Raw genomic sequence first — 57,671 nt, 5'->3', positions numbered from 1 at the left:
CGTTTACGCAGGGCATCTTTAAAGAGGTGCAGAAGAAATATCCGGGAGCCAAGGTCAAGGCTGTGCTCTCAACTTCGGATTCGTGGCCCCATGTCGGGGGCATTCGCTTCGACGTATCGCAGGGAGTTCCGGTCTATATTCTCGATCTCAATCAGGCACTTCTGAGCCGGATGATTGCTGCTCCTCATACGATCAACCCTGATGCGCTGGAGAGATCGCGGAAGAAGCCCGAGTGGAAGATTGTTTCCGGCAGGATGGAATTGGGCTCTGGCGCGAATCGCATGGAGCTTTATCCGCTGAGGGGCGCATCGACGGAGCGGCAATACATGGTTTATTTCCCTGAGCGTCGTCTTCTCTATGCGAGCGATACGCTCGTCGTGAATCCGGATAAGACACTTTACGATCCGCAGCTAATGCATGAAGTGAGGCAGGCTGTGGAGCGGGAGCATCTGAAGGTCGATTCCGTGTATGCGATGCACGAAGGGCCAACGCCTTGGAGCGATGTTGTGACCATGCTCGATAAGACAACGTAGTTTTTTTCGGGAAGAGCGGTCCGAAACCATGCTCTCAACCCAAGGGCAGGCGAACTAGTAACCCAAACCCAGGTCGCCTGCCTCTTTTTATGCGTTATCTCCGAAGAAGATTGCCACCTGCTCTTTGCGCGGCGGTTTGGTGCATGCGCTTACGATCACCAGGCAGAGCACCGCGATCAGCAGAGCGGGAAAAATTGCGTCCCGCTGGGCTAACACGGCCGGCAGATGATTGTGCACGAAGCTCGAATCCCAGAAGACAGTAATGAAGGTTCCGGCGCCGATGGCGCTGACCGCGCCTGCTGCATTCACACGCCGCGAGTAGAAGGCCGCGAGAATGACTGGCGTGAGCGCGGCTGAATAAATGGTGTAGGCGTAGAGCGTTTTCTTGAGAACCGATCCCGTGTGCATTGCCTGGTACAGCGCCCAGACGCCGAGCAGCACCACCATCAGGCGCGAAACGATGAGGATGCGTTTGTTTGAGGCATCCGGCGCAATATATCGCGCAAAAATGTCATTGACCAGATTCGTAGAGGCGGAAAAGAGATAGTTGTTTGCCGTTGAAATAATCTTGGCGAATATGGCCCCCATCAACAGCGCACCCAGCAGCGTTGGGAGATTATGCAGAGCAGTGAAGGCCAGAATCTCACGTGGAAATGGCGAGGCATGATTTTCGATGGCGCGCACATGGCCGAGCATTGCCAGGATCACAATGACTGTCTCGAGAATCACGGTGCCGATGATCCATCCCACGACGGCAACACGCGCATCTTTCTCCGACTTGGCGGAAAAGAATTTCTGGTACATCGTCTGGTTGCCCATCATCAACAGGCACGTTGGGAAAAACAGCTCCAGCGCGTGGATGAGTGTGTCTCCGCCGAGTACGGTAAAGTGCGAGGCGGGCAAGGCTGCGTGAAATCCGCTCCAGCCGCCAACCGAGTGCATCAGCACCGGAAGGGCGATCAGCATGGTGATAGTAGCCAGCATGCCGATGACGACATCCATATAAGCAACGGAAGACATGCCGGCAATCGCGGTAAAGACGATGACGAAGGCCGCAATGATGTATTTGCCCAGATCAGGAGTGATGACGGTGGGGAAGATGAGGCTGAGAATATCGCCGCCGCCGATCAATTGATAGCTGCTGATTGCCGCGTAGGTGAATAATGTGGCGATCACGCCGAGGATGCGGGCTGTCTGGTTGTAACGTGCTTCAAGCAGATCGGGGATGGTGTACTGCGCGAACTTACGGGCGCGCGGCGCAATGAAGTAGATGAGCAGCAGACCCGCCCATCCGCCGCCGCCCTGCCAGAGGGCCACGAAGCCGTGGTTGTATGCATTCTCGGCGCCTCCGAGAAGGGAGCCGGAGCCAATCCAGGAAGAGAGCAGGGTAAAGACCAGCACGAAGGCGGGCAATGATCGGCCAGCGACCAGATAGTCGGCCTTGGTTTTTACCTTTCCCAGACGCGTGAGTGAAACAATCAGCAGAGTAAGGACGATCGCGCCGATCACTGCGGCGTATAGATGGCTCATAGGTATCTTTTATCCGTAATCGTCAGTGTACGGGCAAAGCTGTCAGGTCGTCAGGCGGGATTGCACCCAACTGGGCGTGACTCCGCTGACACGCACGACTTTATTGCGCGATTGCTCGCCGCTAAGAATCTCGACGGCAGAGCGTGGCACCTCGAGCAGATCGGCAAAGAAGCGGACCAGAGCTTCGTTCGCCTTGCCTTCGACTGGAGGCGCAGCCAGAGCCAGCTTGAGGGTATCGCCTACGAACCCAGTGATTGCCGTGCGGCTGGCGCGTGGTTGCACACGAACGATGAAGCTGACTCCATTTACGGTCTCCCGCAGCTCGATCATGCGGGTTTCGGGCGTGCGCCGAAGATGGCGGTGCCGATTCGCACCAGCGTCGATCCTTCTTCGATGGCGATTTCGAAATCGCCCGACATGCCCATCGAAAGCTCCTTGAAATCGAGGCGCGGATACCGCGCTGCCAACTCTTCGCGCAACTGGCGCAATTTGCGAAAGCACTTCCGGGCCGTCTCAGGATTCTCATCGAAGGGGGCGACCGTCATTAGCCCTCGCGTCTGGAGGTGGTGGAGATCCGGCAATTGCTCCAGCAGTTCTGCCAATTCACTGGAATCCGCTTCGAGGCCGGTTTTAGCCTCTTCTTCGCTCAATTTGAGTTCAATCAGAGCTGAAAGCTGACGTTTAGCCCTCGCGGCAGCATCATTCAGCCGCTGAGCCAGCTTGAGAGAATCGACCGTATCGACGGCGGAAAAGATTTCGGCGGCGCGTGCTGTTTTATTGGACTGCAGATGTCCGATCAGATGAACGGCCGCCCGATGGTCCGATGTGAAGGTATCGGCGACCGGTATCCGGAGATTATCCAAAGCGGCTTTTTTTTCCTGGAATTCCTGCACCCTGTTCTCTCCAAAGAGCCTTAATCCCGCTGTAAAGGCTTCCGCCAGCAACTCTGCGGGATGGGTTTTAGAGACGGCCATGAGCCTGACGTGGATTCTTTCCCGACCCGCCTGCCGACAGGCCGTCAGGATTCGTTCTTCGACCCGCTGGATATTTTCTGAAATGTGTTGATGACCTGACATGCAGACTGATTGTAAGAGGAATGCCGAGAAAGAGTGGTCTAAGTAGCCTTTTTCGGCTCGATTTCGACCTTATTTTGGGATCGTGGAGTGAATCTGAAAGAGGAGCCAAATACTAAAAATCATATTCTCCCTTCACCGTTTTGTAGCAGAAGGAAGCAACGTTAATGACACCTAATTTTCGCCCATAGTTAACTACTTTAGTATTACTACCTTATGAATTTGGCCAGCATGGTCTATTAGCATATTGATACGGCCAGCCAGTTGCTATAAGAGTTAACATGAAAAAGATTAACTCTGGGCTTCGGCTCGGGGCGCTTGCCCTTGCAGCATTGTTGTTAGTTCCTGGAACGTTTTCGGTGATCTCAGTATCGACGGCATCTGCGCAGTCGGTAATTTCCGGTGACATTGCAGGAACCATCACAGATCCCTCCGGCGCGGTAGTACCGAACGCGAACGTAACTGTAAAAAGTCTGGATACCGGCGAAGTCAAGAACGTGGTTTCCAATGATGCCGGTACATATCGCGTTTCTTTACTTAAGCCCGGCCAATATCAGATTACCGTTACCGCCTCTGGTTTTCAGAATGCCGAGGAGAAATTGACAGTCCAGGCTGGAATCATCGCAGCGGGCAGCTTCAAGATGTCTCTCGGCGGCAGCTCGCAGACGGTTGAGGTCAGCGCGGAAGCCCTGCCCCTGATTCACACCGAAGACGCAAATATCTCCACCAATTTTGACCAGCGCCAAGTGCAGAGCATGCCGAACCCCGGCAATGACATCACCTTCCTTGGACAGCTTGCGCCCGGGTCCACCATGAATACGACGACGCAGGCCACGAATGGAATGTTCGGTTACGGTAACTTTTCGAGCTTTGGCCTGCCAGCCACCTCGAACAATTTCACCGTAAACGGCACTGACGAGAACGATCCGTTTTTCAACGTGAATAACTCGGGTGCGACCAACATTCTGCTCGGTAACAACGAGATCAGCGAAGCGACGGTGATCAGCAACGCCTACAGCGCACAGTACGGTGGCCTGGGCGGCGCGCAGATGAACGAGATCACCCGCTCCGGCACAAACCGCTTCCACGGCAACATGGTTTACTGGTGGAACGGCAGCAGCCTGAATGCGAACGAATACTTCAATAATCAGCAGGGTGTGAAGCGCCCGTTCGATAATGACAACCAGTGGGCAGCCGCGATTGGTGGCCCGGTGAAGAAGGATAAGCTGTTCTTCTTTGTCAATACCGAAGGTTTACGCGTCGTTTTCCCTACCAATACTGCAGTTTACATTCCCAGCGCTACCTATCAGAGCTCAGTTCTGACGTCGGTAGCTGCCAACAATCCGAGTGAACTGCCGTTCTACCAGAACATGTTCTCGCTTTATAACAACGCCAATGGCGCAGCGGGAGTCGTTCCGTTTGTCGATGACGGTGGAGTTAACCCGGATGTCAACACCTTCCGTTCGACAGCGTCCTCGGGCGCCAACGAGTGGATTCTGACAGGACGCGCGGACTGGAACATCGGCGACAACGACAAAATGTATGTCCGCTATAAGCAGGACAAAGGCTTCCAGCCCTCGTTTACCGATCCGATCAACCCGTTGTTCAATCTGACCAGCAACCAGCCCTCTTATGAAGGCCAGCTGGCAGAGACGCACACCTTCTCGCCCAACATTATTAACCAGCTGTCTATCAACGGTTCTTACTATCGCGCCATCTTTCAGGCACCTGATCCGGCTGCGAACCTTGCTGCGTTTCCGGGCACTTTCGAGTTCTCCGATGCGGAGGATACGAGCGGTACCCCAACCACAAACCCTCATTATGGCCACACGGACACGCTCACCACGCTCAATCAGTACGGTTATTTCCCGAATGGCCGCAACGCCACTCAGTATGGTTTCCTCGACGATCTGAGCATCAGCCGCGGCAATCATACGATCAAAGTTGGCGCTTCGTTCAAGCGTGATGACATCAGCGACTATGACCCGATGGAGCTGACGGCTCCGCTGCTGGTCGGCTTTGGTCCGTCGCTGGCTAACATGTATGGCGTGGGCTCATACAACGACGGTTATGCCTTCGAGACGCTGCAAGCCTTCCCGCTGAGCAAGTCGCAGCCATTGGCCTTCTACCAGCTTGGTGGATACGTTGAAGACGACTGGAATATCCGTCCAAACCTCAAGCTCACCGCTGGTATTCGTGTCGAGCACAACTCGAACCCCATCAGCACGAAGAATGTCATTGCCAACCTGTCCGGCGACTTCTTCGGCCAGAGCCCGAATACCTCAACTCCGTACAACAGCTACATCAATGCTAACCAGCACCAAGCCTTCCACAGCTATCAGTCCTTTATGGTGGAACCGCGCATCGGCTTTAACTACAGCCTTTCGCCGAACACGGTTGTTCGCGGCGGCTTCGGTATGTTCGCTGATGTCTTCCCAGGAACAGTGGCAGACAGCCTGATCGCGAACCCGCCGACCGAGCCTTCGTTCGCTGTTTTTGACCAGCTGATTGACCCATCGCTTGCGGGTAGCGGATCGCAGATCGCCTCGACGAATGCAACCGCCTTCCGTACTGGCTTCAGCCAGGGAGCCAGCTATGACAGCCTCTCAGCGGCCAATCCGACTTTTTCGGCGCCAAACTTCGTTTCCGGCGCGCAGGATGTCCAGTATCCGCAGTATGAGGAGTGGAGCTTCCAGCTTGAGCACCAGTTCCCATACAACACGGCACTTGCGATTGGCTATGTCGGCAATCACGGGTATCACGAGCCGGTCGTAAACAACAGCGCCAACTCCTATGGTTTCGGGACGCTGCCTACGACTGCTCCGGTACCTTCGTTTGCTCAGGTGCAGATCTATCACAGCGCTGCGAGTTCTAACTATAACGGTCTGACCGCAACGGCGACGCATCGCGAAAAGTACACGACTATCACGGTCAACTACACTTATAGCCACGCACTGGACGAGATTTCGAATGGCGGATTCCTGCCATTCAATCCCGGCAACAGCAGCAGCCCGAACAATCCGTACGATTTCAGCCAGAACTATGGGAACTCGGATTATGACGTGCGTCACAACATCACAGGCAGTTACCTGATTACGCTGCCTTACTGGGGTGGACCGCATCTCCTTACGGATAAGTGGCAGTTGAGCGGAACCGTCTTCTATCACACCGGTTTCCCATACTCCATCACGGACAACAACCTTGCTTCTGCTCTCCAGAGTCAGAATTACTATGGCCCGGCCTTCGCGCAGCAGCTTGGTCCTCAACCCTCTTACAGCTGCAGCTCGAGCGCAGTTGCAAACGTTGCTACCGGCGAGGGAACACCCTGCCTCCAGCTCAGCGGATTTGCTTCGCCGACGGGCTTCAATGTGCAGCGTCGCAACCAGTTCTTCGGCCCGCATTATGTGGACAGCGACTTCGCAGCGCAGAAGGGATTTGCCGTTCCTCACTGGGAAGGCGCCTCTATCAATGTGGGAGCGCAGTTCTTTAACCTCTTCAACCATCCGAACTTTGCGCAGCCGGTAAGCGACATCTCCAGCTCGCTCTTCGGCAAGATCAACAGCGTAGTGAGCACTCCGACCAGCATCTTCGGAAACGGTCTGGGCGGCGACGCTTCACCGCGTATCATCCAGCTCAAGGCAAGCTTCCAGTTTTAACGGAAGCAGGTTTTTAGCGCAGAAAGGCGGCTCTTGCGAGCCGCCTTTTTCTTTGTGCCTTCGCGTAAAGCTTTCGTCTATTTCTTAATGCAGTCTCTCCAGAGAGAACCGTCGAACGCTTCTGTGCGTAGAAGCTGGGGAAAGCCAGTTACTATGGTGGCCAGGGATTAATGAAAAACAAACGACTATCTCCCAATTTGCTGCGCTTTTTCCTGGGGCTTTATGTATTGGCTGGTGTGACCTACTGGTTGTCCATGACCCTGGACCACTGGACGGCGATCCTGCATGCGGACCGGCATGTCCAGGCGCCATTTTCTTACGATCCCGATACCCGGGTGATTCGCGGACTGCAACCGGAGGCGGAAGCGGCCAAGGTTTCCGAGGGAGCGAAGCTGGATTCGCTGAACGGCGTTCCTTATTCGGCACGCGTGTGGGATGAGATTGTGAATACCGCTCACGCCGACGACATGATGGATGTCGGCTTCACACGGAGCGATGGAAGTTCCGGGACGGCCACGATTACATTCGTGCGGCACAAGCCCGTTCTCGCCGGCGTTCCGAATACGGTACTGATTTTTCAGGAGATATTTCTTTCCACCGTTGCGCTTGGGTGCCTGCTGATGGGCGGCTGGGTAGTGCTGGTCAAGCCGCAGGAAGGCAATGCATGGCTGCTGTTGATTCTGCTTACTACCTTTCCCAGCGTGCTTTTCCTGAATCACCATGGGTTTGCCACGGGTCTGGCGGCGCTGCTGGCGGAGACATGGTTTCAGGTGCTGCAATTTGCGGCGATTCCGGCGCTGTTGCTCTTTGGCATGTATTTTCCGGAGCGTTCGCGTTGGGACGTGAGGTTTCCCTGGATCAAGTGGCTGATCCTGGTTCCATTAATCCTTTGTGCTCTGGTGATGGTGCCCGCTGTTTATGGAGACCGCTTTGGTTCCGGTAATGCGCCCCTTCTGGCTCAGTTGGATGATTGGGCCGAGCGCATCGAGAATTTTCTGGATTTGATGTGCATCGCGCTGTACCTGGCGCTAACTCTGGACAAGCTGCGGTCCGCCTCTACGGAAGACGCTCGTCGTCGCCTCCGCGTGCTGACGACGGGCATGAGCATCGGGATGGGGGCATTCCTGGTGGCGGTGGTGGTTCTGCCGCGGTTCGGCATTACCGGCGATATGAGGAGATATCTCTGGATTGAGTATGTTGCGGCGGCGGTATTTCTGTTTGCTCCACTCACTCTGGTCTATGTGGTGCTGGTGCAGCGCGCGATGGATGTGCGCATCCTGCTGCGCACGGGCGCGCGGTACGCACTGGCAAAGGCGACGCTGTGGGTAGTGCAGTTTGCGCTGGTGGCGGTGGTTACGCTGCAACTGGTGATGCCGCTGTTTGGCAAGAAGCAGCCGCAGCTCTCGGACGCTATCGGTCCGATGATCTTTTTCGGAATCGTGCTGGTGCTGCGGGTGGGCGTGCGCAAGCGGCTGCAGCAGTGGATTGACCGGCGGTTCTTTCGCGAGGCTTACGATGCCGAGCGCGTGTTGAATGAGCTTGCCGAAGAAGTACGCCGCTACACGGAAACGGGTCCGCTGCTGGAAACGGTTGGACGGTGCATCGTGGATACGCTGCATGTGGACCAGATTGCGATGCTTCTGCAGCGGGGCGAGTATTTTGTGCTGCAGCAGTCGATTGGCATCTCGGCGTCGGGAACGCTGACTCTGCCGATGCAGTCGTCTACGGTTCGTTTTCTGACGAATTCGAATGAGCCGGCGCGGCTTTATCGGGACGATCCGGATGCGTGGTACCTGATGGCGGGAACGGCGGAGCGCTATGCGCTCGACAAGCTGAATGCCGAGCTGTTGCTGCCGCTTCCGGGTAGAAACAGGATGATGGGCGTAATGGCGCTGGGGCCGAAGCGATCGGAGGCAGCTTATTCTTCAGCAGATTTGAAGCTGCTGCAGGCGCTGGCGTCGCAGACAGGGCTGGCGCTGGAGGTCAGCGAACTGGCGCGGTCGCTGGCGAATGAGGCGGCGCAGCGCGAACGGAATAACCGCGAGATGGAAATCGCGCGCGAGGTGCAGGAGAGGCTCTTTCCGCAGGAGATGCCGGTGCTTCCGGGCGCGAAGATTGCGGGTTTCTGCCGTCCGGCTCTGGGCGTGGGCGGAGACTATTATGACGTGCTCGATCTGGGGGAAGGCCGGGTTGGGCTGGCGGTGGGCGATGTATCGGGGAAGGGCATATCGGCAGCGCTGTTGATGGCGAGCCTACGGGCATCGCTGCGTGGTGTGACGCTGGACAGTCCGCGCGATTTCGCCAAGCTCATGCACAAGATCAACCAGCTGGTTTATGAGGCCTCGGCTTCGAATCGATACGCGACGTTCTTCTTTGCTTCGTATGATCCGGAGACACGCAGGCTTGAGTGCGTCAATGCCGGGCATAATCCGCCGGTAGTGCTGCGTGGCGAAGAAACCATCAGGCTGGAAGCGGATGGTCCTGTAGTGGGTTTGCTGCCGTTCGCTCCTTACACGGAGCAAACCATGATGCTCGCGCCCGGCGATCTGCTTCTGCTCTATACGGATGGCATCAGCGAAGCGATGACTCACGAAGACGAAGAGTGGGGTGAGGAGCGGATGATTATTGCCGCACGTGCTTCGATCAAAAAATCGGCCAACGGGGTGCTGGACGATCTGTTTGCGGCCGCAGACGCGTTTACGGCAGGAGCGCCGCAGCATGACGACATGACGATGCTCATTCTGAAGCTGGACTCGTAAAATCAGATTATGCAGAGACGATGGCTTGCAGGAATTATAGGGCTGGTGCTGAGTTGCGCCGGCTATTGCGTGTTGGCGCAGGAACCGGTCATTCCTCACGTTGCGCCCCGTGCTGCCAATACGCTGGTGATGCTGCCGGATGGCTCAACCGTACACGTGGAGCTGGCGAAAATAGAACCGGAGCGCGAGTTTGGACTGATGGAGCGAAGCAGCCTTCCACAGGGGCGGGGCATGCTGTTTATTCACGAACGGACCGCTCCATATTCCTACTGGATGTACGACTGCAAGATCGGGCTCGATATCGTCTGGATGGACGAAAACCATCGAATTGTCGAACTCTCTCCGGACACGCCCCCATGCAAAGGTAAAGCAAACACCTGTCCTTCTTATGGCGGCCATGCCAGCTCGATGTATGTGCTCGAGCTTCCGGTCGGGTCCATCAAGACCCATGAACTGCAGGTTGGTCAGACTGTCAATTTCAATCTTGAATAATGTCGCTTATTTGCCGGCGTTAGCTGTTTCTTCCATCGCAGCCTGGTAGTGCTGCTTATTTGCCGGCAGAGGGAGAAGCTTGTAGAGAATCAGGACGTTTCTGTCGGAATCGTCGAAAGCGTGGAACTCGGCGACCTGTTGCAGAGAATATTGTGTCTGCAGGTCTTCAAGCGTACCTGGATCGAGCTCGTTCCAGGCTGCGTACCATCCCGGCTGGTATGTGTGAATGCGGTAGGGCAGGTCGTAGGTGCCGAAGTCGTCGCAGATCGACGGCAGATGATTGATGAGAGTGATGTTCGATCCGCTGATCGAGAGCAGAAGGCGGTTGCCGTTGGGGTGCTGGTCGATATAGTCCGTCACGCCGTTCGCTGCATTTACAAAGGTGTACTCGGGATGACGAAGGAAACCAGCCATCATGCGCAGGTTCAGCCCAATGCTGATCAGGATCACAGCTATCGCTGCGAATCCCGCCCATTTATGCTTTGCCAGCAGTAAGCCAGTGCCCGCGCAGACGATGAGAATGATGGGGAACGCGACGACGAGGTAATAGCGCGGCTGGGGATTGTTGTGCCATCCGGTAAAGAAAATGTACCCGGCGGCAGCCAGAAGGGAAGCTACAAACAGGGGATTTTTCCAGAATCCTCGTAGCCACACAACAGACAGAATCAGTAGGGCCACAGCGAGCAGGCAGATGAGCCCGTCCATCCATAAAGAGCCGTGAAGCGCCCACCAGAAAGCCATGATCCAGCCGCCTGCGGTAGTCGGCAGGTCCCACCGGTTCGCGGCAAAAAGATACTGATAGTCGGAAAGGTAGTGTGGCCGCACGATCAGGAAGAAATAGGCTGCCCAGGGAAGAATCGCGGCTGTCCCTACGGCTGCTGCGTACCGGATGAAGACGCGGATTCGATAGGCGGCCGCATACCAGAGCAGATACATGCCCGCAGGAAGCAGGAAGATAGCGGTAGTCTTGGTCAGGATTTCGAGGCAGATCAGGAAACCGATGGCTGCGAGCATGATTCCGCGCGCGGTCGCCGACAGAGCTTTCGGCAAGCGCAGAGTCAACAGCCATGAGAGCAGCATCCAGAAGACGAGGAGCGGTTCGAGGATGGCTAGGCGGCTGAAGGCGAAGATGAAGGCGCTCGAAGCGACGAGTGTGACGCCCAGCAGCGCCATGGTACGGGTGTGGTTCGTCCGGACGAGCGCGTAGGTCAGCAGCAGGTTGCCGGCAAAGACTACGAGCACGAGCAGGCGGGCGGCGACCAGGCTGACGCCGGTAAAGCGGAAGACGATGCCTTCGAGCAGCGGCCATACCGGGAGCGCGGCTCCCGGATTGAAATCACCGGGCAGGCGCCATGATCCGCTGAGGAAATGGCGGATGGCGGCGCTCCCATACCAGCCCTCGTCGGTGTATTTGGAGTAATCCATCCAGGGAGAAAAATTGGGGAAATCGGCGCGCAGGTGCAGCAGGTGTACTGCATACAGCAGGCAGAGGGCCGTGATCCATACGAATGTGAATACCCGCGTCCACTTCATTGTTGTTACGAGGCACTCCTCAAGAAATTTCAAGGTGGAATTGGTTATGAATGCGTTGTGCTGCGTGAGGTTTTCTCCAGTTTATCGAAGCTTTGGAAATCGAGGCGGGGCAATTGCTTATCGGGCTTCTAAATAAAGAGCCTTATGGCTAAAAGCGGAAAAAATCAGCTTCCATGGCTCCTGGGATCGCGGCGTGCCGGGTTCACAAAGATCGTGAACCATTGCAGGGAACCGGATCGCAATTTTCTGCGTATTCTGTTGCATGAGCGCAGCCGGCACCATAACGTGGAATGGGTGGGGCGCCGCCAGAACGGGAACAAGAAGCGTACAGACGCGGTCACAATTCCCTGATTCCTGGCAGCGACCACAAAGTGCCGGAGATACCAGCGGGACACGCCGGTCGGTAGACAAGACAGGGGACAGGCATTTGGAAGCGGACTGGCAATTGGTAGTGAAGCGCTGCCTAGACGGCGATTCGCTGGCATGGACGGAACTGGTCAAAGCACACCATCGCCGCGTCTATGGGCTCTGCTACCGCTTTACCGGGTCGCCGCATGACGCCGAAGACCTGGCCCAGGAAGCTTTTCTGAAGATTTACGGAAACCTGGCGACATTCGATCTTGCCAGAGGCAGCTTCCAGACATGGATTACGACTCTTACCCGGAATCTTCTGGTCGATCATTTCCGCCGCTCAAAACAGCAGCGCGTGACCGATTCCATGGATGCCGGCTGGGACGAGAATGATGAGCAGCAAATCGCGGAGAGGCTTTCCGATCCGCGACCCACACCGCACGAGCATGCGGCAAGAAAAGAACTACAAAAAATGGTGCAGCAGGCATTGACGAAAGTCTCGCCTGAACTGCGCGAAGCAGTGATTCTGCGCGATCTGCAAGACATGGACTACAAAGAAATCGCGCAGGTTTTACGAATTCCTGAAGGGACTGTGAAGTCGCGTATCAGCCGCGGTAGAGCGGAACTGGCACGGCTTCTCGATCGTAGTGGAAGGCAGGTGGTTTAAATGTCGGAGCATAATCCATTTCAACAAAGTCCAAAGGGGCAAATGCCGTGCGAGGAATGGGAAGCACTGCTGGTCGATGCCCTGGATGGAAGCCTGAAGGCTGAAGATCAGGCCGTTTTTCATCTCCACGGAAAAGACTGCCCAATGTGCGCCGAGATGCTGGCGCAGGCAAAGCAAGGGCGGGAGTGGATGCAGTTTCTGCAGGAGGAACCGCCAGTTCCTGCCGACCTGGTATCAAAGATTCTGGACCGCACCAGCGGTGCATCCCTGCCGCAACTGGCGGTGGCCGGGGCGGCACAGCCGATGGCTCTGCCGATTGGCCATTTCACCATGCGGCGCAGCCTCAAAGATGCGCGCATGCTGATGACCGCAGCGATGGCCTTCTTCTCCATCGCACTCACCCTGAACCTGCTTGGGATTCGCATCGATACGTTCCGTGCGGCGGACTTGAAGCCGGCGGCGCTGCAGATGAATATTGCGCGGCAGTTCTACGGCGCGAAGAAGCAGATGGTGAGCTACTACGAGAATCTACGCCTGGTGTACGAAGTGGAGTCGAAGATGCGCGAGCTTCGCCAGGATGTGAATACGGACCAGAATACGCAGCCGCGCAAAGATGAGAAAGATCAGAAGAATCCGCAGGGTGACGCGCATAAAAATGGCGGCAAACTGCAGGTACCAAAGGCCCCGGTGGAACCAAAAGTCGTGATGTGGGGAGAGCCGGTTCTGGCCAGCCTGGATTGCACCAGGACTGGTCACAGGGTCGGTCACGAAGAAAGAAGTAAAGAGGTACATGGAGTGGTAGTGAAACAAGAATCAGACCAGGCAGAAAGGAGCTTGGTATGAACTGCGCAAACCATCCCGATCTTCCCGTTGCGGCTTACTGTCAGAATTGCGGCAAACCGCTTTGCGCGCAGTGTGTACGTTCGATTTCGGGCGTCATCTATTGCGAACCCTGCCTTGCAGCAAAGCTTGGAGTTCCTGGCGCCACGGCAAATCCATCGCCGAACGCCGCTATGCCACCCTTTGGTGAGTCACCCAGCCCGGGATTGGCTTTGGGCCTTGGATTTATTCCCGGCGTAGGAGCCATGTACAACGGCCAGTTCATCAAGGCGTTGATTCATGTGCTGGTATTTGTGGTGCTGATTGCCATTACGAATGAGCACCCTCTGTTCGGCATCTTCATCGCAGCCTGGGTTTTTTATCAGGCGTTCGATGCCTACCAGACAGCCAGAGCGCGTCGCGAAGGCCTGCCCTTGCCTGATCCGTTCGGATTGAACGAGCTGAGTCAGCGGCTGGGAGTGCCTAACCGCACCTACTCGGCACAACCACCCGGGGCGTATGTAGGAGGAGCACCTTTTACAGGATCGGCTCCCTTTGCAGGGATACCGCCGGCGCCCGGAGCTTATCCGCCGCCACCGCCTCCTCCGGCGTCGTATGGAGAGCAGTACGGCGGCGAGCCATATATGCCGGTGCCGCCAGTGCCGCCTCCGATGCCGCCGCCTGATCTTCCGGGTCGAAGGCCGGAGCCTGTGGGAGCGATCGTGCTGATTGTCGTGGGCATGCTCTTTCTCTTCAGCACGCTGGGTGTCCTACGCTTCGACTGGATTGGCCGTGGGTGGCCTCTGATTGTGATCGTAGTAGGTGTGTGGATGCTGGTTCGGCGCACGCGGGAAACCCCGCCGCCGGCCCCACCAGCAGGAGGTGTGCAATGAACAGGTATATTTTCCTGCATCGCATCCAGGGTCCGGCTATGCTGCTTACCTTCGGCGTGGCCGCGCTGCTCGACCAGTGGGACATTCTGAGCTTTGGCCGCAGCTGGCCGCTTTATCTGATCGTGCTGGGCGTATTGAAACTGGCACAGCGCGCGGCTTTAGCCAACGCGGAGCCGCCGCCGGGCTACCCCCAGCAAGGCTATCCCGGTTATCCGCCAGCCGCCGGAGTTTCCAGCACCGGCTCAACCGCTTTGATTCCTACAGACAAGGCAATCCATCCGGATTCCGGGGACAGGGGGTAAGCCGTGGCCGCATCACCTCCGCCTTATAGTCCGCGCGACAACCGCGACCAGTGGAAAGCATGGGGGCGCGCTCAGAAGGAAGCTGCTCGCAGCCGCCGCTATTACTGGCGCTACTATCACCGTCCTTCCATTGCGGGGCCGATGATTCTACTCGTGATCGGCATCCTGGCACTGCTGATGGAAATGGGACGGCTGAGCGCCGCACGTTTCTGGGGATGGTATGCGCAGTGGTGGCCACTGTTGCTTATCGGCATCGGCTTGATTCTGTTGCTCGAATACTTCCTTGACCGGAACAATCCGTATGCAGGGCGCCGCTCGATGGGAGGCTTCGGGTTTCTGATTCTTCTTCTGCTGCTTGGCGGATGGGGCACCCATGCTTCGCACATGTGGGGACCGTTGAGCGATCAGTTCTCTGACAACGGCAACGATTTCTGGTCGATGATGGGCGAAGAGCACGATAATGATGTGCAACAGGAAGAAGCCATCTCGCCGAATGCAGCTGTGCAGATCCAGAATCCGCGTGGCGATGTGACGATTACCGCTTCGAGCGATGGCAAGATGCGGGTGCGAGCGCACCAGGTTGTGCATAGCTCATCGGATAACGAAGCACGGAAGACTTTCGATGTGATTGCGCCCAAGGTGGTGAATTCGGGTGCGAATGCCGTGCTGACGGTCGAGGGCAGAAACAATGCCCGCGTCGACCTGACGGTGGAGTTGCCGTCCGACGCAAGCACGGTCGTCAACGCCGGGCGCGGTGACGTGACCATAGAAGGATTGAAGGCCGGATCGGATGTTACGGCCGGACACGGTGACGTGAAGTTCGACGATGTGGGCAGCAACGTTCACGCGCGGATGGAGCATGGCGACCTTTCGGCTCACCAGATTGCAGGCGACGTGACAGTGGACGGCCACCTGGGTGATGTGACGCTCTCTGACATTAAGGGCAAGGTGAATCTTGATGGCGAGTTCTTTGGCAATACGCATCTGGAACAGATCGGGTCGGCAGTCCATTTCCACTCCAGCCGAACGGATCTTACGATTCCGAAGCTGCAGGGCGATCTGACGATGGACTCGGGCGATCTGAATATCAGCCAGGCGACTGGGCCGATGCGCATCGTTTCGCGTTCAAAGGACATGGATCTGTCGCAGATTGGGGGGGATGCTCATATTGAGAACAATAACGGCGATATCAGCGTTACGACGGCGACGCCGCTGGGCAATCTCCAGATCAGCAATCGCACAGGGGACATCTCGGTAACGGTGCCGGAAAACGCAAGCTTCGCCGTGACTGCTTCGAACGGCGACGGGGATCTGCACACGGATTTTCCGCTGACGATGACCAATTCAGGCGACCGGAAGTCGGCGCAGGGGCAGGTCGGTAACGGCGGTCCGCATCTGGAATTGACAACCGGGCATGGCGATCTGCAAATCCGCAAAGGCGGGCTGGCTGCTCCACCAGCGCCTCCGGCTCCGCCAACGCCGACAGCTCCGAAACACCTGCGCGCACCGGCCGCTCCGGCTACGCCGGCGCAGCCAACCGAGCAGTAACCAGCGCTTCGGCCTGACTGACGACTTCTTCGAGCGTCAGATGGGTGGAGTCGATGACGACGGCATCGGGTGCAGGTCTCAATGGAGACTGCGCCCGGTTCCTGTCGCGGTCGTCGCGCTCACGGATTTCCCTGAGAATGATTTCCTGCGGAGATGATTTTCCGGATTGCTCATAGCGGCGCTCGCCGCGTGCTTCCGGAGAGGCGTCGAGAAAAATCTTCAGGTCAGCATCGGGGAAGACGACAGTCCCGATGTCGCGACCTTCCATGACAACCCCGCCATCTGCTCCGAGCTTGCGCTGGAGGTTGACCATCCATTGACGGATGGGCGGATGCACGCTGACCAGCGATGCCGCCTGCGTGACGGCTGCTTCGCGGATGCGGGTAGTAACGTCGGTTCCATCGAGCAGAACGCGATTGCCGGAAGAGGTCGGCTCGAGCGTGATAGAGGTGCGCGCGGCCAATTGCCCCAAAGCGACGGTATCTCCGGGATCGATGCTGTTTTCGTTAGCCTTCAGAGCGAAGGCGCGGTACATGGCGCCCGTTTCGAGGTTCAGCAGGCCAAAGCGGGCGGCCAGACGGCTTGCCACGGTGCTTTTGCCTGCGCCCGCGGGACCGTCAATGGCCACAATCAAGCGACGGGTTCCACTCATTCGCCGGATTTCTTTCCTTTTCGGTTATTCGGACGCTTGCCGCCCGGACGCTTGCCGCCGAAAGACGACTTCTTGCCCGTGCTCTTTTTGAATCCGAAGCTCTTGCCGCCCTGGCTGGCTGGCCTGGAGAAGGACTTCTTCGGACGTTCTGCGCCTTCGCCTGCCGCACGCTCGCGTTGCGGCGGCTTCTTGCGGTCGAAGCCTTCGCGGGTGGCAGGCCGTTTTGCGCCGAACTTCGGTCTGTCGCCGGGAGCACCTTCTTCGCGCCGCGGACGGAAGCTGCCGCCGGCTGGCCGGGGCTTGAAAGGACGGCGTTCGGTTGCATCGCCTTCGGCGCGGCGTGGTCGAAATTCGCGATGCTCCTCGCCTTCCCGACGCGGCTTCCATTCCTTACGCGGTCCAGCCGGGCCGCGCTCGCGTGAAAACGACTTGCCAGCGGGTTTTCTGTCTCCGGTCGGTTTGCCGAAAGGTTTGCGTGCGCCCTCGCCGCCTTCGGTGCGGCGTGGCCGAAACTCGGAGCGCTCTTCGCCTTCGCGGCGTGGCTTCCATTCCTTGCGCGGTCCAGCCGGGCCGCGCTCACGCGAAAACGACCTGCCGGCGGGTTTTCTGTCACCCGCAGGTTTGCCGAAAGATCTGCGTGCGCCCTCGCCGCCTTCGGCGCGGCGTGGTCGAAATTCGGAGCGCTCTTCGCCCTCGCGGCGCGGCTTCCAATCCTTGCGTGGCGGCCTTGCAGCGCCGCCTTCACGGGAGACAAATTTACTGCCTGGTCGCCGGTCGCCGGTGCGATTGCCGAAGGGCTTCTTCGCGCCTTCGCTGCCTTCTTCGCGGCGAGGACGGAATCCTCCTGATGGGCGCGGCTTGAATTCGCGACGGCCTTCACTGCTGCCGCCCTCGCGGCGCTCGAACCCTGCGCCCTCTGTGCGGCTGCGATACGGCTTCTTAAATCCGCCGCCTTGACCGGCCTGACGGCGCGGCGGAAATTCACGCGGTCCTTCGCCTTCGCGGCGCGGCTTCCATTCCTTGCGCGGTGCTCCAGCAGATTCGCCGGTACGCGGACGAAATGGCTTACGGAAGCCTTCTCCGGCTGCTGTGCGGCGAGGACGAGACTCGCTGCCTTCCTTTTCGGCAGGACGCGGCGTCCATTCGCGACGCGGCCCCGCGGAGCCGGGGCGTTTCCAACCGCCAGCAGCGGGTTTGCGGGCTGCCGGGCGATCTCCGAAGGCTGGACGTTCGCGGCGCGGACCGCGATCTTCCGTGCGGCGCGGAGTGAAGGGCCTGCGCTCACGCGGAGCAGCATCGGCTGATTCCGCTGCGGCTGCAGTTTCCGGCGCAGCTTCGATTTCAGGAAACTCCGGCAATCCACCCGCAATGTGAAGCAGACTCTGGGTGCCGAGCGCGATAGTGAGAAGCTGGCGCGTGGTGGTGAGTCCGCTCACGACTTCGCGAATACGCGACCGCGGTGCGAGCGGAGATAGAAAAGTCTCGATCTCGTCCGAAGTAGCGGCGATGACCGTATCGAGGTAGAGCGAGATGAGAGCCGACAGTGCGGTAGCCTGCGCCATGCCTCCACCGCTTTGCATGGCTTTTTGGTGGCGCGATTCGAAGAGCTCCCAGGCGGTGTCTTCGCCTTCGGTATAGATAGGCAGTACGCGGAACGCTCCCCAAAGCTCGCCGAGGGCACGGAGCACAGCGGCCTCGGTCACTTCGCGTCCCAGCAGATTTTGCAATTCAATCGCGGTCAGAGCGCCTTCGCGCTTGAGCAGCTTCCAGGTTTCGACGACCAGCGGCGAAGATTTGTCTCTCGGGCCGCGCTTCCAGTCTCGATCGCCGCGCAGGGCGAAGACGTATGGCAATGCCTCGACCGACGCAAGGAAGTCCGGCTGTTCAGAAGCGGTGCCGAGCAGGTTGAGCGGAGTAGCCTTTTGATCGGCCAGGAGGCGACGGGCCATCTCGAATGCGGTCTGGATCGCAGCCGGTGGCGGGGTCGCGTTGGTTTCGCCATGGATAGCTTCGGTAAACGATGGCGCAGGAGATTGTATCTGTGTCTTGCGTGGCAGAAAGAGGCTTACGCCGGTGGAGTCGATCCACGTTTCTGCGTCCTCAATGGTGAGGATCGGGTTTGCCTTTTGCCGCCATTTTTCGGCGCGTGCTGCCTGGAGCTGCTCTGTTGTCAAAGAATCCTTCTTCTTGCGGGCCTAAATGCGGTGGAACGCCCGCTGGATGTCTTTCCAAGAATACCGCAATGCGATGGGTCGGCCATGCGGACAGCTGGTGGGATGGTCGGTTTTGGCCAGCTCGGCGAGCAGCCATTCCATACGGACGGGGTCGAGCGGCATGTTGACTTTGATGGCCGAGTGGCAGGCGATGGAGGCGGCGATGCGGGAGCGCAAAGTGTCCAGATTCTGCGCCTGGTTCTCGCGCTCGGCCTGTTCGAGCACTTCAATCAGGGTGCGCTCCAGCTCTTTTCCTTCGAGCCCGACAGGAGCGGCTTTGATGGCGATGGTGCGCGGGCCGAAGGGCTCGACCTCGAAGCCGTTGCGCCTGAGCTCTTCGGAGATGCGGGCGAAGAGGACCATCTGGTGAGGCAACAGCTCGATGAGCAGGGGCATGAGGAGGCGCTGGTGCTGTACGCGCTCAACTTCGCGCTCGCGCAGAATTTTTTCAAACAGCACGCGTTCGTGGGCTACGTGCTGGTCGATGATCCAGAAGCCCTCGTCGTTCACGGCGAGGATAAAAGATTCGCGCAGCTGTCCCAGCGGCTTGAGAGATGCCAATGCATTCAGGCTCGGAGCAGGAGCTTCCTCCATAGGTGTTTGCGCGTCGCAGGCATGCTGCTGCGGTAATGATGCGCCGTTAGCCTGCATCAGCAGCGCTTCGGCGAAGGGGAGGCTGATTTCCTGTGGCGCCGGCTCCGACGGCGTGAGTGTGAAGACAGCAGCCTGCTCGGTAGATGGTGGCGGTTCGGACTCAGGCATCGCTGGTGGCTGAGTTGGTTCCGGCTCGCCGGGCATGGGCGATACATCCGGCATCAGCGACGGGGTAGCGTGCGGATTGGCAGTAAGCGCAGCGAGAAATCCGGCTGCGGGCCGTGCGAGGATGAGCTTGTTTCGAATGCTGTCGCGGATGAAGTCGTGAATGACCGACTGCTGGCGGAAGCGGACCTCGGTCTTGGCTGGATGAACATTTACGTCGACTTCGTGCGGCGGCATCTCCATGAACATAAGGATGACGGGGAAGGACGTTGGCGGGATGATGTTGCGATAGGCCTCGGTAACGGCATGCAGGATCAGGCGGTCACGGATGAGGCGGCGGTTGACGAAGACGTAGATCGAGTTGCGATTCAGCTTCTGCAGCTCGGGCTTGGCAATAAAGCCGCTGATGCGCAGGAAGCCGGGATCGGGCGGCTCATAATCGTCATCGCGCTTCCATGGCGGGGGCTCGGGCAGTCCGGCGCGGTCGAAGGCACGCTCCGCTGCGATGGGGAGCAGCTGATTGAGCGTCTCTGCGCCGAAGATCTGGAAGATGCGCTCTTCCGGTTTTCTTACCGGAGGAGCGATGAGCAGCGCATGCGTGGCCGAGTGCAGCTCGAAGTGCTTGTCAGGATGCGCCAACGCATAATGCGTAACTAATGCAGTTACGTGTGACAACTCCGTAGTTTCCGACTTGAGAAATTTGCGTCGCGCCGGGGTGTTGAAGAAAAGATCGCGAATGATGAAGGTTGTTCCCGGAGGCACACCGGCATCTTCAACGCGGAGGACTTTGCCGCCGACAATTTCGATCCGTGTGCCGGAAGCTTCATCTTCTGCACGGGTTTCCATTTCGAGGCGCGCGATGGATGCGATGGAGGGAAGCGCTTCACCGCGAAAGCCGAGAGTTGCAATGGAGAGCAGATCGTCGCTGGAGCGGATCTTCGAGGTGGCGTGGCGCTCGAAGGCGAGCAGCGCGTCATCACGCATCATGCCCTGGCCGTTGTCGGCGATGCGGATGAGCTTGCGGCCTCCGGCTTCAACCTCGACGCGTATGCGTGTTGCGCCTGCGTCGAGTGCGTTTTCGAGCAGTTCCTTAACGACGGACGCGGGACGGTCGACCACTTCGCCGGCGGCGATCTGGTTGGCAACCTGGTCGGAGAGTATGCGGATGCGTCCCATCTGAAATTCACCTTAGCAGGTTGCGGCAGGTGCGAAACCGATGCTGTGTGTGCAAAAAGGATGGCGGTCCGAAAATGGATTCGGACCGCCATGCTCATGAGAGGAATGTCATTCTGACCCTGAGGAACGAAGGGGAAGAATCTCAAGCCAGCTTAGTTTGAGATTCTTCCTCCCTATGGTCGTCAGAATGACGGTGATCTATCAGCAACAGGAACAATGATCCAACGCCGGGCTAGCGTTTTTTCGTTTTGCTCTTCGTTGTGGTCTTTGCGGCTGCCTTCTTCGGCTTTGTCTTAACGGCTTTCTTCGCGGACGTGCCCGCGGCTTCGGGAAGAGCGGCCAGGCGATCGCCGAGAACATGCAGGCGCAGGAAGTTCGTCGAGCCGGACTTGGTGCGGGTTCCGGCAACGATGCCGACGACATCCTGTGGGTGAGCGTATCCGCCGTTTTCCAGGATGTCCTCCGCCATATCCACCATTTCCTCGGCGGTGTGGGCCTTGGCGCACTTGACGGGGTGGACGCCCCAGAGCAGCGTCATGCGATTAATGACAGAGTCGATGCTGGAGAGCGCGTAAATGGGCGGCTTTGGGTGGTACTTCGAGAGCTGCCGTGCAGTTGCTCCTGTCTCAGTGAATACGGCAATGGCCGCCAGGTCGAGATCTTCAGCCGCGTGAGCCATCGATTCGCAGATGGTTTCCGCAATGGAGAGCCGGATATGACGCGGCTGACCATTGTGGATTGAAGCTTCCTGTTGCTGAGACTCGGTTTCGATGACGATCTTGGCCATCATCTTTACCGCCTCGACCGGATATTTACCCGCAGCGCTTTCTGCCGACAACATAACGGCATCGGTTCCGTCATAGACGGCGTTGGCGACATCGCTGGCTTCAGCGCGCGTGGGGCGCGGATTCTCGATCATCGATTCGAGCATCTGCGTTGCCGTAATCACTGGCTTGCGGTGCGCAGCAGCGCGCCGGATGACGTGCTTCTGGATGGCCGGGACCTTCTCGGGCGGCATTTCTACGCCGAGATCGCCACGAGCGACCATGACGCCGTCTGTGACCTCGAGAATGCTTTCGAGGTTATCGATGGCCTGCGGCTTTTCAAGCTTGGCTACGACCCAGGTGTCGGCTCCGAGTTGCCGGATGCGGTCTTTTACTAAGCGCACGTCTTCAGCAGTGCGTACAAAAGAGACGGCGATGGCATCGACTCCAGCCTTGATGGCGAATTCGAGGTCCTTCTCATCTTTTTCCGTGAGCGAAGGCACGCGGACAGGGATGCCGGGCAGGTTGATGCCCTTATGCTCACCGAGCTGACCACCGTTGATGACATCGCATTCGACATCTTCGCCCTTTACAGCTACTACGCGGAGCTCAATGAGTCCATCGGAGAGCAGGATGCGTGCTCCGGATTCGAGGTTTTCAGCGAGTGTTGGGAAGGTGGTGCTGATGAGGGCGCTGGTGCCGGGGATGTCGCGGGGTGTGATGGTAAGGCGCTGGCCCGCTTTCAGTTGTACCGGGATGCGATTCTTCAGGTGGCCTGTTCGGATTTTGGGACCTTGCAGATCACCCAAAATACAGATTGGTTTCTTTTCCGCCGCTGCGACCTTGCGGACCATTTCAATCAGCTTGAGCTTTTCCGGCTGAGTGCCGTGAGAGAAATTCAGTCTTGCAACATCGAGCCCGGCGCGAACCAGTTCTCGAAAAGTTGTTTCATTGCTAGACGCAGGCCCAAGCGTGCCTACGATCTTGGCGCGGCGATCCTGGCCGGAGCCGTCAACCGTAAAGTTCATCCATCCCCCAAATATTTTCGTGATTCCAGCCCTATTTTAACCTGTCAGACTGCTTGTGCTTTGCGGCTGCTCAAAGCATTTTCTTCATCGTCTGCGGAGAGAGGAGACAAATCGTCGTGGAGCGGGAACATCTGCGCGTTGAATTCGGCGCCGATGAGGATGCTAATGGAAACCATGTAGAGCCACACCAGGGTAGCTACAGCTGCGCCGAGGGAACCGTAGACCACGGAATAATCGGCGAAGCGGGTGACGTAGAGTCCATACAGCATGGTGATGAGAAACCAGGTGATCGTTGCCAGAATTGCGCCGGGAACGACGCGCCGCCAGTCCTGTGTTTTTGGCGTGCCGAAGTGGTAGATCACCGAGAGAACGGCGACGCTGGTGAGCATGGCGATGATCCAGCGAACCATGCGCCAGAAGAAGAGCACGTACAGGCGAAAGCTGTGATCGGAGTTCTCGATCATCCAGCGCTCAATCTGGTGACCGAAGACAATGAGCAGAGTGGCGAAGAGCATCGGCAGCAGCGTGATCGGAATCAGGCCGAAGGCAACGGCGCGCTCGCGCCAGAAGTTCCAGGTGCCGCGGGGCAGGCGATAGGCGCGGCGGAAGCCTTCCATGATGGAGAGCATGAAGCCGGATGCGGCGAAGATGGCAACGATAGTCGCTGACCAGATCAGCCGCACGGAGCGCGCGTGGTTCATCTGGAAGTAGTTCTGCACGAGGCCCATGGTGTCTGGCGGCAGAATGTCGTAGAAGGCTGAGCGAATATCGTTCAGAGTATCTATTTCAGGGCTGAGCGCCAGCACCGTAGTGCCGACAAGAATCGCGGGAAAGAGGCTCAGAATCCCAGAGTAGGCCGCTGCCTTTCCGGTGGTGAAGGCGTTGTGGAGAAAGGAACTCCATGCAGCGCGGCGAAGACTTGTCCAGAGGGACAACAGCATACGTGTCGAGACTAAATGAAGTCACGCTCGTGTGGAAATGAGAGAATCTCAGGCTCGCTTTGCGGGCTTCCACTTATTCAGGAATTCCGTGACCGAGGCGGGATCCATTTTGCGCATCGCCTCAAATTCGCCATTTTCCTGGCTGTAAAGCAACTTGCCGTGCGCGTTGATGACTGCCAATCCCGGTACGCCCTTTTTGAGTGGCACATGATATTTTTCTGCGACGTCAGTATTGCGGTCGTAGCGACCGATGTTGACGTGAACGAGAATGAAGTTGTTCTCGAGGAGATCGAGATTGGGCTCCTGATGGAGATAGATATCAAGCACCTGGCAGTCGCCGCACCAGTTTCCTCCAAAGTCGAGAATGACGCGTTTGTGTTCGTGCTGGGCTGTGATCAGCGCCTGCGCAACGTCATGATGCGCATCGGCGGTATCAGAGTAGATGTTGCGGGTCTGCGCCTGCGCGGCGATAGCGGCAATCGTCAATAAAGCAGCGAGCACGAAACTACGTTTTGCGTTCATAAGGGATTCTTCCAGAAATACTTTGCAGTTTTATGATGCGCGGGCGTTTGATGACGACTTAAATCTTTGCCGTACACCGTTCAGGATATCAGGAAAAGGCATAATTCTCTGGGAGTCATCGCTCTTGTAAAGAGCTCATTGTATGCGGCTTATGAGATGATTGAAAGAAAAGTCTTGACAGGCTTTCATTCGTTACGCAACGGATGAGAGGCGTTTGGTAGATGGCAATCCCGCAATCTCCCAATTGGTCACTTCAGTAACAGCTTGTGAGAGCTAAGGTAATCAATTCCAAACCTGTAAAAGATTTGTGGTAATACCCCACATCCAAAATCCATCGACATAGCATACAACGTTCAGCATGCGATTATTTTCGCGCGGAAGCGGTGTAATTCTCTTCGCGATCGTATGGATCGCCGTGGCGCAGTATTGCTGTGCTCAGTCGGGGCAGGCGGGTCCGGATAAAGGCAGCACAGACGGCGATGTGAAAACAGTCGTGCCAGTTTCTTCGGCTTACAAGATCGGGGTAGGCGATGTTTTGCATATCACCGTATGGGATGAGCCGCAGTTTACTGAGACGGCAGTTGTAAGACCTGACGGCAAGATTTCGATGCCGCTGGTGGCTGAGATCGACGTAGCCGGTCTCACACCGGAAGCGGCGCAACAGAACCTGACGGAACGGCTGTTGAAATATGTGCATAAGCCGCGGGTCACGGTCACCGTGCAGGAAATTCATAGCCGGATGGTGTACATCACCGGCGAAGTGCAGCGGCCGGGCGCTTATCCGCTGATGGACTCGATGAATGTTGTGCAGCTGGTGGCGCGTGCAGGCGGGTTGACGGATTTCGCAAAGCAGAAGCAAGTGTATGTCCTGCGTTCGGCCAACAAGACGCGGGAGAACGTGAATTACGAGAAAGTTCTGAAGGGGCAAGCCCCGCAGCAGAACGTGGAGCTGGCGCCCGGAGACACAGTGGTGGTGCCATGAGATTTCAGAGGGAGGGCCTGCTTCTTTGGCCCTTGATTTTGATCAGCGGTGTGGTGATGCAGGCGGCCGCGCAACACTCCGATGACAGTGGAGAGAGCCACACATACGCAATCCACAGGGCAAACAGCGACAACCCGCGCACGACCAGCACCGAACCGTTGAACAGTTGCGGCGATTCTTTATCCGTAGCTTTGCAACAGGGAACGCCGGAGTTTCCTTGCTGGGCAAATATCCGCACGGTCGAGCGATGGAATACGGCCGCCATTGTTTCGGGACTGCAGCCAGGCAGCGACCAGCCGGTGGAACTGCCGAAGTATGCGCCTTCCACGTTCAAGATGACACTGGGCGGATTGAGCGGATTCAGCTTTCCTAATGCTGGTCCGGGCAAGGCTTATGGTGGATTGGGTGCGGCGGCTGGCATTATCGAACGCCGCCGCTGGCAGTTTATGGCGGAAGACGGTGGAGGCCTCGCCGATTTCCAGGTTGGTGGTGGGGATTATCTGGTTGGCCTGAATCGCGCCGCGATACGCGCAACGGGCGAATTCAATCCCCGGTGGACATGGCAGGGCAGTGCGACGAGTACATATGGAACGGATGCGGCCAGGGTGGTGGCTCCGCTCGATTTCCGGCAGGTGGGCGACTCAGGCGTGCCCGCAGCGGAGACGGTCGTGTACGGGCTGCATTCCGGCAGGGTGACGACTGGCGAAGAAGGCGGAAAGCTTCGTTACGAGGATTCGCGGCGATCATACTGGGACTTCAGCGGGACGCACACCTATACGCAGTACAACGCGGACGATTTTTTTGTGCAGACGGCCCGGGCCCGGGTGGAGTATCTGCATGCGCTGACTCCTACTACGGGAATTGGCCTTTATGGCAATGGGGAGCACCAGACAGGTCCGCTGGACTGTAGTATTGGCGGTGCAGGGGTTCGATGGCTCGATGCCTGGGGTACGCGCGCCAACCTGAATATTTCGGGCGGAGTGAACGGGGCAGGCTCATCGTGCGGAAAGCGCGTACAGTTTACGGGAACGGCAGCAATTTACGTAAAAATGACGCAATTTACTGACCTTTATTTGTCCGGTGGGCGGGGTTTAAGTGACGGTATTCTGGAACATACTGTATTTCTGGGAACAGGGGCGGCGGGAGTTCGCCACTCCTTTCATCGCGTTGCCGACATTCGCGCGAGCGTAAATGGAATTCAAGGTGTCGATCCGGTAACGAAGCAGTCCTACCATGGCGCATTTGCGGATGGGAGCCTGCATTATCGGATGGGACTGGGCTTTTCTCAAGAGATCGAAATTCGTCACTACAAGGTCGCAGGCACGCCGACAAACGACCGGACGATAGCTGTTTTCACGTTGTGGTGGACCCCGGGGCGGACCACAGATACCACCACGACGCGTGCTTCACTTCGATAGACTTTTTCATCTGCTTATCTACTTCGACGAACATCGAGGGAGTTATGCACGAGAAGAGCATTCGCAGGGGACTTCGTGCCGTACCTTTTGGGCAGAAACTTGTCGCTGCAGGTATTGCAGTTGTTATAGGAAGCGGATTTTCTATCTGGTCACGAAATCGCGATCAGGCGGCGGCGACGGCGGTTCTGTCATTCGACGGAGCTGTTGCGCCTCAGGTCGAGCCGGAAATCATGCAGGCGAGAGAGCCTGCGGTCGTGTTTGCCCGTTCGATTCTGAACGACGATGCGCTGCGGGAGCTTGCGGCACAAGCGGGGGCGGCGGACCATGCGGAGGAAGTTCGATTGCGGCTGGAGCTGGAGGAACCGTCGGCTAATGTTCTGCAGGTGAGATATCCTGGCGGCGACCAGAAACTTTCGGCGGCGGTAGCGAATGCCGCAGCGAATCTATTGTTGGCCTGGAGACCCCAAGTGAAAACCGAAGCCGCACCGTCGATTCCCCCGGCTGGAGCGGCGACCGCTGCCGCAAACAAACGGCATCATTTCCGGCCCTCTCGCGATGTACGCGATTTAGAGGCGCAGATGGCCGCGGTGGACCAGAAGCTCTCAGCCCTGAACGCTGAACAGTTGCAGGCACGCGTGCCGCAGAAGACGGAAGCTCCCGTGCATCCGTCGAGCGCGAACATCGAGCAGCGGCATGCGCTCGAATCGCAGCTTGCGGTGGCAGAGAAGAGGCTAGATGATCTGCGCACCCGTTACACCGATGAATATCCCGAAGTGGATACGGAAAAGGAGAATATTGCCGAGATACAGCGGCAATTAGCCGCGCTGCGCCCAGGTGTCGCAGAAACGCAGCAGGCTACGTCTCCGCAAAAGGCTGTAGGTGTCGGGAACGGAGAGGCAGACCGGCTGCGCCGGGAGCGGGAGAGCCTGGTGGAGGCTATCGCAAATGAGAGAAGGCACGAGGCGCTGAGGAATGGTCAGGATTCGCCGCGGGAGGCTGTGCCGGGCGGAGAGAAGGCAGCTTTGCCCGCGTTGGATGAACCGAAGGCAAGTAGCCCGTTTTCGCTGGTTCATGCGGCGGTTTCGGGAAAGAACGGGTCGTTGTGGCCGTGGGCTGTGGCCGGTGTGTTCTGCGGACTTTTGTATCTGGCAGGGTCGATCTGGCGATATCGGATGGTTGACAAGACAAAAAGCACAGAAGATCGAAGCCGGGCCGCGGAGCCTCCGGAACAGAGTCAACCAGAACGTGAAGAGCTCACCAGCCAACCGGAGTTTCCGGGAAAGGTGGCGACCCCGTACAGCGATGGCCTCATGCAGGATGATGCCGAGTGGTCCAGAGCGTTAAGGAGAAACATTGCCAGGACTCCCATCGGGCGCGCTGAGGAGGTCCAGGCAATACGGGATGAGGTGTTTGCAGTGCGAGACGAGGGGCTGACGTATCGCAGCGCTGAATCTCAGAAAACCCACTACGAAGACCTGCAATTGATGCGTGAAAAGATCAGGCAAAACCCGAACAGCTGGACCGCACACCTGGAAAAGGCGCGGATGGCTCTCACGGACGGTAATTTTGAGACCGCCATCGAGGAAATGAATCTGGCTATGCCTGTGGCTCCGGAAAAGATGAAGCCGAAGCTCAGCCAGATCATCACGCATATGGCTAACAGCATGGACATCAACCTCTAGCTCTCCGCTAGACGTCGCAGAGATCCACAGCCTGCCGGAGTGAGGTTAATGGATCACGGGTAGGCACGAATTCGTGAGCTACATAGCCATTGAATTTCGTGGCGACGATGCCTCGCATAACGGCATCCCACTGGACTTCCTGCGTATCGTCGAGCTCGTGGCGGCCGGGTACGCCTCCGGTATGGAAGTGGCCGAGCCATTGGATGTTCTCGCTGATGGTGGCAATGAGGTCACCTTCCATGATTTGCATATGGTAGATGTCGTAGAGCAGCTTGACGTGGGGTGAGTTGACCTCGCTCATAACGCGCACGCCCCAGGCTGTGTGGTCGGCCATGTAGTCGTGATGATTGCGCTTGCTGTTCAGCAATTCCAGATTGATGGTGACGCCGTTGTCTTCAGCGATTTTCTTCACGCGGTTGAGGCCGATGATGGTGTTCTTAGCGCCCTCGTCGTCGGACATGCCGCGGCGGTTTCCGGAAAAAGTGATGACGTTGGGAACCTTGGCCTTGGCGGCGAGAGGGATGTTCTTGCGGAAGGCGGCTTCGATAGCGTCGTGGTTTTCGGTGCGGTTGAGTGCGTCGGGGATGGTGCCTCCGCCGCAATAGCCCATCGTGCAGATGAGGCCGTAACGGGCGGGGACATTCCATTCGCTGATTTCGAGCAGGTCGATGCCGACGAGGCCCATCTGGGCGGAGGCCTGGCAGAGCTGGTCGAGTGGGATGTCTTTGTAGCACCAGCGGGAGACGGACTGGTGGATGCGGTTTTTGCGCGGAGTGGGTGCTGGCGTCCCGGACACATTTCCGGATATCTGGCCATTTAGGGAGGCGGCGGAAAGCGGGGTTGCTGCGACGGCGGCGGCGAGGCTCGATTTCAGGAATGTTCTGCGGTTTGGCATGGGGTCGAGGGTTAATGTACTCGATTTCATTTACGAGTTGCCAGTTTTTGTGTTGGGTGTGCGAGTTTTGATTCGTATCCCACCCTTTCGCAAGTGCGCGAAAGGATGGGGCACCTTGGTTTTTGCGTAGTCCAAGAACTTATCTTTCTGATGGCGACGGGTTAGGGGCGGTGAAGTCGGAGCAGCACGGCTTCTGCACGTTGGAAAATTCCATATATTCGAGACGCGTGCCGTCGGGGTCGAAGAGGTTGAGCTGCCACTTGCCGTCTTTGCCGATCTGGGTGTGGTCGTTGGGGCTGGATAGGCGGTTGGCAGCTTTCAACGTGTCGTAGGTTTGCTGCATGTTTACGACGCCGATGGAGAAGTGATTCAAGACGCCGAGCTGCTTTTGCGAGACATCCTGGATTCCGCCACCGGAGGGACCACTAGTGAGCATGTACTCAAGCCAGTCGTGACTCTCGGGCGTTTGCTGGGAGACCCAGTCGATCTTGTCGGGCTTCATGCCGCCGTACCAGTAGGGCTTGAAGTCGAGGATCGCGCGATAGAAGGTGTCTTCTTTTTCGCGGTCGCGGACGAGCATGCCGACGTGGATGATGTGATGTCCGGCGAGCTTGGCTCCGTTCACTACCTTAGGATGGGCAGGCGGCTGGACGAACTGCACCGTGTTGCCTTCAGGATCTTTCACATTGAACCAGCGGCTGCCGTCGCCGGCTTTTTCGACCGATGCGGGAACTTCGACGCTCTTCGATTTGAGGTAGAGGCGCAGTTTTTCAGCGTTCGCGGTTTTGTAGGCGAGGTGGGCGAGGCGGTTGTGAGAAGACTTGTCTGCGAGCGGCAGGACTTCCACGAACTGCGTGCTGTTGACGTAGTAGCGGGCGCCCTGCGGATTCTCGGGGTCGGGACCTTTTTCGCAGCCAACGATGTCGACGTAGTAGTGCTGGGCGGCAGAGGCGTCGGCTGCATAGACGGCGATATGCGAGATTCCGGTGATGGGTGGGCGCGACGGCGATGACTGAGCTAAAGCGATTGAACTGGCGAGGACGAGAAAACCCAAGGCGTATTTCATCGCTAACCAAGATACTCCGCGAATGCGAAGTAAGGAATAAGGAGTAAGGTCTAAGTGGCGAACGGCACAGGCTGGGAAAAGCGACGTCATTCTGAGCGCAGCGAAGAATCCATCGAGGTTCCCTCGGGAGAATTCACCTAACAAGTTTCTCGCAGGAAACTTTGTTCCATACTGCCACATGAAATATTGCCTGGATTCTTCGGTTGCTCAGAATGACAGCGATTGGAGGTGTATCGCTATGACACTGCTTGGAGCCACATCGCTGTGCGTACGTCTGGTTTTCAGATTCGCAGTCCTGTAACATCAAGTCTTCTTGCGATTGAGATTTATGTTCACAAGCGTGCCAGCGTATCGATGAACGCCTTTCGAGCCACTCCGAATCAGCTGACTTTTCTGCGTCTGTGCATCATTCCTTTCCTGGTGCTGGCGGTGCTCGATGGTCATTACCGGACGGCGTTTACGCTCTTCGTGATTGCCGGCATCACTGACGGGCTGGATGGGCTGCTGGCGCGGTTGCTGCATCAGCGGACCAGGCTGGGACAATATCTCGATCCGGTGGCCGACAAGCTGCTGCTAAGTACGCTGTTCCTGGTGCTGCACCATATGGGATTGATTTCACGGCGAGTGACGGTACTGGTCTTCGGGCGCGATTTGGGGATTATGGTAGTAGCGGCGATTCTTTATGCGGGCATGGGTATGCGGGATTTCCGGCCCAGCATCTTCGGAAAGGGCAATACGCTGTTCCAGATCCTTGCACTGGTAACGACGCTGCTGAGCCGCTTCTACGCGCCTGCGTGGGTGCTGTGGGTGCGGCACTGGTCGCTGAATGCCACGGTAGCGCTGACAGTGATCTCCGGGTTCCACTATGCGTGGCAGGTGGCGCGCCGGATGAGCTTGCCGGGAGCTGCAGCGGCCAGCTAATTTCGCCCCTTCGTTCGGCTCAGAGTGGGAACGTAGATCATTCCCGCCCTTTCGCAACGGGGCGGCGAAAGGATGGGGACACCCAAGGCACACGTTCAGTTCGAGAAGCCCGGCGGCTCTTCAGCTTGCTTCGCATTACCCTTGGGGATGACGATTTTTCTGAAAATAGAGATTGCTACTCTTCTTCGTCGGTGACGCTCTCCTCGATGGCCATGTCCTGGAATTCGTTGGAGTCGAAGACTTCTCCGCAATCGAGGCATTCGACGTATTCCACGTCCTCTTCGCGTGCTACGACGCGGACCTTGGGGTGTTTGCAGGGCGTATTCATGAGATGTGTCTGGGTCGGAAATTCAGGTGATATCGGCAAGATTGTATCCGGGTTGCGTTTGATGTCAAATGCGAAAGAATTAAAACTTACAGGAAAAAGTACGAGGCGCGATTTTCCGCAGTTCCCGGAAAGATGGAATCAGGGCAACGGTGATTTGAATTCGGACTCCAGCGGTCGTATACTTGATTTGTATAAGTTTTGTAAGGTGGGGCGTAGGACTGCCCTAATATGGATAAATGCTGAGGCTTACTAAAAAAGCGGATTATGGCCTGATGGCTCTGAAGTACATCGCGGAGCATCCGGAAGCGACTGCTTTGAGCGCGAAGGACATTGCCGAGGCGTATCACATTCCCGCGCAGCTGCTGGCCAAGATATTGCAGCGACTGGCGAAGGTGGGCATTGTGAAGTCGCATGCGGGGATGAACGGCGGCTATTCGCTGCTGAAGGATCCGCGAAAGATATCGGCCTTTGAGGTGATTTTTGCGATCGATGGGCCGCTGTTCATTACCTCGTGCTTTACGCATGAAGGAAACTGCGACCTGACGAACAGCTGCACCATCAAAGAACCCTTAGCCCGTGTAAATGAGACGATTTCGAGTGTTCTGAAAAACATTCACATTTCCGACCTGGTGGAAGAGGGGCGGAGCCGGACGGTGCGCGAGCTGATAACGATTCGCGCCACTTCGGGCGAAAAGATTTTGCAGGCGACATAAGCGGCAGGATTTTAGGAGAAAGAAACATGAGCAGCGTAGTGGAAGCAGGAAACATCAGCGTGCCGGCAGGCGTAAAGCTGCCGATTTACATGGACAACCATGCGACGACGCCGCTCGATCCCCGGGTGTTGGAAGCAATGATGCCGTATCTGACTGGCATATTCGGGAATGCGGCGAGCCGCAACCACTCCTTTGGGTGGGAAGCTGAGAAGGCCGTAGAGACTGCGCGCGAACAGATTGCGAAGCTTATCGGCGCGTCGGCGAAAGAGATTATTTTTACCTCGGGGGCGACTGAGTCGAACAACCTTGCCATCAAGGGCATCGGCGAGATGTATCGCGAGCGCGGCAATCACATCATTACGCAGGTGACGGAGCACAAGGCAGTGCTCGATACCTGTAAGCGGATGGAGAAGGCCGGTTTCCGTGTGACCTATCTGCCGGTGAAGGCGGATGGGCTGATCGATCTTGAAGATCTGAAGCGGGCGATCGACGACAAGACGATTCTGGTGTCGATCATGTTCGCCAATAACGAGATCGGCGTGATTCAGCCGGTGGCTGAGATTGGCAAGCTCTGCCGCGAAAAGGGCGTGATCTTCCACACCGACGCGGTTCAGGCGGTAGGCAAGGTTCCGGTCGACGTAAACGCGATGAACATTGATGTGTTGTCGCTTTCCGGACACAAGATTTATGGACCCAAGGGTGTCGGCGCGCTCTATGTACGCCGTCGCAATCCGCGCGTGCAGATTTCCGAGCAAATCAACGGCGGCGGCCATGAGCGCGGTATGCGGTCGGGAACGCTGAATGTTCCGGGCATTGTCGGACTGGGCAAGGCCTGCCAGCTGGCCGGCGCGGAGATGGCGGAAGAGGCGAAATACCTTTCCGGACTGCGCGACAAGCTGAAGAAGAAGCTCGAATCGCATCTCGACTACATTCACGTAAATGGCTCTTGGGAGCACCGGTTGCCGGGCAACCTGAACATGAGTTTTGTATACGTTGAGGGCGAATCGCTGCTGATGGGCATCAACGATGTTGCAGTTTCGAGCGGTTCGGCATGCACCTCTGCGACACTTGAGCCATCTTATGTATTGAAGGCTCTGGGACTGGGCGACGATGTGGCACACAGTTCGATTCGATTCGGGTTGGGACGCTTCAACACCGAGACTGAAGTGGATTATGTGTCCGACAAGGTGATCGATATCGTGCAGAAGTTGCGCGAGTTGTCGCCACTGTATGAGATGGTGAAGGAAGGCATCGACCTGACGAAGATCCAGTGGGCGGCGCACTAAGGTGCGAACTACCCCACGTTAGTCTGCTTCGTGGACGAACATGGGGCACCCGGTTTCGATCGGGGAAACAGAGTTTTAGTAGCAGGATCAGAGGAGAACATAATGGCTTACAGCGATAAGGTAATTGACCACTACAACAATCCGCGCAATGTTGGACAGATGGACAAGAGCAGCCAGGAAGTGGGCACAGGACTTGTCGGCGCGCCGGAATGTGGCGATGTGATGCGCCTGCAGATCAAGGTGAATCCGGAGACGCAGGTGATCGAAGAAGCCAAGTTCAAGACCTTCGGCTGCGGTTCGGCGATTGCTTCGTCCTCGCTTACTACCGAGTGGGTAAAGGGCAAGACGGTTTCTGAGGCGCTCGAGATCAAGAACACCGACATTGTGAAGGAGCTCTCGCTTCCTCCAGTGAAGATTCACTGCTCGGTGCTGGCTGAGGATGCGATTCGCGCGGCAATTGGCGACTGGAAGAAGAAGAATGGCGTCGCCGAGACGGCAGAAGCTGCTCAGACAGTAGCGGCACAGTAACTGAATCGTAGTCTTAACCGTCGCGGGCGGCGGTGGGACGAAGTATGCGACCCCCACCTTAGCGCCCAAAAGCCGGGCGCGAAGATGGGGCACCCGTTTCAATGGTAACTGGATAGAGTGATGAGTGCTGAGCTGACAGTTCTGAATGCCGAAAACCTGGCGCCGAATCAAAAGGGCGTGCAGGTAACGGAGCGTGCAATTAAGCGCATCCGCGTGGCGATGGCGAAGGAAGGCATTTCGCCCGTCGAAGGCGGACTGCGCCTGGGCGTGCAGGGCGGCGGCTGCTCGGGCTTGTCGTACAACATTCGCTTCGATACGCAGCCGCGAGAGCGGGACCGCGTGTACCAGTTCGACGATGTACGTGTTTTTGTCGATCCGAAGTCGTTTATCTATCTGCATGGAATGGTTCTGGATTATGAAGAGACACTGATGCGGCAGGGCTTCAACTTCATCAATCCGAACTCGACGAAGTCCTGTGGCTGTGGTTCGTCGTTTTCCTGATATGAGAGCCGCTCTTTGGAGCGGCTTCAAACTTTTACATGCCAATTTCTGAGCAACAATCCGTGAGCGCGGCCTGCTGGTCGTGCGGCTCTGCACTGGCTGCGGGCGCGCCCTTCTGCGTTGCGTGCGGCAAGGTGCAGGCTCCGACGGCTGATGTTACGTACTTCGACGTGTTTGGGCTGCCGAGAAAGCTGGCGCTCGATACGTCGACGCTGGAGCGAGCGTTCTATAAGCTGAGCCGTAAGCTGCATCCCGATGTGTACGCGAGGGCGAGCGAACGGGAGCAGCAGTGGAGCCTGGAGCAGACTTCGCTCTTGAACGATGCCTATCGCACGTTGAAGAATGCGATTCCGCGCACGGAGTATTTGCTGAAGCTTGAGGGTGTGGAGATTGAACAGGACCGGGCATCCGAGAATGGCGCGAAGAAAGAATCGCGCATGCCGCCCGATCTGCTGGAAGAAGTCTTCGAGCTAAACATGCAGCTCGAAGAAATGCGGATGAACCAGAAGATGGGCGAGGACGATCCGCAGCTTCGCGGTGATCTGGAAAAGGCGAAGACGCAGTTCGAAGGGCAGCTGGCGGAGTCGGATTCTGACCTGCAAAAGTTGTGGGTGAAGTGGGACGCGGCTGTGGATGCTGACGATGAGGCATCGCAGGCGGACGCGAAGAACAAGATGGTAGCGCTGCTCGACCGCCGGAGGTATGTGCGGAATCTGGTGCGCGATGTAAATGAAGCATTAGGCGCGTGAGAGCGTTGGGTGAAAGGACGAGATGCCCCTGGTTAGGATTTCAGTTTCGGACAAAATGGCGGCGGAGAAGCGCAAGAAGCTGCCGCAGGCTGCTTATGACGCGATGCGTGCCGCAATCTCCATTCCTGAGAATGATTTTTTTGTTGTGCTGACGCCGCATGCTGAAGGCGAGCTGGTCGTGGACCCGAGCTTTATGAGAGTGCAGCGCACGGATGATTTTGCGCTGGTGCACATCACGCTGCGGCGCGGACGCGCGACCGAGGTCAAGCAGGCACTATACCGCGAAATTGCACGGCTCTTCGAGGAGCGCGCGGAGATATCTCCGGATAACGTGATGGTGGTGCTCTCGGAGAATGATCTGGCCGACTGGTCTTTTGGCAAGGGCGAGGCGCAATACATTTTGAATCCTCCTGCGGGAGCGCAGAAGGTTGGTGCAGCGTCGTGAGCGAAAACAAAGACGAACGCATTGTTGGAATCGATTTAGGCACGACGAATTCGCTTGTCGCGTTTATGCAGGGCGAGCAGCCGGTGGTGATTCCCGGCGAAGATGGATTGAATCTTGTGCCCTCGGTAGTTGCGCTGGCAAATGATGGCCCCCGAAAGTTTGTTGTTGGCAATGGCGCGCGGCAGTACCTGGTGGAGACGCCGGAGCGCGTAATCTATTCGGCGAAGCGGCTGATGGGGCGCGGCGTAGACGATGTGCGCGAAGAGTTGAAGCTCTTTCCTTTTCACCTCGCGGATGATCTGCAGGCCGGCGAAGTGCTGCGCATCAAGCTGGGCAGCGAAGAATTTACTCCGCCTGAGATTTCGGCTTACGTACTGCGGCAGTTGAAGAAAAATGCTGAGCGGTACTTCGGTGCACCGGTTACGAAGGCTGTCATCACTGTGCCTGCGTATTTCAACGATGCGCAGCGGCAAGCAACGAAAGATGCGGGCCGCATGGCTGGGCTGGAAGTGCTGCGTCTCGTCAATGAGCCGACAGCGGCGGCGCTGGCATATGGGCTCGATCGCAAGAAGGAAGGCATCGTTGCGGTTTACGATCTCGGCGGCGGCACCTTTGATATTTCGATTCTGAAGCTGCATGAAGGGATTTTCGAGGTCATTGCCACGAATGGCGATACGCATCTGGGCGGCGATGACATCGACAACCTTCTGATTGCGATTGCGATTGATGATATTCAGGGCGAGCTTGGCATCGATGTTCGTACCAGTCCGGAGACAGTGCAGGCGATTCGCAAGGAAGTGATTGCGGCGAAGATTGCTCTGTCATCGGAGCCGCTGGTGCGAATCAGCGTAGATTTACCTACGGGTGAAAGGTATCAGCGTGAACTGCCGCGCGAGGCTTTCGAGCAGATCATCAAGCCGGTAATCGATCGCACGATTGAACCCTGCAAGCAGGCGCTGAAAGATGCAGGCGTGACGCCGGAGCAGATTGACGAAGTTGTGCTCGTTGGTGGATCGACGCGGATACCTTCTGTGAGCCAACTCACCGACGATGTTTTTCATCTGCATGCACGCGGGAAGAAGCCGCATACAGAGCTGAATCCGGATGAGGTAGTAGCGCTGGGTGCGGCGGTGCAGGCGAATATTCTTGGTGGCGGCTCCAAGGCGACGGAAGATATGCTGCTGCTCGATGTAACTCCGCTTTCGCTCGGCATTGAAGCGCTGGGCGGAGTAGTGGCGAAGATTATCCAGCGCAACTCGACGATTCCGGCTTCGGCGACGGAGCACTTTACGACCGGCGTCGATGGGCAGACGAATGTTGCGATTCACGTGGTACAGGGCGAGCGCGAAATGGCGAAGGATTGCCGGTCGCTGGCGCGGTTCGACTTGAAAGGCATTCCACCGATGAGCGCCGGGCTGCCGCGCATCGAGGTGAAGTTCCTGATCGATGCGAATGGAATTCTGCATGTCTCGGCGCGCGAACAGCGCTCGGGTAAAGAAGCTGAAATCGAAGTGAAGCCGACGTATGGATTGACCGATGAGCAGGTCGAGACAATGATTCTCGACTCGTTCGACAACGCCGAGGCCGACTTTGCGGAGCGGCAGTTGATTGAAGCGCGCAACGAAGCGGACACGATTCTGGCTGCGGTCGACAAGGCTCCGAGCAACGCGGCGTGGCAGCAGTTGACGGACGAAGAGCGTGGACAGATTGCATTGTTGAAAGACGAGCTCTTTGTGCTTAAGCAGGGCGATGATTTGAAGGCTCTGCGTGCGGGCACCGAGGCTCTGGACAAGGCGACGCGACGGTTCGCGGAGCTGATGATGGACGCAGCGGTTTCGAGTGCGATTAAAGGCGAGACGATGGACTCGGCAGGCGATAAGCTGGGTGAAGGACCGACGGCGCCGCATCCGTTTGCGCCCGCGGAGATCAGCAAGGATTAGTGGAATGCGATCCCACCCCTTTCGCAAAAACGCGAAAGGATGGGGCACCCAGGATTTTGGATAAACATTTATGAGTGACGTGAAGACAGAGCAGGAAATTGATTTGAGTAAGCCGCCCGCGCCAAATATGGTGCGAGTGACGTTTCAGCCTGAGGGCAGGACGGTTGAATTTGAGTTCGGCACGATGCCGTATGACCATCACGGTCAGCCGATGTCGTTTCTCGATGTGGCCGAGAATTATGAAATTTTTCTCGATCACGCGTGCGGTGGAGTTTGCGCATGTACGACCTGCCATCTGTGGATCAAGGACGGCAAAGAGGGATTGAACGAAGCCGACGACGATGAGCTGGATCGGTTAGATATGGCTGCCGATCTGCAGTTGAATTCGCGCCTCGGATGCCAGGCGGTAATTACCAGGCCGGGTTCGTACGTAGTCGAGATTCCCAAGTGGAACCGGAACTATGTTTCCGAAGGCAAGCCACTTGCTCTGGCGGAGGAGAAGTAATGGCGCGCGAAATTCTTTGGTCGGATGCTGAAGAGATTGGGATTCAGCTGCAAGAGAAGTTTCCGGAGCTCGATCCGCTGACAGTGCGGTTTACTGATTTGTTGAAGTACGTCACGGAACTGGATGGCTTTGCAGATGATCCGGCGAAGTCGAATGAGTCAAAGCTGGAAGCGATTCAGATGGCCTGGTATGAGGAGTTCAAGGACGCTCAGGGGTAATTCAGTAAAGGCGAACTACGTGACGCAGCATCACAGGAATTCTTCGTCGCTGTGTTCCTCAGAATGACGGCTTACAGTAGATCTGATTTAAGACCAGTCGAAGGCGCCGCGGAATAATTCAAATTCCGCGGCTTTTTCTTTTTCAAAATAGATCGAGAGAATGTCAAAGCGCGCGGGTGTCTCCCGGTTTGGTAACTGACGCATGTAGGCACCAGCAAGGCGACGCAGGATTCGGCGCTTATCTTCATCGACGGCGGCCTCGGCTGTCGCTACTTCGCGCGTAGTGCGTGTCTTTACTTCGATGAAGCAGAGAGTGTCGCCTTCCCACGCAATGAGATCGATGTCGCCGCGCAGGCGAGCGGATCGCCAGCCGCGGGCTACGACGATGTATCCGTGGCGGCGGAGATAGAAGAAAGCGGCAAGCTCTCCGCGACGGCCTGTGGCCAGGTGGGCTGCTTCTTGCGGTCTGCTGCAGACCGCTTTTTCAACAAAAGCTTCGAAGACTCGGAGGCGAGCTGATTCGAGAAGGGGCATGGCTGCATCCATTTTCGCCCGCGAGGACGCAGCCTATGCACTTGATTTAGCGGGTGCCGGAAGCTTTGACTACACTTTGGTTTTCTTTGACGAATTGGCTGAGGGCTTCGTACTGGTCGCTGGCGATGTAATCGACGCCTGCGGCGAGAGCGGCGCGCCAGCGCGCTTCTGCTGCTGTGAGCGAGCCGAAGTTGTAGCCTGAAAACCAGCCGTGGCAGCTCAGGTCTTGTTTGTTGTCGACGCCGTCGAGGGTGTAGAAGCGAATCCAGAGATCGTTCTGATGCGCGTGTTCCACGAGTGAGCGGAGGCGCAGGTTATCTTCCTTCGTCCACTCGCCGGCCTTATTCTGTCCGCCAGCTTCGACGACGGCCCAGGGATTGTTCCACCAGCGGCGGTAGTTTGAGGCACGCGATGGTTCGAGAACTTCGGGCGAGGCCATGGGATCTTTTTCGCTGGTATGTACCGCGCCGAAGACGAGGAGCTTGCTGCCAACCGGGACATCGTCGTAGAAGACTTTTTGTTGCGCGTCAGATTCTCCGGTAAGTACGAGGATCGGTTTCACGTCGAGAGCTTGCGGTGCATCGCTCGCGGTGCGCGGTGCGGTGGTAAGCCAATCGCGGTATTCATTCAGCAATGCAAGGACAGCGCGGAGATGGTCTGGCTCCTCCGTTTTGAAGTCAAGGTTGAGGGTAATGAGCGGCCAGTTGCCGTGGTTGCCGTCACGCAATGCCTGTTCGATGATGGGCCGGACGCGCTCGAAGAAATACTGCTTCATCGTCGGCTCATGGCCTGATCCTTCGGCGCTATGGGTGACGATCGACCATGACTTGCCGGTTTTCTTGTCGGTATACCAAGCGAGGTCCTGCTCTATGGCGAGTGGTGTACCAGCGGAGAGAGCGCGGTCGATGCGGTCGGACCACCACTCATAGTAGGGATAGCAATTATGCGCGTCCATGACACTGCGCGCGCCGGGGTGAGCTGCATTTTGGGCTATGAGTGTCGGGGTGATGAGAAGTGTGGCAAATAGAAGAGCTGCGGTTATTGAGAGAAAATGCAGGTCCTTCGATTGCGCGCTGCGCGCTTCGCACAGGATGGCAAACTTATTTTTCATGCTCAGAACGATAGCGTGGCTTTTCTCTTGCAGAGCGATAGCGTTATTTCTCATTTTATTTTTCCTGATAGTTGAGATAGATCGGGTTGCCGAGCAGGACCAGTTTGCCTTCCGGCGTGACGATGTCGGGGCGGAGCCAGTGTTGTTTGCCATCGGCCGGCAATGTGAGCGCAAGGGTTTGATCGGCTTGCGTGATTGTGGAATTGAACGACGCGACTGGCTGGCCATCGAGAAGGAAACGCAGCTGATTCCCGCTGCATGCGGCGACACGCGCGGAGATGCGGATGCTCGAGCCGTCGGGAGCTTGCAGCGTGTCGCCCATCATCGCTTTCCGATTGCCGTCTTCGGCTGATATATCGAACTCTCGGTCGCGCGAGGCGCTGAGGTCAATGAAGACGTGGCCTTTGCGGATGCCGTCGAGGATGGAGTCCACTGAGAGATCATTTGCATAGATGACGGTGGTAGGGCTGCCGATGGCGCTTCTTGTTCCTGCTGGAATCAGTGCATTGTGGTTATCGCTACCGCCAATGGCGACGATGCGGTAACCCTGGCTCAAATATTTTTCCCAGAAGCTGATGCCTGAATATTTACCTTCTTCCCCGCCGCCGTTGACGGCTTCAATGGTGGTGATGAGATGCGGGTCGATGGCTTCTTTTGGCGTCCAGCCGCAGCCCATGCAGATTTCGCCTGTCGGCGCGTTGGGATGATTGATGGAGAGAATGGCGTGCATGCGATGCGCTTCTTCAAAGAGCGCCTGCATGGATGGAATCGTAGTGCCTACGCGGAAGTCGACGAAGTCCGTCGGGCCGAAGAGATTGGCGTGTCCCCAGAAGGTGGTGACTTCGCGGCCGGGAATAAAGAGAAGCTTGTCGAAGTAGGGCTGCAACTCACGGAGATCGTCGTAGTGCGAGGTGGTGTTGTGATCGGTGACGGCGATGAAGTCGAGGCCACGTTCCGATGCCGTTTCTGCGGTGAGGAAGACGGGGCAGGGAACTTTTTTGCCGCTCTGGCTCAGGCAGCTGCCATCGCTGTGCGCAGTGTGCATGTGCAGATCGCCGCGATACCATGCCGGGCCGGTGCGCAGCGTAGCATCAGCAAAGGATGCGTTGTTATTGTCGCGGGTGAAGAAGATGTCGGCTTCGTAATTGGAATTTACAGACGCGCGAATGTTCGGAACGCCAATGATCAGTTTCCATTGACCGGCTGGAAGCGGGCCGGGAAGATACGACGGGGTGGCATTGGTGGTGCTGAGAGTAAAGTGGTTTTTATTGCCGCCGCTCCAGCCGCGAAAGCGCTCCGGATCGAAGAGGCCGAGATCGAGAGCGGTGTGCTGATCTTTCTCCGTATAGCTAAATGTAACTGTGATGGATGCAATTCCTTCGGGCACGGTGAAAGGCGCTTCGACATATGAGTTGTTCTGGCTGCCGCGGACGGTGCCCTTAAGAACGATGTCGGGCTTGGATTGTGAGAGGAGGTTTGAAGCTGGGAACAATAGCGGCAGGTAAGCGAGGAGACGGCAAAATTTACGCTTCAGCATCAGGGATCATTATCGCTTGTGCAAGGAATCGGGATCCCATCCTTTCGCAAAAAGGCGCGAAAGGATGGGGCACCCCAAGGTTGCTACAGCTAGAAGGATATGCGCAATGCGAATTGCATGACGCGCGGATCGCCGGAGAGCGTAGTGATGCTGCCCGCCGAGCTGCTGGTGATGTTGTTGCCGGGCTGACCGAACTCCGGCGTGTTGGTTACGTTGAAGACTTCCCAGCGGGCCTCGATGTTGACGCGCTCGATGGGAATCTCACGCATGAGGGCCGCATCGAAGACGTTGGTGCGGGGACCGATGAGGGTGTTGCGGCCGCTGTTGCCGAACTGGCCGGATGGCGGGGCCAGGTAGGCATCGGTCAGGTTCGACTCGAGTGTTTTACATGCGCTATTTTCCGAGGTGTAGTACCAGCAGGAAGGATCGCCGACCATATGGGGCTTGCCGATGAGGAACGGCGTGGCGACCGCGTATCCGTAAGGATCGAGCGCGCTGGCCAGCGTGCTGCCAGCATTCACCGTGAACGGGTGACCGGAGTAGAAGGTGTAGACGCCGGAGGTATGGAAGTCTCCGAAGATCCACGCCATAGGTCCGCTGTTCAGCATGGGCTTGCCGTGGCCAAAGGGCAGCTCGTAGACATAGCTGACGGCGACGCGGTTACGTATGTCGAAGTCGCTGTTGCCATACCACGCGCCGGGATTGCGTCCGTTGGGGGCGTCACCGGAGTTGGTTTCGAGCTCTTCCGGTGCGTTGTCGAGGCTGTGTGAATAGGTGTAGGCTGCCTGGACGCTCAAGCCGTTCTGGAAACGACGCTTGAGGCTGGCCTGCAGGCCGTTATAGTTGCCGTAGCCGATCGGGTCGGTGTATTCGATCAAGCCGAAGTTGGAGTAAGGAATGACTGGGATGGTCTTTCCGGTATTGGGATCGGTTGTCGACTCGACAGTGTTGCCGGAGATCATGGGCTGGTTGTAGTTACGGATGAGGTCGAGATGGGTGGACTTGGTGCCGACATAGTCCACTTCCGCAGTCCAGGAGTTGCCGATGGCGCGCTGAATGCCGAGACTCCACTGCTGGACATAAGGTGTTGGGTCGTTGGGGTTCAAAGAGCGGATGTGAAATGCGGTGAGGTTGTTGAGATCGATCGTGGAAGGATCGAGGTAGTTGGATGGGAAGCCCTGCTGCGCGATCATGACCGGTGTGGTCGAGGTGGATGCGGCAGACTGTGTTTTGTTGATGAGGAATGGCGGATTGAGCGAGAGCTGATCTTCGCTGCCGTAGCGCTCAAGCACTGTGTAGTAGATTCCATATCCGCCGCGCACAACAGTCTTCTGGTCAGGCGAGTAGGCGAAGCCGATGCGCGGGCCGAAGTTCTTGTAGTTGGTGTTGACCAGTGCGCGTGACTCCAAACCGCCGGAACGAGCGAAGACCAGCGAGCCAGAGTCAGGATCGAAATTGGCCATCTGGTCCTTACCGTTGAGGGCTGGTGTGGCAAAGTCATAACGGATGCCGAGGTTGAGTGTGAGCTTCGGCGTGGCTTTCCAGTCATCTTCAAAGAAGCCGGAGGCCATCCAGAGACGCTGATCGACGAAGTGGACATTGGTGAGCTGATTGCTTTGCACCATGCCAAGCAATCCGTCAGCATAAGGGAAGCCGGTGTTCGAAACGCACTGGCTGGATGAATTGCGCTGGCAGGTGAAGATGCCGGTGAAGGTCAGATCGCCGCGCATACCAGGCTCATCCTGGAAAAGATTGCGCATAGGCGCATAGAGCGAGGCACCGATTTTGTAGGTTTGCCGTCCGTGCGTGAGCGAGAGCGTGTCATTGTACTGGAACTGCTGCGGTACCTGCTGCTTGGGCAGGAAGTCGGGCGAACCGATGAAGGACCCAATGGAGCCGCCAAAGGTAGTAAGCGGTACGCCGCCGCCAACTGCGGGATTGATGGGGATGCCGGGAACAAAGTCGCCTGCATATTGCGTGAGCGCGAATGGATCCTGCTCGGCGAAGGAGTAGTTGCGAACCCAGCCGAAGCGGAAGTCATTGACGAGGCTGGGGCTGAAGATGTGTGTCCAGCCGATGACGAGGCTGTGGTTCTTCAGATATTGACGACCCCAGGCTGAAGTGCTGCTGCCGTCGGCGAGTCCGCCAAAGTAGCCGGGAATGAAGCGGAAGCGGTTGGAGTAGTTGTAGCGGACAAAGACGTTGTTGTTCTGTGAAGGCGTCCAATCGACGCGGCCGTTATAGCTGTCGTTGTTATCCTCCACGCCGCCGGTGCGGAAGTAGTTGTTGGTCTCCGCAAAGGAACCGTTGGAAGCAACATTCGGCTCGGGAAAGAGCGCGATGAGACTGGCGACAACTGGGTCGATGCGTCCGGCCGGAACTTGATTATTAGGAAAGGGCTGGCCCGTCTGCGGATCGTAGATGGTTGGATACTTGATGCCAACACGCGCGCTGGTCGCGGGGCTGAAATCGCCGATGCGCTCGTTGTCGAGCGGCACGGTTGAGGTACGGTTTACGCCCTGCTTGATGCGGGTGCCTTCGTAATTGAAGTAACCGAAGAGCTTGTTCTTGATGACGGGTCCGCCGAAGCTGCCGCCAAACTGGTTCTGGTTATTTTCGGCTTTAGGCTGGTTGTGCTGCTTGGTGATGAAGTCGGTGGCGTCGAAATACTGATTCCGGACGTATTCATACGCGAGACCGTGGAACTGGTTGTTGCCGCTCTTGGTGTTGACCGAGACGGCAGCGCCGGGCGCGCGGCCATATTCCGCTGAGTAGGGATTGGTGATGATGTTGAACTCGGCGATGACGTCCACGGAGGGGTGCGCGGATTCGGTGCTCAATTCCTGCACGTTTTCCGAAAAAGTGTTGTTGTCGATGCCGTCGAGGATAAAGTTATTTTGCAGCGAATGGATGCCATTGACGTTGAAGTCGCCAGTACGTCCCGCAGAGGTGGAGCCGCTCTGCTGGGTGAAGCGGCTGATCTGCACGCCGGGCACGGTGCGAAGCAGGTCATCCCAGTTGCGCAGATAGAGCGGGGTCTGCTCGATAGTGCGGGAATCGACGACGGTTCCGATGGATGCGTCATCGGGCGAAAGACCGGTGCTTTGCGCCTGCACTTCAACAGTCTGCTGCGCGGAGCCGACCTGGAGCGAGAAATCACGCCTGCTCTTTTCTGCAACATTCAGAGTTACTTTTTCTTCTGTCGTGCTGAAGCCCGGCGATTCCACGTGAACGGAATACTCGCCGATGGGCAGGTTCTGAAAGGTGTAGTAGCCGGAATTGTCGGTTACGACATCGCGGGCGTAGCCGGTTGTTGGATTTGTAGCTCTCACGGTTACGTTTGGAATGGCAGCGCCACTCGGGTCGGTGACAAGGCCGGAAAGACTGGCCGTATTGACCTGAGCGAGAAGGGAAATGCTGAGGAAGAAAACCGCAGCAACGAGCAGGGTGTAACGGTACCATGCCCGGGGGATAGAGTTCTTCATAATGGCCTCATCAAAAAGGTATGGTTTGCACAGCGCGTCGAGAAGACACTCACAAACTCTGGGTAGATATAAGGACGTAACTAAAAAGAAGGTAAAGGTTAACTCTGACAGCACTATGAACGCAAGATGAAGGGAGTATGAATACCGTGCGAACGGCATGCAAAAAAAGCCCGCAGCGGATGGCTGCGGGCTTTTGTGATGCGGCTAAGGAATGAATTAGGTCGTGGTACGCGGCTGCACAGCGATGAATTGCACCGGAACTGTAGCAGTAGGATCGCAGGTTGGAGTTCCTGCGGCCGGTATCTGCGTGCACGCAGGCAGCCTGGGATTGATCGTCTGCGTGTCAGTGAGTGAAGGAACATCAATGAGATGCAGCTGATTGTCGCCCGAAGTCCCCACGAAGAAGGTGGAATCGTCGGGGCTGAAGGCTCCTGAGATCGGGGCCTGTGCGCCGGTGGAGAGCTGCACGTTCGACAGCGTACCGGGCGTGGCGAAGGTTGTCGACGGCTTATAGGCCGGCAACACGCCGCTCGCGCTCGATGCGTTGTAGGTCACGAAGGACATGGTTGCGTCCGGCGATGTGACAACCTGATTGATTTCAGAAGGTGCAACGCCGAGAGCTGTGGTGTTGATGGCGTAATCGCCGGGATTCGAACCGGACCCCTGCTGATACTTGATGCCGGTATTCGTCGCCGGGCAGGCCCCGATCGGCACATTGACTGATATATCGGCAATCTGCGCCGGGCTGGCGGTTGCGCCGAGGATGTGAAGGCCATCGTTCGTGGCAGCCAGGTGGTCGGCCGCGATGCCCACGGTTGCTGCCTGCGGGTAGTTGACGATCGGAGTCGACGTGGTATTAGGGCAGAATCCGTAAGCTGCCGTGTTTGAGCCGGTGATAAACGGGCTGACACTGGGAATCGTTACCGCGATGTCAGGCGAGCAGAAGGGATCGTACTTCGTAGTATCGCCATTGTTATTCAGCTGGGTTGCGGTGCAGACGTTCGATCCGCCATTGGTATTCGGATAGTTATGCCAGCCGGTAGACGTGTTGTAGACGTAAAAGTTATTGGGGCCGACGATGTAGAGGTTCTTGCCGTCAGGCGAATACTGCGCGTGTGTGGCAACTCCGCCAATGCTGGTGAAGGTGCCTTTGCTCTGGCCGTAGAGGTAGATGACCTGGTTGACCTGATCGTTGATCACAACAGTGCTGCTGTCGGGCGAGACGGCGAGCACTACACCCGGCACGTTGATGTCTTCCTTGCTCAGGGTGTTGGTGGTTGCGCTCACAATCATCAACTCGTGATAGCTGCCGAAGTAGAGGTTGATGCCGTTTTGGTCGAGCACCATGGAATTCGGAATATACGGCAGCTTGACGGGAACGGGCGCGCCAGTGCTGGTGAGATCAACCGGCGTGAAATAGGACGACTGCGTTGAAGACAGCCAGAGCTTGCTGCTGCTGCGCCCCGGAGTATTGACCCGCACGATGTTGCTGGTGACAGGAAGGCCAGTACCCAGCTGCCCGATGATATTGACCGGCGCAGGGTTGCAGGTGCCCGGCTGGCAGATAGCGGAGATGGCAGTCGTAGTCGGGAACGCCGGAGTGACGGTGCCCGCGCTGCTTACGCTGATCTGCTTAGGCTGAGTTGAGGTGTAGTCGAGTGTGAGGCCGCTCAACGAGGTGCCGTTTTTATCGGGCGAGTTGACAGTAAGGTTTTGCGGGCTGCTGGCGTTCACCGTTACCGGATTCGGGAAGCCGGTTGAACCGTTCAGATTGAGAGCGATGCTGGTGGGCGGGCAGGTGAAGAAGTATCCCGCCGCCGAGGTGGTTCCGGAAAGGCTGGCGTTAATGACCGTCGAGCCGGGCAAATGTGCAGTGGCGAGGCCGTTCACGGTGCTGGTGGTGTCGGTACCCGTGTCCGTGGTTCCGTTGCTGGTGTTGTTGATGGTGACGATCGTCGAGTCTACCGGGGTGTAGGTCACCGTGCCCACATAGGATGTCGGAATCAGCACGCCGTCAGGACCGAAGACCTGAGTGGTTGCCGTCAGCGGCTGAGGATTATCAGTTCCGGGTGCATTCAGGGTTTGATTTTGCGAAACGCAGGCTGATTGCGAGCCGATGGTGATCGCAGTAACGGGCGGGTGCACATAGATGCTCACCGGATTGCTTGTGACGGAGGAGGCGCTTGCCGTGACCTGAGCAACTCCGGCCTGAGCAGGCGGCGAGCAGATAGTGAAATCCGGGATACCGGAAGCGCTATGGCGATTCCACGTACCGGCGCAGATGGCGCCCGTCGACGGATTGATGTCAGCAAGATTGAGGTTCGTCGTTCCGTAAACCCAGTGGGCTACGCTGACGGTGCCTCCCTTGCAATTGAAGCCTGCTGGCTGATTGACCTGTCCGGTTTGCCCATATGAAAGCGAAATACCAGTCGAGGCGGGGCCGAGGGTAATGTGGTCAAGGTCAGTGACCTTCTCGCCATAGCCGTATCCACTGCTGAGGCAATAATTGTTAGGGTTGGTGCCGCCACAGCCCGCGATAGAGATGCCGACCGGAATAGAAAGTACAAATAAAGCAATCAGGGCGAAAAACCGCTGCATGAAACCTCCCCGTCTGTATGGACTCGCCACGCAGACGGTTGTCACTGCCAGATGTGCTCTGGGAGTCTTTCCAAGGATATAGTCTCGAAGTTTGAGTGTAAAAGCTGGAAGAGACTTCAGCAAGCGGCGGGGAGGCGTTCCAAAGGATTGCCGGGCAGATTTCACCCGGTCGCTGCGAGAGATGGAGCACCCTGGTCGATCCTTAGGGCGCCCCACAACTCACAGCGATTAGGGGTTTACGCCGGTTTCAGGCCTTATTTCCCCTTGGCCACCGCATTAATGAAGGAGAGCCCATTGGGGACGCCCCATCCGGTAACGTTGTCCCAGCCCTTGGTCACGGTCAGGGAAGTATCGGTACCGAAGCTCAGATCTACATATTCGCCCTCCAGATTCCACAATGCGCTGAAGTACTGGGTGGTGGTGTAGAGCGGAGCCAGCAGCGTGTCAGAGGAGTAGAAGGTGGCGCCGGCTGAATCGAAGACGATCCCTGCTACATTCGTCGGGCTGCTGACAGGAACGACATCGTTAATCGCATTGGCAGGCAGCTTCGGCAGCATCGGAGCAGCCTGTCCGAGGGCTTTGCCGGCAGCCTGATCAGAAATCGCCCATAGAGCAGAGAAGATTGGGCAGGCCAGGCTGGTGCCTCCGATCCCGGCATATGGCGCGCCATATTCGACGAAGACCACCCCGGTATAGGGATCGGCGAGGGCGGAGATATCCGGTTCCTGCCGACCAGTGCCGGTAAAGGATTTCTGCCAGGATGGCTTGGGAATAAAGGTGCTCTCGCCGCCGCCCGAGCCGCCCAGGTTGCCGAGCATGAGCGGTGGATCGAGCACGTCATTCGTTGCAAAGGAGAGGATGGCGCCGTTGTTTCCCCAGCCGACTTCTGCTCCGGACGAAGTGCCGTTAGGAATGCCGATGCTGGTTCCGCCAATGGCGGTCACATAGGCAGAGGTCGCCGGATAGGACTGGCCGCCGCCGCTGGGTGAGCCGGTGCCTTCGTCGCCGCCATCGCCGCTGGAGAAGTTTACAGCGAGGCCAGCCGCTGCGGCTTTCTTCAGCACTTGTTCAAAGCCGCTCACAGTGTAGGCACCGAAAAGGGCTTCCGGGTAGCCGTAGCTATTGGAGATGATGCTGCCGAGCTTGTTCTGCCGGGCATAGTCGATGGCGAATTCGAATTCCGTCCAATCTTCCGACGGCATGATCTCGATCACGATTTTTGCATTGGGAGCGATGGAGTGAACCCATTGGACATCGAGCGAGGCTTCATCCTGCCAGCTGTCGACTTCGAGCGCCAGGGGTGTAGGTTTTCCGTCCGGATAAAGAACGGTGAAGTTGGAGGAGTTGGTTGCAGGCAATCCGGCAAGGGTCGAGAACTGCGCCAGATCGGCCGTCAACTGGGCGCCATCGGTGGGACCATCGACAATGACGACGGTCTGGCCGGTGCCGTCGAGACCTTTCTTATAGGCCGCGTTGAGACCGTAATGAGTCTGGATCTGCGAAGGCGTCCAGGCGCAGGTCAGTGGGCTGTTGTCGTAATTGTTGCCGTAGTACACGCCAACGGGGAGAGACGCGCCATCCGTGGTGAGATTCACGGTTGACGGATTGCTGAAGCATTTATTGGTAGCAATGGCAGAGAACCCGCCAGCGGCGTTCTTCACCTTGCCTCCAAGCGGCTGGGCTGCTGTGCGGGGCTTACCTGTATGCGGATCAATCTGATACTTGATAAAGGGACGCATGTTGAAGCTTGTGAGGCCGGTTACGCCATGAACAAGCGTTCCAGCCTGGCCAGTCAATGCTGCGGGCGTGACGTTCGCATGAAAAACCTTGCCCTGGCGCTCAAATTCATGAATCTGCGTCTGGAAGGCGCTTTCCACTCCGGAAGCTGGTCCGCGGGCACGAATCGAGAGATTGTCAGAGCTTACAGAGAGAACCGCAAGGCCATGTGATTGAAGTTCTTTCTTAACAGTTTCCACCTCGGCCGGGGACGGAGCATATCTGGCGAGCTCAGCATCGCTGAACCACTGATGGTAGGTAGGTGAGCCGGGCGTGTAAAGAGCATCGAGTGCCTGATTGAAGGCCGCTTCGTTGTGCATATTCAAATGCACGGTTAGGGTGAGTTGCTGCGAAGGTTGTATCGGGCCGTGGTCGGAGGAAAGCTCTGCTACCTTTGGCCTTTCAATGCGCGATTGCGCTTGGAGAACGGGAACCGCGAGCAATGCGCATGCCAAGGATGCGCCACTGATCCAGGCCCATACTGAGGGATTTGCTTTCTGCAACATGAAGACTCCATCCTGATTTCGTGGGTAGGTGTGAGTGTGTACGCCCGCCCGTGGGGCAGCGAACGCAGTGACAGCTGAAGCACCGCAATACTGATGGACTGAACGGATTAGTAACGTCGGCAGAAAAGCCTGGGAAAGATCAACAGCGACAGAAAAGTACTGCGGGTTGTTGTGTACTTGTCATGACAGCCCCAACACTTTGGCATAGGCTTACTATCGCGTCAACAGGAAAATTCGTATTACGGATCAGGCCCGGGCTGCAAAAGCACCACGGAGCGCCTGTTACGCTAGCAGAAGACCGTTTCTTTATATCGATGAATGAGATAGTTCTGATTCACTTCTCCGGCCGCGATCAGCCGGGACTCACTGCGGAAGTGACTGGGATTCTGGCTGGCTACGATGCCTGCGTGCTGGATATCGGTCAGGCAGTCGTGCATGAAACGCTTGCCCTCGGGTTGTTGATCGAGATTCCTCGCGATGAGGCTTTTCTTCGCCTGCAGAATGCGCTGGTGGAGAAGTCACGCGAACTGGAGCTGCAGGTCCGGTTTACGGCTATTTCAAAACAAGATCTCAAACATTGGATCTCCGCGCAGGGCAAAGACCGCTTCATTATCACGGTATTAGGGCGGGCTATTTCGGCACGCCATCTGGCGCGGGTGAGCGCAATCATCCATGAGCATGGTCTGAATGTGGACCGCATCGAGCGTATGTCTGGAAGGTTGTCGTTTGCGGCACATGCTCCGGATGCCAACGCCTGCGTGGAACTGCGGGTGAGCGGGAGCGCGCGATCCGAGGCAGCCATGCGAGCCGAGTTTCTGACTACGGCGCACGAGATGCGGATCGATATTGCCTTTCAGCGGGAGAGCATTTTCCGCCGTAACCGTCGCCTTTTCGCGTTCGATATGGACTCGACGCTGATTTGCGGCGAGGTGATTGACGAACTGGCAAAGATGGCCGGAGTCGGCATCGAAGTGGCGAACATTACCGAATCAGCCATGCGCGGAGAGATTGATTTCAAGGAAAGCTTTCGGCGGCGCGTTGGGCTTCTACGTGGACTTCAAGAGCAAAGAGTACGGGAGTTGCTGGGCACGATTCCGCTGGTCGAAGGCGCAGAACAGTTGGTCGGAACACTGAAGATGCTGGGTTATAAAACGGCGATTCTTTCGGGGGGCTTTACGTTCTTTGCACGGCACCTGCAGGAGCGCCTGGGTATCGACTACGTTTTTGCCAATGAGCTGGATATTGTCGATGGCGCGGTCACAGGAGAGATCACGACCGAGATCGTGGATGGCGCGCGCAAGGCCGAACTGCTGCGCCAGATTGCGCGGCAGGAGAATATCTCGCTTGAGCAGGTGGTGGCGATCGGCGATGGCGCCAACGATCTGCCGATGCTGGGAATCGCCGGAATGGGGATCGCCTTCCGGGCAAAGCCGCTGGTGAGGCAGAGTGCCGATCATGCAGTGTCGGTGCTTGGACTCGACAGCCTGCTTTACTTGATCGGTGTACGGGACCGGGACCTGGCGACTGCCGCTCAGTCTTCGTGATAGTCAGCCATCTGGCGAATTCCGGCCTGAAAAATAGCCGTCATTCTGAGCCGCAGGCGAAGAATCCAGAGAACGTTTCGGGTATCAGGAACGCCAGGATTTTTACGTAGATCCGACCGGGAAGCCTGTGACTTTTATGCTCGAGCATTCTCTGGATTCTTCGCGCGGACGACGCGCTCAGAGTGACGGGGGCTTTAGATAGGCGCGGATTTCACTGCCCCCGCCGGGTGCCCCATGTCTCGATTTTGAGACATGGGATCAATCCCAAAGCTGTCTACTGTGGCGGCATGTATTGCTCAAACCAGCTTAACGAGCGCTCGAGCACATCGATCTGGTGATCGCGAGTGGCAAAGTGATGGCCTTCCCCTGGATAGACAACCAGCTGCGTGGGCACATGCTGATCACGCAGCGCATGCCAGAACTCAAAAGATTGCGGCATGGGACATTCGCCGTCGCGGTCACCCACAACAACCAGCGTCGGAGTCTTCACCCGCCGAATGAAGTTGATGGCTGAGCTTTTGAAATAAACTGCCGGGTCGTCATAGACCGACGCACCGAAGAACGGGATCATCCACTGGTCGATGGAATTCTCGCCATAATAGCTCTGCCAGTTGGAGATGCCTGCTCCCGCAACCGCCGCGTGGAAGCGGTTGCTCTGGGTGACAGCAAACATGGTCATGAATCCGCCGTAGCTCCAGCCAGTGAGGCCTACGCGCTGCGGGTCGATGGAATATTTCTTCGTGACTGAGTCAACGCCGGCAAGAATGTCGCGCAAGTCTCCATAGCCGAAGTCTTTGCGGTTGGCCTGGGTGAATTTTTCGCCCTGTCCATAGCTGCCGCGAGGGTTCGGTTCCAGAACAAAGTAGCCGAGCGCCGAAAAGGGAGCGCCGCCGAAGCCTGCTCCCGGCCAGCGTGGCGTGACCGCCGCCGATGGGCCGCCGTGGACCATGACAATGAGCGGATATTTCTTGCCCGGATCGTAATTTGCGGGCTGGATGAGCCATCCCTGCACGTTGAAGCCGTCATTCTGCCATTCGACGGATTCGGCCTTACCCCAGGCAGGCTTCAGGTTGTCGTTGTAATGGGTGATCTGTTTGAGATTTTCGAGTGGGCCCGCCCAGACCTCAGGCGGCTTGGCGAACGAACTGCTGATGAAGGCAATCTGATGGTCCTCAGTGTCGGAAACGGAGAGGCTCATCACCTGCTGGCCGGAGCCGATGCCTTCCGGCAACGTGAGGCTGTGGTCCTCCATATCCTGCTGATTATTCAGGTCATAGGCGAAGAGATGAGACGAGCCGCCGGTGATTTCCGTGATGCCAAGGGTGTGGTCATCTACCCACAGGAACCATGCGGGGCTGGTCTTGCGGTTCGGGGTAATGTCTTTGGGCTCGCCTCCGGATGCAGGAACGAGGTAGATGTCGCCTCCGGTCGAGCCCTGATCGGACATCAGGCCGGAAATAAAGGCGATTTGCGAGCCGTCTGGCGACCAGCGGGGAACCGCGAGTTGCAGGCCGAAGATGGGACTGTGGCCGCTGGTTGGATCGACCAATACGCTGGGATCGAAGGCGGCGCGGCCACCCAGAACGGCTTTGGAACCCGGCATAAATGGCTGCGTGTAAAGTTTGGCTACCCACCAGTTATTCTCACCTGGAGGCGGCGCGGCCACGTAGGCAAGTTTCTTTGCATCGGGTGACCAGTTGAACTCATAAACGTGCAGGTTCGCGGGTGAGACCTGCGACAACTCGCCGGAAGCCGCGTCGATAGCGGCGATGCGCTGGATTTCAAGTCCTTCTACGCCGATGACACCTGCGGGTGGCTTCATCGCCGACAGCGCTCCCGAGGGCCGCGTCGCGCCTTCGACGTAAAGCAGACCGATTTGCTTGCCGTCAGGGGACCACTGTGGCTCATCGGCGTATCCGTGGAAAGTAGTCAGCTTGTGGGCTGACGTATTCGAGCCGGGTTCGGCGATGTAGAGTCCCTGCTGGTGCTCACTGTTGCAATTCGAGAAAAAGGCCAGTTTTTTGGAATCGGGCGACCAGTCAATCTCGTTCTCGCTGCCTTTTTCGTCTCCCGTGCACGCGGTTACGCGATGGATAGCCGAAGGATTGCTGAGCGGGGCTGCATCGACCTCCGAGCCGCCCCCCTTGTTGCCCACCACCCACGCGACCCACTGCCCATCGGGAGAAAGCGCCGTCTGGTGAGGCGCACGAACAGCCTCAAGCTGACTGATGATCTGGCTGATGCGTGGGTCTTTGGCCGGCACGGCCGTTGCCGGAGCTTGTGCGAGGGCGAGGGCGCCAACTGAGAGACAGGAAAGGGAAGCAATCAAGGTGCGAAGGGACATAATGCCGGATGGTAGCAGAAGGGCTTCCGCGTTTGTGACCGGGTTTAGCGGGTAAATTCGCTGAAATTATGCGTGCTGGCGAATGCAAGGCGCATCAGAAGGCAGATTTCCATGTCATAATGAAGCAGAAGCAACGAAATATGCGCGAAAAATGTGAATTTTTCGCGTGGTTTGTTGACTCAAATAAGCGTACTTGGTACTCTTAAAAGGTTCCATGAGACTGCTCTTCGTGTGCATACAGCCTGAAGAGTGGTTACGACACAAAGAGCTTCGCAGAATGAGCCGGCAGGAAAGCTAAGAGCTGGCGAAGAAAAAATCTGCGAACCCCATCCGGCTCATGGGATGGGCGAATCGCATCGGTGCCTGCGACACCTTCCACCTTGGAAGGCTATGTGGGCCGGAATCAGCGAAACGGAGTCGGCTTTCTTCTGCCCTTGATTTTTGCGGGGAGAAGCGACGTGCGGCCACCGTCCTGGTTCTCGTCTGGTAAGGAAGCAGTGCAGACGCGAAGCAGCCGTTGACTTCGTCTGGGCAGATTGCGGGATTCCGCTCTGTCTTGAGGCGAGCCGGTTGTGCCGCGTTTGAATGATAAGAGTTTTGAGTTGGTAAGGAGTTTGGTTTGCCTACATTCAGTCAGCTCGTGAGAAAAGGGCGCACGGCGCCGAACTATAAGACGGCATCGCCTGCGTTGCAGGGTTCGCCTCAGCGTCGCGGAGTCTGCACCCGTGTTTACACGCAGACGCCAAAGAAGCCGAACTCGGCACTCCGCAAGGTTGCCCGTGTCCGTCTGACCAATGGCATTGAAGTCACCTCGTACATTCCCGGCGAGGGCCACAACCTGCAGGAGCACTCGATTGTGCTGATCCGCGGTGGCCGCGTGAAGGATCTGCCAGGTGTGCGTTATCACATTGTGCGCGGCACGCTCGATTCGGTCGGCGTGGTGAAGCGTACGCAGAGCCGCTCGAAGTATGGTGCGAAGCGCGCCAAGGCCGGCGCTGCTGCGGCAACCGGTAAGAAGAAATAAGACTGGCTGTCCGACATCGCGCCTCGCGGCGTTCCGGATAGGTGATTTGCTTAAAAGTTTAGAAACGCAAGGTTAAAAGGTTTATGCCAAGAAAAGGTCACATTGCGAAGCGGGAAGTTGCAGCCGATCCGGTTTACAGCTCAACGCTGGTCACGAAGTTTGTCAACTCGATGATGTGGGGCGGCAAGAAATCGACCGCCCAGGGCATCTTCTACACCGCCATGACGAACCTGGAGCAGAAGGGTGGCGAGGAAGCGCTGAAGCTCTTCAAAAAGGCAGTCGAAAACTGCAAGCCGCTGCTCGAAGTGAAGACCCGCCGCGTCGGGGGCGCCAACTACCAGGTGCCGATCGAAGTGAACCCCGAGCGTCGCACCTCGCTGGCGATTCGCTGGCTGGTAACGTACGGCCGTGCGCGTGGCGAAAAGGGCATGATCGACAAGCTGACCAATGAGCTGCTCGATGCGGCCAACGGTCGCGGTGCAGCGATGAAGAAGAAGGAAGACGTTCATCGTATGGCTGAAGCCAACAAGGCTTTCGCGCATTACCGCTGGTAGGACTGGCCGTCTGGGCAATCGCGCCTTCGGCGCATGAAAAGTATCGGGAACGAAAGATTGTTCCTGGGAATTTTGAACCTTGGGCTGCTTAAGCCTGAGAGAACTAGAGAGAAATACAGTGGCTCGCCAAGTACCTCTAAATCGTTGCCGGAACATCGGAATCATGGCGCATATCGACGCCGGTAAGACGACGACGACCGAGCGCATCCTGTTTTATACGGGCATCACGCACCGCATCGGCGAAGTGCATGAAGGCACGGCGACGATGGATTACATGGAGCAGGAGCAGGAGCGTGGTATCACCATCACGTCGGCTGCGACGACCTGCACCTGGAACAACATCCGTATCAACATTATTGATACGCCGGGTCACGTCGACTTCACCGCTGAGGTCGAGCGTTCCCTGCGCGTGCTTGACAGCGCGGTGGCGTTGTTTGACTCCGTGTCGGGTGTGCAGCCGCAGACCGAAACCGTCTGGCGGCAGGGTGACAAGTACAAGGTTCCGCGCATTTGCTTCGTCAACAAGATGGACAAGGCTGGTGCCGATTTCGAGCATGTGATCGAGACGATCCGCAAGCGCCTCGGCGCGCGTCCGGTAGCGATCCAGATTCCGATTGGCGCTGAAGCAAATTTCAAGGGCGTGGTCGATCTCATCGAGATGCGCGCGATTGTCTGGCACGACGAGACGATGGGTGCGAAGTACTCGATCGAAGAGATTCCGGCTGATCTCGTGAAGAAGGCAGAAGCCTTCCGTATGCAGCTGATCGAAACGGTCGCCGAGAATGACGACGACATGCTGCACAAGTTCCTCGAAGGCGAAACCCCGACTCCGGAAGAGTTGAAGAAGGCGCTACGTAACGCGACCATCGGCATGAAGGTTTTCCCGGTGATGTGCGGAACGGCTTTCAAGAACAAGGGTGTGCAGACGCTGCTCGATGCGGTGGTTGATTATCTGCCGAGCCCGCTTGACGTGCCTGCGGTTGAAGGTATCGACCCTGCGGATCCTTCGGTGATTCTGAAGCGTGAAGCGAAAGATGACGAGCCGTTTTCAGCGCTGGCATTCAAGCTGATCAACGACCCCTTCGGCAAGCTGAGCTTTATCCGTATCTACTCGGGCGTCCTCAAGACGGGTGACACCGTCGTGAATCCGCGTACCGGCAAGACGGAGCGCGTAGGCCGTCTGGTAAAGATGCACGCCAACAAGCGTGAAGATATCACTGAGATTTATGCCGGTGACATCTGCGCCTGCGTTGGCCTGAAAGAACTCAAGACGGGCGACACGCTGTGCACCCCGCTGCACCCGATTGCGCTCAGCGCGATCACTTTTCCCGCACCGGTTATCCACGTTGCAGTAGAGCCGAAGACCAAGGCTGACCAGGAGAAGATGGGCCTGGCGCTGGCGCGGCTGGCAGACGAGGACCCAACGTTCAAGGTCCACACTGACGAAGATTCAGGTCAGACGATCATCAGCGGCATGGGCGAGTTGCACCTCGAAATCCTTGTCGATCGCATGAAGCGTGAGCACAAGGTCGAAGCGAATGTGGGTGAGCCGAAAGTGGCCTTCCGTGAAACGATCCGCAAGCTCGCTGAGGCAGAAGGCAAGTACATTCGCCAGACGGGTGGTTCGGGTAACTACGGGCATGTCAAGATTCGCCTTGAGCCGAACGAGCCAGGTGCCGGTTTCCTGTTTGTCGACGCGATTCGCGGCGGCGTGGTTCCCAAGGAATACATCAAGCCGACGGAACAGGGTATCCGCGAGGCTTTGCACAATGGCGTGCTGGCCGGGTACGAGATGGTTGACGTTAAGGCGACGCTTTATGACGGCAGCTACCACGACGTTGACTCGAACGAAATGGCGTTTAAGATCGCCGGTTCGATGGCCTTCAAGGAAGCCGCAAAGAAAGCAAGCCCGGTACTGCTTGAGCCGGTGATGGCGGTCGAAGTCACGGTTCCGGAAGAGCACATGGGCACGATCATCGGCGACATCAACTCGCGCCGCGGCCGCATTGAGGGCATGGAGCACTCGGGTGGTTCGCAGGTGATCAAGGCGATGGTTCCGCTGAAGGAGATGTTCGGATACGTGAACGATATCCGCTCATCGACACAGGGACGCGCTTCGTACTCGATGCAGTTTGCCCGCTATGAAGAAGCGCCGCGCATGATTTCGGAAGAGATCATCGGTCGGAATCAGGGCAAGTAAAAGTTTAGAAATTGCCGGACCTTGTTGGGCCCGGAAAGAGTTAGCAGCACAACGAGAGAGGAACAAGGGA

46 protein-coding genes (1 of these 46 cut by a window edge) are annotated in these 57,671 nt (G+C 57.3%); 26 read left to right on the top strand and 20 right to left on the bottom strand.

What is annotated here, in order from left to right; translation table 11 throughout:
- Nucleotides 1–533, top strand: the 3' portion of a protein-coding gene (locus tag GSQ86_RS00675; protein WP_158748031.1) for an MBL fold metallo-hydrolase. Its footprint begins 244 nt before the window's first position; the window shows 533 of its 777 coding nt (coding positions 245–777); its start codon lies beyond the left edge, outside the window; it ends in the stop codon at nucleotides 531–533.
- An 87-nt stretch (nucleotides 534–620) separates the two neighbouring features.
- Here GSQ86_RS00675 and GSQ86_RS00670 read toward each other — a convergent pair whose 3' ends face one another.
- From GSQ86_RS00670 to GSQ86_RS00660, 3 genes are read right to left on the bottom strand one after another with little or no spacing between them, the layout of a single operon-like run.
- Complete coding sequence (locus GSQ86_RS00670) at nucleotides 621–2,063, bottom strand: sodium:solute symporter (RefSeq protein ID WP_158748030.1); 1,443 nt, start codon at nucleotides 2,061–2,063, stop codon at nucleotides 621–623.
- A gap of 42 nt (nucleotides 2,064–2,105) precedes the next feature.
- Complete coding sequence (locus tag GSQ86_RS00665) at nucleotides 2,106–2,393, bottom strand: DUF167 domain-containing protein (protein ID WP_158748029.1); 288 nt, start codon at nucleotides 2,391–2,393, stop codon at nucleotides 2,106–2,108.
- Entirely contained in the window at nucleotides 2,390–3,139 is a 750-nt protein-coding gene (locus GSQ86_RS00660) for a YggS family pyridoxal phosphate-dependent enzyme (RefSeq protein ID WP_158748028.1), read from the bottom strand. Before GSQ86_RS00660 ends, GSQ86_RS00665 begins: the two co-directional genes overlap by 4 nt.
- A gap of 278 nt (nucleotides 3,140–3,417) precedes the next feature.
- Between GSQ86_RS00660 and GSQ86_RS00655 the strand changes: the two genes are divergently transcribed.
- The 3 genes from GSQ86_RS00655 to GSQ86_RS00645 all read left to right on the top strand — a co-directional run bounded on the left by GSQ86_RS00655 (nucleotide 3,418) and on the right by GSQ86_RS00645 (nucleotide 10,043).
- Nucleotides 3,418–6,792, top strand: a complete 3,375-nt coding sequence (locus GSQ86_RS00655; RefSeq protein ID WP_158748027.1) for a TonB-dependent receptor — start codon at nucleotides 3,418–3,420, stop codon at nucleotides 6,790–6,792.
- 170 nt (nucleotides 6,793–6,962) lie between these two features.
- Complete coding sequence (locus GSQ86_RS00650) at nucleotides 6,963–9,551, top strand: SpoIIE family protein phosphatase (RefSeq protein ID WP_158748026.1); 2,589 nt, start codon at nucleotides 6,963–6,965, stop codon at nucleotides 9,549–9,551.
- Between the two features lie 9 nt (nucleotides 9,552–9,560).
- Entirely contained in the window at nucleotides 9,561–10,043 is a 483-nt protein-coding gene (locus GSQ86_RS00645; protein WP_158748025.1) for a DUF192 domain-containing protein, read from the top strand.
- Nucleotides 10,044–10,049: 6 nt separating this feature from the next.
- Here the strand turns inward: GSQ86_RS00645 and GSQ86_RS00640 are convergent, their stop codons facing one another.
- Nucleotides 10,050–11,576: a glycosyltransferase family 39 protein gene (locus tag GSQ86_RS00640; RefSeq protein ID WP_158748024.1), complete on the bottom strand. Its 1,527-nt coding sequence runs from the start codon at nucleotides 11,574–11,576 to the stop codon at nucleotides 10,050–10,052.
- Nucleotides 11,577–11,838: 262 nt separating this feature from the next.
- Here GSQ86_RS00640 and GSQ86_RS00635 point away from each other — a divergent pair, with 262 nt between their 5' ends.
- From GSQ86_RS00635 to GSQ86_RS00615, 5 genes are read left to right on the top strand one after another with little or no spacing between them, the layout of a single operon-like run.
- Complete coding sequence (locus GSQ86_RS00635) at nucleotides 11,839–12,594, top strand: RNA polymerase sigma factor (RefSeq protein WP_158748023.1); 756 nt, start codon at nucleotides 11,839–11,841, stop codon at nucleotides 12,592–12,594.
- Between the two features lie 42 nt (nucleotides 12,595–12,636).
- Nucleotides 12,637–13,437, top strand: a complete 801-nt coding sequence (locus GSQ86_RS00630) for an anti-sigma factor (RefSeq protein WP_158748022.1) — start codon at nucleotides 12,637–12,639, stop codon at nucleotides 13,435–13,437.
- Entirely contained in the window at nucleotides 13,434–14,306 is an 873-nt protein-coding gene (locus GSQ86_RS00625; protein WP_158748021.1) for a B-box zinc finger protein, read from the top strand. Before GSQ86_RS00630 ends, GSQ86_RS00625 begins: the two co-directional genes overlap by 4 nt.
- Nucleotides 14,303–14,608: a LiaI-LiaF-like domain-containing protein gene (locus tag GSQ86_RS00620; protein ID WP_158748020.1), complete on the top strand. Its 306-nt coding sequence runs from the start codon at nucleotides 14,303–14,305 to the stop codon at nucleotides 14,606–14,608. Before GSQ86_RS00625 ends, GSQ86_RS00620 begins: the two co-directional genes overlap by 4 nt.
- Before the next feature lie 3 nt (nucleotides 14,609–14,611).
- Nucleotides 14,612–16,156, top strand: a complete 1,545-nt coding sequence (locus GSQ86_RS00615) for a DUF4097 family beta strand repeat-containing protein (protein ID WP_158748019.1) — start codon at nucleotides 14,612–14,614, stop codon at nucleotides 16,154–16,156.
- Here GSQ86_RS00615 and cmk read toward each other — a convergent pair.
- From cmk to GSQ86_RS00585, 6 genes are all read right to left on the bottom strand, one after another.
- On the bottom strand, nucleotides 16,128–16,808 hold the full coding sequence (gene cmk, locus GSQ86_RS00610) for a (d)CMP kinase (RefSeq protein WP_158748018.1): 681 nt from the start codon (nucleotides 16,806–16,808) through the stop codon (nucleotides 16,128–16,130). The two genes, GSQ86_RS00615 and cmk, sit on opposite strands and share 29 nt — an antisense overlap.
- Nucleotides 16,805–18,982, bottom strand: coding sequence for a hypothetical protein (locus tag GSQ86_RS00605; protein ID WP_158748017.1), 2,178 nt, complete (start codon nucleotides 18,980–18,982; stop codon nucleotides 16,805–16,807). Before GSQ86_RS00605 ends, cmk begins: the two co-directional genes overlap by 4 nt.
- Nucleotides 18,983–19,003: 21 nt before the next feature.
- Complete coding sequence (mutL, locus tag GSQ86_RS00600) at nucleotides 19,004–20,956, bottom strand: DNA mismatch repair endonuclease MutL (RefSeq protein WP_158748016.1); 1,953 nt, start codon at nucleotides 20,954–20,956, stop codon at nucleotides 19,004–19,006.
- A gap of 232 nt (nucleotides 20,957–21,188) precedes the next feature.
- Nucleotides 21,189–22,748 carry a pyruvate kinase gene (gene pyk, locus GSQ86_RS00595; RefSeq protein ID WP_158748015.1) on the bottom strand — a complete coding sequence of 520 codons (1,560 nt, stop codon included), beginning with the start codon at nucleotides 22,746–22,748 and terminating at the stop codon, nucleotides 21,189–21,191.
- A gap of 44 nt (nucleotides 22,749–22,792) precedes the next feature.
- Nucleotides 22,793–23,689 (bottom strand): YihY/virulence factor BrkB family protein, encoded by an 897-nt coding sequence (locus GSQ86_RS00590; protein ID WP_158748014.1) that lies wholly within the window; start codon nucleotides 23,687–23,689, stop codon nucleotides 22,793–22,795.
- Between the two features lie 48 nt (nucleotides 23,690–23,737).
- A complete protein-coding gene (locus tag GSQ86_RS00585; protein ID WP_158748013.1) occupies nucleotides 23,738–24,211 on the bottom strand; it encodes a thioredoxin family protein in 474 nt (157 codons plus the stop codon).
- Between the two features lie 358 nt (nucleotides 24,212–24,569).
- Between GSQ86_RS00585 and GSQ86_RS00580 the strand changes: the two genes are divergently transcribed.
- Genes GSQ86_RS00580 through GSQ86_RS00570 form a run of 3 tightly spaced genes read left to right on the top strand, consistent with a single transcriptional unit; the run spans nucleotide 24,570 to nucleotide 28,293 of the window.
- Complete coding sequence (locus GSQ86_RS00580) at nucleotides 24,570–25,193, top strand: polysaccharide biosynthesis/export family protein (RefSeq protein WP_158748012.1); 624 nt, start codon at nucleotides 24,570–24,572, stop codon at nucleotides 25,191–25,193.
- On the top strand, nucleotides 25,190–26,611 hold the full coding sequence (locus GSQ86_RS00575; protein WP_158748011.1) for a hypothetical protein: 1,422 nt from the start codon (nucleotides 25,190–25,192) through the stop codon (nucleotides 26,609–26,611). Before GSQ86_RS00580 ends, GSQ86_RS00575 begins: the two co-directional genes overlap by 4 nt.
- 44 nt (nucleotides 26,612–26,655) lie before the next feature.
- Nucleotides 26,656–28,293 (top strand): hypothetical protein, encoded by a 1,638-nt coding sequence (locus GSQ86_RS00570; RefSeq protein ID WP_158748010.1) that lies wholly within the window; start codon nucleotides 26,656–26,658, stop codon nucleotides 28,291–28,293.
- Between the two features lie 7 nt (nucleotides 28,294–28,300).
- Here the strand turns inward: GSQ86_RS00570 and GSQ86_RS00565 are convergent, their stop codons facing one another.
- Both GSQ86_RS00565 and GSQ86_RS00560 read right to left on the bottom strand, forming a co-directional pair.
- A complete protein-coding gene (locus GSQ86_RS00565) occupies nucleotides 28,301–29,218 on the bottom strand; it encodes a TIM barrel protein (RefSeq protein WP_254062041.1) in 918 nt (305 codons plus the stop codon).
- Between the two features lie 109 nt (nucleotides 29,219–29,327).
- Nucleotides 29,328–30,254: a VOC family protein gene (locus GSQ86_RS00560; RefSeq protein ID WP_158748009.1), complete on the bottom strand. Its 927-nt coding sequence runs from the start codon at nucleotides 30,252–30,254 to the stop codon at nucleotides 29,328–29,330.
- A gap of 264 nt (nucleotides 30,255–30,518) precedes the next feature.
- Here GSQ86_RS00560 and GSQ86_RS00555 point away from each other — a divergent pair, with 264 nt between their 5' ends.
- On the top strand, nucleotides 30,519–31,175 hold the full coding sequence (locus GSQ86_RS00555) for a CDP-alcohol phosphatidyltransferase family protein (RefSeq protein WP_254062040.1): 657 nt from the start codon (nucleotides 30,519–30,521) through the stop codon (nucleotides 31,173–31,175).
- A gap of 175 nt (nucleotides 31,176–31,350) precedes the next feature.
- Here the strand turns inward: GSQ86_RS00555 and GSQ86_RS00550 are convergent, their stop codons facing one another.
- Complete coding sequence (locus tag GSQ86_RS00550; protein ID WP_158748008.1) at nucleotides 31,351–31,542, bottom strand: hypothetical protein; 192 nt, start codon at nucleotides 31,540–31,542, stop codon at nucleotides 31,351–31,353.
- Nucleotides 31,543–31,739: 197 nt separating this feature from the next.
- On the opposite strand from GSQ86_RS00550, the gene GSQ86_RS00545 reads away from it, so the two are divergent.
- From GSQ86_RS00545 to iscX, 9 genes are all read left to right on the top strand, one after another.
- On the top strand, nucleotides 31,740–32,216 hold the full coding sequence (locus GSQ86_RS00545) for an Rrf2 family transcriptional regulator (RefSeq protein ID WP_158748007.1): 477 nt from the start codon (nucleotides 31,740–31,742) through the stop codon (nucleotides 32,214–32,216).
- A gap of 26 nt (nucleotides 32,217–32,242) precedes the next feature.
- A complete protein-coding gene (locus GSQ86_RS00540) occupies nucleotides 32,243–33,502 on the top strand; it encodes an IscS subfamily cysteine desulfurase (protein WP_158748006.1) in 1,260 nt (419 codons plus the stop codon).
- A 102-nt stretch (nucleotides 33,503–33,604) separates the two neighbouring features.
- Nucleotides 33,605–34,030, top strand: a complete 426-nt coding sequence (iscU, locus tag GSQ86_RS00535; protein ID WP_158748005.1) for a Fe-S cluster assembly scaffold IscU — start codon at nucleotides 33,605–33,607, stop codon at nucleotides 34,028–34,030.
- 120 nt (nucleotides 34,031–34,150) lie between these two features.
- Nucleotides 34,151–34,531 carry an iron-sulfur cluster assembly accessory protein gene (locus GSQ86_RS00530; RefSeq protein WP_158748004.1) on the top strand — a complete coding sequence of 127 codons (381 nt, stop codon included), beginning with the start codon at nucleotides 34,151–34,153 and terminating at the stop codon, nucleotides 34,529–34,531.
- Nucleotides 34,532–34,569: 38 nt separating this feature from the next.
- Nucleotides 34,570–35,280, top strand: a complete 711-nt coding sequence (hscB, locus tag GSQ86_RS00525; protein WP_158748003.1) for a Fe-S protein assembly co-chaperone HscB — start codon at nucleotides 34,570–34,572, stop codon at nucleotides 35,278–35,280.
- Nucleotides 35,281–35,302: 22 nt separating this feature from the next.
- The gene (locus GSQ86_RS00520) at nucleotides 35,303–35,725 is read left to right on the top strand and encodes a tautomerase family protein (RefSeq protein ID WP_158748002.1); all 423 of its coding nucleotides are present in this window, start codon (nucleotides 35,303–35,305) and stop codon (nucleotides 35,723–35,725) included.
- Nucleotides 35,726–35,790: 65 nt separating this feature from the next.
- Nucleotides 35,791–37,665, top strand: coding sequence for a Fe-S protein assembly chaperone HscA (gene hscA, locus GSQ86_RS00515; protein ID WP_371719871.1), 1,875 nt, complete (start codon nucleotides 35,791–35,793; stop codon nucleotides 37,663–37,665).
- Nucleotides 37,666–37,735: 70 nt separating this feature from the next.
- Nucleotides 37,736–38,170, top strand: a complete 435-nt coding sequence (locus GSQ86_RS00510; protein ID WP_158748000.1) for a 2Fe-2S iron-sulfur cluster-binding protein — start codon at nucleotides 37,736–37,738, stop codon at nucleotides 38,168–38,170.
- Nucleotides 38,170–38,388, top strand: a complete 219-nt coding sequence (gene iscX, locus GSQ86_RS00505; RefSeq protein WP_158747999.1) for a Fe-S cluster assembly protein IscX — start codon at nucleotides 38,170–38,172, stop codon at nucleotides 38,386–38,388. The genes GSQ86_RS00510 and iscX overlap by 1 nt, the downstream gene beginning before the upstream one ends.
- Nucleotides 38,389–38,475: 87 nt before the next feature.
- Here iscX and GSQ86_RS00500 read toward each other — a convergent pair whose 3' ends face one another.
- From GSQ86_RS00500 to GSQ86_RS00475, 6 genes are all read right to left on the bottom strand, one after another.
- Nucleotides 38,476–38,922, bottom strand: coding sequence for a YraN family protein (locus GSQ86_RS00500; protein ID WP_158747998.1), 447 nt, complete (start codon nucleotides 38,920–38,922; stop codon nucleotides 38,476–38,478).
- Between the two features lie 46 nt (nucleotides 38,923–38,968).
- Nucleotides 38,969–40,087 carry a hypothetical protein gene (locus GSQ86_RS00495; RefSeq protein ID WP_254062039.1) on the bottom strand — a complete coding sequence of 373 codons (1,119 nt, stop codon included), beginning with the start codon at nucleotides 40,085–40,087 and terminating at the stop codon, nucleotides 38,969–38,971.
- A gap of 1 nt (nucleotide 40,088) precedes the next feature.
- Nucleotides 40,089–41,570 carry a CehA/McbA family metallohydrolase gene (locus tag GSQ86_RS00490; RefSeq protein ID WP_158747997.1) on the bottom strand — a complete coding sequence of 494 codons (1,482 nt, stop codon included), beginning with the start codon at nucleotides 41,568–41,570 and terminating at the stop codon, nucleotides 40,089–40,091.
- Between the two features lie 89 nt (nucleotides 41,571–41,659).
- Nucleotides 41,660–45,055 carry a carboxypeptidase regulatory-like domain-containing protein gene (locus GSQ86_RS00485; RefSeq protein ID WP_158747996.1) on the bottom strand — a complete coding sequence of 1,132 codons (3,396 nt, stop codon included), beginning with the start codon at nucleotides 45,053–45,055 and terminating at the stop codon, nucleotides 41,660–41,662.
- 216 nt (nucleotides 45,056–45,271) lie between these two features.
- Nucleotides 45,272–47,653: a hypothetical protein gene (locus GSQ86_RS00480; protein WP_158747995.1), complete on the bottom strand. Its 2,382-nt coding sequence runs from the start codon at nucleotides 47,651–47,653 to the stop codon at nucleotides 45,272–45,274.
- 254 nt (nucleotides 47,654–47,907) lie between these two features.
- Nucleotides 47,908–49,935: a protease pro-enzyme activation domain-containing protein gene (locus GSQ86_RS00475; protein WP_158747994.1), complete on the bottom strand. Its 2,028-nt coding sequence runs from the start codon at nucleotides 49,933–49,935 to the stop codon at nucleotides 47,908–47,910.
- A gap of 314 nt (nucleotides 49,936–50,249) precedes the next feature.
- Here GSQ86_RS00475 and serB point away from each other — a divergent pair, with 314 nt between their 5' ends.
- Entirely contained in the window at nucleotides 50,250–51,479 is a 1,230-nt protein-coding gene (serB, locus tag GSQ86_RS00470; RefSeq protein WP_158747993.1) for a phosphoserine phosphatase SerB, read from the top strand.
- Between the two features lie 274 nt (nucleotides 51,480–51,753).
- On the opposite strand, the gene GSQ86_RS00465 is transcribed toward serB, so the two are convergent.
- On the bottom strand, nucleotides 51,754–53,823 hold the full coding sequence (locus GSQ86_RS00465; RefSeq protein WP_158747992.1) for a S9 family peptidase: 2,070 nt from the start codon (nucleotides 53,821–53,823) through the stop codon (nucleotides 51,754–51,756).
- Between the two features lie 619 nt (nucleotides 53,824–54,442).
- Between GSQ86_RS00465 and rpsL the strand changes: the two genes are divergently transcribed.
- From rpsL to fusA, 3 genes are all read left to right on the top strand, one after another.
- Nucleotides 54,443–54,847, top strand: a complete 405-nt coding sequence (gene rpsL / locus GSQ86_RS00460) for a 30S ribosomal protein S12 (protein WP_158747991.1) — start codon at nucleotides 54,443–54,445, stop codon at nucleotides 54,845–54,847.
- 83 nt (nucleotides 54,848–54,930) lie between these two features.
- Nucleotides 54,931–55,401, top strand: coding sequence for a 30S ribosomal protein S7 (rpsG, locus tag GSQ86_RS00455; protein WP_158747990.1), 471 nt, complete (start codon nucleotides 54,931–54,933; stop codon nucleotides 55,399–55,401).
- Nucleotides 55,402–55,519: 118 nt separating this feature from the next.
- Nucleotides 55,520–57,601 (top strand): elongation factor G, encoded by a 2,082-nt coding sequence (gene fusA, locus GSQ86_RS00450; RefSeq protein WP_158747989.1) that lies wholly within the window; start codon nucleotides 55,520–55,522, stop codon nucleotides 57,599–57,601.
- Nucleotides 57,602–57,671: the final 70 nt, after the last annotated feature.

Origin of the sequence: Acidobacterium sp. S8, from assembly GCF_009765985.1 — a bacterium.
In the GTDB taxonomy this organism is placed as follows: Bacteria; Acidobacteriota; Terriglobia; order Terriglobales; family Acidobacteriaceae; genus Alloacidobacterium.
The sequence above is the reverse complement of the archived record's forward strand: the minus strand, read 5'-3'. Positions and strand labels throughout refer to the sequence as shown.

Coding starts and splice junctions, on each gene's coding strand:
- iscX (WP_158747999.1), top strand. CDS start 38,170: ATGGCGCGCGAAATTCTTTGGTCGGATGCTGAAGAGATTGGGATTCAG.
- GSQ86_RS00560 (WP_158748009.1), bottom strand. CDS start 30,254: ATGAAATACGCCTTGGGTTTTCTCGTCCTCGCCAGTTCAATCGCTTTA.
- GSQ86_RS00545 (WP_158748007.1), top strand. CDS start 31,740: ATGCTGAGGCTTACTAAAAAAGCGGATTATGGCCTGATGGCTCTGAAG.
- hscB (WP_158748003.1), top strand. CDS start 34,570: ATGCCAATTTCTGAGCAACAATCCGTGAGCGCGGCCTGCTGGTCGTGC.
- GSQ86_RS00475 (WP_158747994.1), bottom strand. CDS start 49,935: ATGTTGCAGAAAGCAAATCCCTCAGTATGGGCCTGGATCAGTGGCGCA.
- mutL (WP_158748016.1), bottom strand. CDS start 20,956: ATGGGACGCATCCGCATACTCTCCGACCAGGTTGCCAACCAGATCGCC.
- GSQ86_RS00580 (WP_158748012.1), top strand. CDS start 24,570: ATGCGATTATTTTCGCGCGGAAGCGGTGTAATTCTCTTCGCGATCGTA.
- serB (WP_158747993.1), top strand. CDS start 50,250: ATGAATGAGATAGTTCTGATTCACTTCTCCGGCCGCGATCAGCCGGGA.
- GSQ86_RS00565 (WP_254062041.1), bottom strand. CDS start 29,218: ATGAAATCGAGTACATTAACCCTCGACCCCATGCCAAACCGCAGAACA.
- GSQ86_RS00480 (WP_158747995.1), bottom strand. CDS start 47,653: ATGCAGCGGTTTTTCGCCCTGATTGCTTTATTTGTACTTTCTATTCCG.
- GSQ86_RS00485 (WP_158747996.1), bottom strand. CDS start 45,055: ATGAAGAACTCTATCCCCCGGGCATGGTACCGTTACACCCTGCTCGTT.
- cmk (WP_158748018.1), bottom strand. CDS start 16,808: ATGAGTGGAACCCGTCGCTTGATTGTGGCCATTGACGGTCCCGCGGGC.
- GSQ86_RS00590 (WP_158748014.1), bottom strand. CDS start 23,689: ATGCTGTTGTCCCTCTGGACAAGTCTTCGCCGCGCTGCATGGAGTTCC.
- GSQ86_RS00465 (WP_158747992.1), bottom strand. CDS start 53,823: ATGTCCCTTCGCACCTTGATTGCTTCCCTTTCCTGTCTCTCAGTTGGC.
- GSQ86_RS00655 (WP_158748027.1), top strand. CDS start 3,418: ATGAAAAAGATTAACTCTGGGCTTCGGCTCGGGGCGCTTGCCCTTGCA.
- GSQ86_RS00540 (WP_158748006.1), top strand. CDS start 32,243: ATGAGCAGCGTAGTGGAAGCAGGAAACATCAGCGTGCCGGCAGGCGTA.
- GSQ86_RS00575 (WP_158748011.1), top strand. CDS start 25,190: ATGAGATTTCAGAGGGAGGGCCTGCTTCTTTGGCCCTTGATTTTGATC.
- GSQ86_RS00620 (WP_158748020.1), top strand. CDS start 14,303: ATGAACAGGTATATTTTCCTGCATCGCATCCAGGGTCCGGCTATGCTG.
- GSQ86_RS00520 (WP_158748002.1), top strand. CDS start 35,303: ATGCCCCTGGTTAGGATTTCAGTTTCGGACAAAATGGCGGCGGAGAAG.
- GSQ86_RS00640 (WP_158748024.1), bottom strand. CDS start 11,576: ATGAAGTGGACGCGGGTATTCACATTCGTATGGATCACGGCCCTCTGC.
- GSQ86_RS00570 (WP_158748010.1), top strand. CDS start 26,656: ATGCACGAGAAGAGCATTCGCAGGGGACTTCGTGCCGTACCTTTTGGG.
- GSQ86_RS00660 (WP_158748028.1), bottom strand. CDS start 3,139: ATGTCAGGTCATCAACACATTTCAGAAAATATCCAGCGGGTCGAAGAA.
- GSQ86_RS00645 (WP_158748025.1), top strand. CDS start 9,561: ATGCAGAGACGATGGCTTGCAGGAATTATAGGGCTGGTGCTGAGTTGC.
- GSQ86_RS00630 (WP_158748022.1), top strand. CDS start 12,637: ATGCCGTGCGAGGAATGGGAAGCACTGCTGGTCGATGCCCTGGATGGA.
- GSQ86_RS00530 (WP_158748004.1), top strand. CDS start 34,151: ATGAGTGCTGAGCTGACAGTTCTGAATGCCGAAAACCTGGCGCCGAAT.
- GSQ86_RS00635 (WP_158748023.1), top strand. CDS start 11,839: ATGAGCGCAGCCGGCACCATAACGTGGAATGGGTGGGGCGCCGCCAGA.
- GSQ86_RS00490 (WP_158747997.1), bottom strand. CDS start 41,570: ATGCTGAAGCGTAAATTTTGCCGTCTCCTCGCTTACCTGCCGCTATTG.
- iscU (WP_158748005.1), top strand. CDS start 33,605: ATGGCTTACAGCGATAAGGTAATTGACCACTACAACAATCCGCGCAAT.
- rpsG (WP_158747990.1), top strand. CDS start 54,931: ATGCCAAGAAAAGGTCACATTGCGAAGCGGGAAGTTGCAGCCGATCCG.
- GSQ86_RS00585 (WP_158748013.1), bottom strand. CDS start 24,211: ATGAACGCAAAACGTAGTTTCGTGCTCGCTGCTTTATTGACGATTGCC.
- GSQ86_RS00670 (WP_158748030.1), bottom strand. CDS start 2,063: ATGAGCCATCTATACGCCGCAGTGATCGGCGCGATCGTCCTTACTCTG.
- GSQ86_RS00510 (WP_158748000.1), top strand. CDS start 37,736: ATGAGTGACGTGAAGACAGAGCAGGAAATTGATTTGAGTAAGCCGCCC.
- GSQ86_RS00665 (WP_158748029.1), bottom strand. CDS start 2,393: ATGATCGAGCTGCGGGAGACCGTAAATGGAGTCAGCTTCATCGTTCGT.
- GSQ86_RS00495 (WP_254062039.1), bottom strand. CDS start 40,087: ATGAGAAATAACGCTATCGCTCTGCAAGAGAAAAGCCACGCTATCGTT.
- GSQ86_RS00650 (WP_158748026.1), top strand. CDS start 6,963: ATGAAAAACAAACGACTATCTCCCAATTTGCTGCGCTTTTTCCTGGGG.
- GSQ86_RS00500 (WP_158747998.1), bottom strand. CDS start 38,922: ATGCCCCTTCTCGAATCAGCTCGCCTCCGAGTCTTCGAAGCTTTTGTT.
- hscA (WP_371719871.1), top strand. CDS start 35,791: ATGCAGGGCGAGCAGCCGGTGGTGATTCCCGGCGAAGATGGATTGAAT.
- GSQ86_RS00625 (WP_158748021.1), top strand. CDS start 13,434: ATGAACTGCGCAAACCATCCCGATCTTCCCGTTGCGGCTTACTGTCAG.
- pyk (WP_158748015.1), bottom strand. CDS start 22,748: ATGAACTTTACGGTTGACGGCTCCGGCCAGGATCGCCGCGCCAAGATC.